Annotated in this window: 51 protein-coding genes and 1 tRNA gene (1 of these 52 only partly in view); 43 read left to right on the top strand and 9 right to left on the bottom strand. The window is 64.7% G+C overall.

The window, feature by feature from the left end; all coding sequences use genetic code 11:
* The 5 genes in view from ACTJKT_RS25990 to ACTJKT_RS25970 are tightly spaced (at most 43 nt apart) and all read left to right on the top strand, a layout consistent with a single transcriptional unit that may run on beyond the window.
* On the top strand, positions 1-7,147 hold the 3' portion of the coding sequence (locus tag ACTJKT_RS25990; protein WP_440789090.1) for an Ig-like domain-containing protein. The gene continues 458 nt to the left of window position 1, outside the view; 7,147 of the gene's 7,605 nt are visible here — the last part of the coding sequence; its start codon lies beyond the left edge, outside the window; the stop codon is at positions 7,145-7,147.
* 43 nt (positions 7,148-7,190) lie between these two features.
* Complete coding sequence (locus ACTJKT_RS25985; protein ID WP_440789089.1) at positions 7,191-8,705, top strand: TolC family protein; 1,515 nt, start codon at positions 7,191-7,193, stop codon at positions 8,703-8,705.
* The gene (cysC, locus tag ACTJKT_RS25980; protein WP_440789088.1) at positions 8,689-9,291 is read left to right on the top strand and encodes an adenylyl-sulfate kinase; all 603 of its coding nucleotides are present in this window, start codon (positions 8,689-8,691) and stop codon (positions 9,289-9,291) included. The genes ACTJKT_RS25985 and cysC overlap by 17 nt, the downstream gene beginning before the upstream one ends.
* Positions 9,288-10,079, top strand: a complete 792-nt coding sequence (locus ACTJKT_RS25975) for an aspartyl/asparaginyl beta-hydroxylase domain-containing protein (RefSeq protein WP_440789087.1) — start codon at positions 9,288-9,290, stop codon at positions 10,077-10,079. Before cysC ends, ACTJKT_RS25975 begins: the two co-directional genes overlap by 4 nt.
* Complete coding sequence (locus ACTJKT_RS25970) at positions 10,067-11,062, top strand: sulfotransferase family protein (RefSeq protein ID WP_440789086.1); 996 nt, start codon at positions 10,067-10,069, stop codon at positions 11,060-11,062. The genes ACTJKT_RS25975 and ACTJKT_RS25970 overlap by 13 nt, the downstream gene beginning before the upstream one ends.
* Here the strand turns inward: ACTJKT_RS25970 and ACTJKT_RS25965 are convergent.
* Both ACTJKT_RS25965 and ACTJKT_RS25960 read right to left on the bottom strand, forming a co-directional pair.
* Positions 11,028-11,786, bottom strand: coding sequence for a slipin family protein (locus ACTJKT_RS25965; RefSeq protein WP_025808548.1), 759 nt, complete (start codon positions 11,784-11,786; stop codon positions 11,028-11,030). The two genes, ACTJKT_RS25970 and ACTJKT_RS25965, sit on opposite strands and share 35 nt — an antisense overlap.
* Position 11,787: 1 nt before the next feature.
* Complete coding sequence (locus ACTJKT_RS25960; protein WP_440789085.1) at positions 11,788-13,170, bottom strand: NfeD family protein; 1,383 nt, start codon at positions 13,168-13,170, stop codon at positions 11,788-11,790.
* Between the two features lie 223 nt (positions 13,171-13,393).
* On the opposite strand from ACTJKT_RS25960, the gene ACTJKT_RS25955 reads away from it, so the two are divergent.
* From ACTJKT_RS25955 to ACTJKT_RS25860, 20 genes are all read left to right on the top strand, one after another.
* Positions 13,394-13,855: an aminoacyl-tRNA deacylase gene (locus tag ACTJKT_RS25955; RefSeq protein WP_062824058.1), complete on the top strand. Its 462-nt coding sequence runs from the start codon at positions 13,394-13,396 to the stop codon at positions 13,853-13,855.
* A gap of 144 nt (positions 13,856-13,999) precedes the next feature.
* The gene (locus ACTJKT_RS25950) at positions 14,000-14,245 is read left to right on the top strand and encodes a DUF2789 domain-containing protein (protein ID WP_440789084.1); all 246 of its coding nucleotides are present in this window, start codon (positions 14,000-14,002) and stop codon (positions 14,243-14,245) included.
* 64 nt (positions 14,246-14,309) lie between these two features.
* Entirely contained in the window at positions 14,310-14,555 is a 246-nt protein-coding gene (locus ACTJKT_RS25945; protein WP_009041600.1) for a type II toxin-antitoxin system Phd/YefM family antitoxin, read from the top strand.
* Positions 14,545-14,826 carry a type II toxin-antitoxin system RelE family toxin gene (locus tag ACTJKT_RS25940; protein ID WP_009041601.1) on the top strand — a complete coding sequence of 94 codons (282 nt, stop codon included), beginning with the start codon at positions 14,545-14,547 and terminating at the stop codon, positions 14,824-14,826. The genes ACTJKT_RS25945 and ACTJKT_RS25940 overlap by 11 nt, the downstream gene beginning before the upstream one ends.
* Before the next feature lie 124 nt (positions 14,827-14,950).
* Positions 14,951-15,379: a MarR family winged helix-turn-helix transcriptional regulator gene (locus tag ACTJKT_RS25935; protein ID WP_440789083.1), complete on the top strand. Its 429-nt coding sequence runs from the start codon at positions 14,951-14,953 to the stop codon at positions 15,377-15,379.
* The gene (locus ACTJKT_RS25930; RefSeq protein WP_440789082.1) at positions 15,376-17,460 is read left to right on the top strand and encodes an FUSC family protein; all 2,085 of its coding nucleotides are present in this window, start codon (positions 15,376-15,378) and stop codon (positions 17,458-17,460) included. Before ACTJKT_RS25935 ends, ACTJKT_RS25930 begins: the two co-directional genes overlap by 4 nt.
* On the top strand, positions 17,457-17,666 hold the full coding sequence (locus ACTJKT_RS25925) for a DUF1656 domain-containing protein (RefSeq protein WP_025808541.1): 210 nt from the start codon (positions 17,457-17,459) through the stop codon (positions 17,664-17,666). Before ACTJKT_RS25930 ends, ACTJKT_RS25925 begins: the two co-directional genes overlap by 4 nt.
* The gene (locus ACTJKT_RS25920) at positions 17,663-18,556 is read left to right on the top strand and encodes an efflux RND transporter periplasmic adaptor subunit (protein WP_440789081.1); all 894 of its coding nucleotides are present in this window, start codon (positions 17,663-17,665) and stop codon (positions 18,554-18,556) included. Before ACTJKT_RS25925 ends, ACTJKT_RS25920 begins: the two co-directional genes overlap by 4 nt.
* Positions 18,553-20,001: an efflux transporter outer membrane subunit gene (locus ACTJKT_RS25915; protein WP_440789080.1), complete on the top strand. Its 1,449-nt coding sequence runs from the start codon at positions 18,553-18,555 to the stop codon at positions 19,999-20,001. The genes ACTJKT_RS25920 and ACTJKT_RS25915 overlap by 4 nt, the downstream gene beginning before the upstream one ends.
* Before the next feature lie 92 nt (positions 20,002-20,093).
* Positions 20,094-20,735: a hypothetical protein gene (locus ACTJKT_RS25910; protein ID WP_016705008.1), complete on the top strand. Its 642-nt coding sequence runs from the start codon at positions 20,094-20,096 to the stop codon at positions 20,733-20,735.
* 331 nt (positions 20,736-21,066) lie between these two features.
* Entirely contained in the window at positions 21,067-22,575 is a 1,509-nt protein-coding gene (locus tag ACTJKT_RS25905; RefSeq protein WP_440789079.1) for a YdgA family protein, read from the top strand.
* Between the two features lie 313 nt (positions 22,576-22,888).
* Complete coding sequence (pgaA, locus tag ACTJKT_RS25900; protein ID WP_440789078.1) at positions 22,889-25,366, top strand: poly-beta-1,6 N-acetyl-D-glucosamine export porin PgaA; 2,478 nt, start codon at positions 22,889-22,891, stop codon at positions 25,364-25,366.
* A 12-nt stretch (positions 25,367-25,378) separates the two neighbouring features.
* A complete protein-coding gene (gene pgaB / locus ACTJKT_RS25895; protein ID WP_440789077.1) occupies positions 25,379-27,376 on the top strand; it encodes a poly-beta-1,6-N-acetyl-D-glucosamine N-deacetylase PgaB in 1,998 nt (665 codons plus the stop codon).
* 3 nt (positions 27,377-27,379) lie between these two features.
* Positions 27,380-28,729, top strand: a complete 1,350-nt coding sequence (gene pgaC, locus ACTJKT_RS25890; protein WP_097306252.1) for a poly-beta-1,6-N-acetyl-D-glucosamine synthase — start codon at positions 27,380-27,382, stop codon at positions 28,727-28,729.
* A complete protein-coding gene (gene pgaD / locus ACTJKT_RS25885) occupies positions 28,729-29,205 on the top strand; it encodes a poly-beta-1,6-N-acetyl-D-glucosamine biosynthesis protein PgaD (protein ID WP_440789076.1) in 477 nt (158 codons plus the stop codon). Before pgaC ends, pgaD begins: the two co-directional genes overlap by 1 nt.
* A gap of 198 nt (positions 29,206-29,403) precedes the next feature.
* Positions 29,404-29,964 (top strand): YbhB/YbcL family Raf kinase inhibitor-like protein, encoded by a 561-nt coding sequence (locus ACTJKT_RS25880; protein ID WP_440789075.1) that lies wholly within the window; start codon positions 29,404-29,406, stop codon positions 29,962-29,964.
* A 90-nt stretch (positions 29,965-30,054) separates the two neighbouring features.
* On the top strand, positions 30,055-31,812 hold the full coding sequence (locus tag ACTJKT_RS25875) for a vWA domain-containing protein (protein ID WP_440789074.1): 1,758 nt from the start codon (positions 30,055-30,057) through the stop codon (positions 31,810-31,812).
* A gap of 37 nt (positions 31,813-31,849) precedes the next feature.
* A complete protein-coding gene (locus tag ACTJKT_RS25870; protein ID WP_440789120.1) occupies positions 31,850-32,431 on the top strand; it encodes an RNA polymerase sigma factor in 582 nt (193 codons plus the stop codon).
* Positions 32,428-33,147, top strand: a complete 720-nt coding sequence (locus ACTJKT_RS25865; RefSeq protein WP_440789073.1) for a hypothetical protein — start codon at positions 32,428-32,430, stop codon at positions 33,145-33,147. The genes ACTJKT_RS25870 and ACTJKT_RS25865 overlap by 4 nt, the downstream gene beginning before the upstream one ends.
* Before the next feature lie 82 nt (positions 33,148-33,229).
* Positions 33,230-33,421, top strand: a complete 192-nt coding sequence (locus ACTJKT_RS25860) for a hypothetical protein (RefSeq protein WP_097306242.1) — start codon at positions 33,230-33,232, stop codon at positions 33,419-33,421.
* Positions 33,422-33,433: 12 nt separating this feature from the next.
* Here the strand turns inward: ACTJKT_RS25860 and ACTJKT_RS25855 are convergent, their stop codons facing one another.
* The 3 genes from ACTJKT_RS25855 to ACTJKT_RS25845 form a co-directional block, all read right to left on the bottom strand.
* Entirely contained in the window at positions 33,434-33,985 is a 552-nt protein-coding gene (locus ACTJKT_RS25855; protein WP_440789072.1) for a hypothetical protein, read from the bottom strand.
* 214 nt (positions 33,986-34,199) lie between these two features.
* Positions 34,200-35,054, bottom strand: coding sequence for a hypothetical protein (locus tag ACTJKT_RS25850; protein ID WP_440789071.1), 855 nt, complete (start codon positions 35,052-35,054; stop codon positions 34,200-34,202).
* Between the two features lie 119 nt (positions 35,055-35,173).
* Positions 35,174-35,250: transfer RNA gene (locus ACTJKT_RS25845), tRNA-Arg, on the bottom strand.
* 234 nt (positions 35,251-35,484) lie between these two features.
* On the opposite strand from ACTJKT_RS25845, the gene ACTJKT_RS25840 reads away from it, so the two are divergent.
* From ACTJKT_RS25840 to ACTJKT_RS25795, 10 genes are all read left to right on the top strand, one after another.
* Positions 35,485-36,198: a Crp/Fnr family transcriptional regulator gene (locus ACTJKT_RS25840; protein WP_440789070.1), complete on the top strand. Its 714-nt coding sequence runs from the start codon at positions 35,485-35,487 to the stop codon at positions 36,196-36,198.
* A gap of 89 nt (positions 36,199-36,287) precedes the next feature.
* A complete protein-coding gene (locus tag ACTJKT_RS25835; RefSeq protein WP_189635961.1) occupies positions 36,288-36,818 on the top strand; it encodes an RNA polymerase sigma factor in 531 nt (176 codons plus the stop codon).
* A 119-nt stretch (positions 36,819-36,937) separates the two neighbouring features.
* Complete coding sequence (locus ACTJKT_RS25830) at positions 36,938-37,165, top strand: RebB family R body protein (protein ID WP_063427740.1); 228 nt, start codon at positions 36,938-36,940, stop codon at positions 37,163-37,165.
* An 18-nt stretch (positions 37,166-37,183) separates the two neighbouring features.
* On the top strand, positions 37,184-37,903 hold the full coding sequence (locus tag ACTJKT_RS25825; RefSeq protein WP_440789069.1) for a hypothetical protein: 720 nt from the start codon (positions 37,184-37,186) through the stop codon (positions 37,901-37,903).
* A gap of 93 nt (positions 37,904-37,996) precedes the next feature.
* Positions 37,997-38,461: a hypothetical protein gene (locus ACTJKT_RS25820; RefSeq protein ID WP_440789068.1), complete on the top strand. Its 465-nt coding sequence runs from the start codon at positions 37,997-37,999 to the stop codon at positions 38,459-38,461.
* An 85-nt stretch (positions 38,462-38,546) separates the two neighbouring features.
* Positions 38,547-38,861 carry a RebB family R body protein gene (locus tag ACTJKT_RS25815; protein WP_009041621.1) on the top strand — a complete coding sequence of 105 codons (315 nt, stop codon included), beginning with the start codon at positions 38,547-38,549 and terminating at the stop codon, positions 38,859-38,861.
* A gap of 50 nt (positions 38,862-38,911) precedes the next feature.
* Positions 38,912-39,223: a RebB family R body protein gene (locus ACTJKT_RS25810; RefSeq protein WP_440789067.1), complete on the top strand. Its 312-nt coding sequence runs from the start codon at positions 38,912-38,914 to the stop codon at positions 39,221-39,223.
* A gap of 471 nt (positions 39,224-39,694) precedes the next feature.
* Positions 39,695-41,137 carry an NADP-dependent succinate-semialdehyde dehydrogenase gene (gabD, locus tag ACTJKT_RS25805; RefSeq protein WP_440789066.1) on the top strand — a complete coding sequence of 481 codons (1,443 nt, stop codon included), beginning with the start codon at positions 39,695-39,697 and terminating at the stop codon, positions 41,135-41,137.
* A 186-nt stretch (positions 41,138-41,323) separates the two neighbouring features.
* Positions 41,324-42,601: a 4-aminobutyrate--2-oxoglutarate transaminase gene (gene gabT / locus ACTJKT_RS25800; protein ID WP_009041624.1), complete on the top strand. Its 1,278-nt coding sequence runs from the start codon at positions 41,324-41,326 to the stop codon at positions 42,599-42,601.
* Between the two features lie 139 nt (positions 42,602-42,740).
* A complete protein-coding gene (locus ACTJKT_RS25795; protein ID WP_440789065.1) occupies positions 42,741-43,955 on the top strand; it encodes an HDOD domain-containing protein in 1,215 nt (404 codons plus the stop codon).
* Between the two features lie 219 nt (positions 43,956-44,174).
* On the opposite strand, the gene ACTJKT_RS25790 is transcribed toward ACTJKT_RS25795, so the two are convergent.
* Positions 44,175-45,167, bottom strand: coding sequence for a GGDEF domain-containing protein (locus tag ACTJKT_RS25790; RefSeq protein WP_440789064.1), 993 nt, complete (start codon positions 45,165-45,167; stop codon positions 44,175-44,177).
* A 248-nt stretch (positions 45,168-45,415) separates the two neighbouring features.
* A complete protein-coding gene (gene desA, locus ACTJKT_RS25785) occupies positions 45,416-46,600 on the bottom strand; it encodes a delta-9 fatty acid desaturase DesA (protein ID WP_025808517.1) in 1,185 nt (394 codons plus the stop codon).
* A 145-nt stretch (positions 46,601-46,745) separates the two neighbouring features.
* On the opposite strand from desA, the gene dibA reads away from it, so the two are divergent.
* The 6 genes from dibA to ACTJKT_RS25755 all read left to right on the top strand — a co-directional run bounded on the left by dibA (position 46,746) and on the right by ACTJKT_RS25755 (position 53,233).
* Positions 46,746-48,665 carry a phosphodiesterase DibA gene (dibA, locus tag ACTJKT_RS25780; RefSeq protein ID WP_440789063.1) on the top strand — a complete coding sequence of 640 codons (1,920 nt, stop codon included), beginning with the start codon at positions 46,746-46,748 and terminating at the stop codon, positions 48,663-48,665.
* Positions 48,666-49,045: 380 nt separating this feature from the next.
* The gene (gene oscA, locus ACTJKT_RS25775) at positions 49,046-49,228 is read left to right on the top strand and encodes a sulfur starvation response protein OscA (protein WP_009041629.1); all 183 of its coding nucleotides are present in this window, start codon (positions 49,046-49,048) and stop codon (positions 49,226-49,228) included.
* A gap of 155 nt (positions 49,229-49,383) precedes the next feature.
* The gene (locus tag ACTJKT_RS25770) at positions 49,384-50,394 is read left to right on the top strand and encodes a sulfate ABC transporter substrate-binding protein (RefSeq protein WP_440789062.1); all 1,011 of its coding nucleotides are present in this window, start codon (positions 49,384-49,386) and stop codon (positions 50,392-50,394) included.
* A gap of 141 nt (positions 50,395-50,535) precedes the next feature.
* Positions 50,536-51,354 carry a sulfate ABC transporter permease subunit CysT gene (gene cysT / locus ACTJKT_RS25765; RefSeq protein WP_007921521.1) on the top strand — a complete coding sequence of 273 codons (819 nt, stop codon included), beginning with the start codon at positions 50,536-50,538 and terminating at the stop codon, positions 51,352-51,354.
* Between the two features lie 13 nt (positions 51,355-51,367).
* Positions 51,368-52,240, top strand: coding sequence for a sulfate ABC transporter permease subunit CysW (cysW, locus tag ACTJKT_RS25760; protein ID WP_025808515.1), 873 nt, complete (start codon positions 51,368-51,370; stop codon positions 52,238-52,240).
* A gap of 3 nt (positions 52,241-52,243) precedes the next feature.
* Positions 52,244-53,233, top strand: coding sequence for a sulfate/molybdate ABC transporter ATP-binding protein (locus ACTJKT_RS25755; RefSeq protein ID WP_025808514.1), 990 nt, complete (start codon positions 52,244-52,246; stop codon positions 53,231-53,233).
* Between the two features lie 42 nt (positions 53,234-53,275).
* On the opposite strand, the gene ACTJKT_RS25750 is transcribed toward ACTJKT_RS25755, so the two are convergent.
* Complete coding sequence (locus tag ACTJKT_RS25750; RefSeq protein WP_440789061.1) at positions 53,276-53,800, bottom strand: Mpo1 family 2-hydroxy fatty acid dioxygenase; 525 nt, start codon at positions 53,798-53,800, stop codon at positions 53,276-53,278.
* Between the two features lie 102 nt (positions 53,801-53,902).
* Between ACTJKT_RS25750 and ACTJKT_RS25745 the strand changes: the two genes are divergently transcribed.
* Positions 53,903-54,589: a Crp/Fnr family transcriptional regulator gene (locus ACTJKT_RS25745; protein WP_440789060.1), complete on the top strand. Its 687-nt coding sequence runs from the start codon at positions 53,903-53,905 to the stop codon at positions 54,587-54,589.
* A 77-nt stretch (positions 54,590-54,666) separates the two neighbouring features.
* On the opposite strand, the gene ACTJKT_RS25740 is transcribed toward ACTJKT_RS25745, so the two are convergent.
* Positions 54,667-55,671: an AraC family transcriptional regulator gene (locus tag ACTJKT_RS25740; protein ID WP_440789059.1), complete on the bottom strand. Its 1,005-nt coding sequence runs from the start codon at positions 55,669-55,671 to the stop codon at positions 54,667-54,669.
* A 100-nt stretch (positions 55,672-55,771) separates the two neighbouring features.
* On the opposite strand from ACTJKT_RS25740, the gene ACTJKT_RS25735 reads away from it, so the two are divergent.
* On the top strand, positions 55,772-56,845 hold the full coding sequence (locus ACTJKT_RS25735; RefSeq protein ID WP_440789058.1) for a fatty acid desaturase: 1,074 nt from the start codon (positions 55,772-55,774) through the stop codon (positions 56,843-56,845).
* The last annotated feature ends 29 nt before the right edge of the window (positions 56,846-56,874 follow it).

Raw genomic sequence — 56,874 nt, 5'->3', positions numbered from 1 at the left:
GTGGCTGGGCAACAGCTACCTGTCGGCTGACAACGTCCAGGCCCGCAGCTCGGTGCTGGCGGACATCGGCCAGGACATGAACGCCGGCGGCGATATCCTGATCTACGGCTGCTACACCGCCGAAGGCGAACGCGGCCTGAGTTTCGTCGACTCGCTGGCGCAGCTGACCGGTCGCGACGTGGCTGCCTCCAGCGACCGCACCGGTGTGGGTGGCGACTGGGAACTGGAGATCGCCACCGGCACCATCGAAAGCGCCAACGTGCTGTCCACCCAGGCCATGCAGGATTATCAGTGGGGGCTGGCGACCTGGACCGCCACCAACAACGCCAACACTGGCGTGGGTTCGTTGCGGGCGGCGCTGGCCTCGGCGCAGAACGGCGACATCGTCACCTTCAGCAGTGGCATGACGGTGCAGCTGACTTCCGAGCTGCTGGTCAACAAGAACCTGACCATCGACGGCGACCTGAACAACGACGGCGTGGCGGACGTGATCCTCGACGGCCAGTACCGCACCCGGGTCATCGAAGTGGCCTCGGGCAGTACCGTGGTCCTGGATGGCCTGGTGATCACCCGGGGCCTGGTCTCGGGCAACGGCGGCAACGGCGGGTATGGCGCGACCGGTGCCATGGCCGGGGGGATTTTCAATGCCGGCAACCTCACCCTCAACAACGTCACAGTGACCTCCAACGGAGCCTCGGGCGGCGGCGGTGGCGGCGGTGTCACCGGCGCCTTCTACGGTGGTGGCGGTGGTGGTGGCGGCGGGCTGGGTGGCCAGGGCGGCGGCCATGGCGGTTCCGCCGGCCCCGGCACCGGCACGCTGGGCGGCCAGGCCGGCAGTGCTGGGGTGGGTGGTTATGGCGGTGGCTACGACGCCACCCACATGGGCGGTCGCGGCGGCACCAGCACTGGCGGCGCGGGCGGCGTGGGGGTGTCCTACTACAGCAATGGCGGCAACGGCGCCACGGCCACCAACGGCACCATTTCCATCGGCGGCGGTGGCGGCGGCGCCGGTTGGGACAAGGTCGGCGGCGCGGGCGGCAATGCCGTCGGCGGGATCTACAACGCCTCCAGCGGCACCATCACCGTGATCGGCACCTCGACCATCAGCAACAACATCGGTGCGGGCGGCGGCGGTGGCGGCGGTGGCGGCCAAGGCAGCAACGCCAGTAACGGCGGGATCGGCGGCCGGGGCGTCGGCGCGATCTGGAACAAGGGCACGCTGCTGATGACCGCGGCCAACTTCGCCGCCTTGAGCGGTAACGCGGCGGCCAGCGGTGCCGGCGGTACGGCGCTGGGCGGTGGCACCACCGGTACTTCACCGACTTCTTTCGCGACCATCTACAACGACGGCGGCGTCCTCAACACCGCCTATGCACCACCGCCCACCGCGACCATAGTGGTCGCGGATACCTCGCTGAGCATCGGCGAGACTTCGCTGGTGACCATCACCTTCTCCGAGGCGGTGACCGGTTTCACCAACGCCGACCTGACCATCGCCAACGGCACCTTGACCGCGGTGAGCAGCAGCGACGGCGGCATCACCTGGACTGCCACCTTCACCCCGACCGCCAGCATCACCGATACCACCAACGTGATTACCCTGGATAACACCGGGGTGATCAATGGCCTTGGCACCGCCGGGGTCGGCACCACCAACTCCAACAACTATGCGATCGATACCCTACGGCCGACCGCGACCATCATAGTGGCGGACAACGCCTTGCGCGTCGGCGAAACCTCGCTGGTGACCATCACCTTCAGCGAGGCCGTCAGCGGCTTGACCAATGCCGACCTGACCATCGCCAACGGCACCCTGAGCGCAGTGAGCAGCAGCGACGGCGGCATCACCTGGACCGCGACTTTCACCCCGACTGCGAGCATCACCGATACCACCAACCTGATCACCCTGGACAACACCGGCATCACGGATACAGCTGGCAACGCCGGCAGCGGCACCACCGATTCCAACAACTATGCGATCGACACCGTCCGCCCGACCGCGACCATAGTGGTTGCCGACAGCACCCTCACGGCGGGCGAAACTTCCCTGGTGACCATCACCTTCAGCGAGGCGGTCAGTGGCTTCACCAACGCCGACCTGACCATTGCCAACGGTACCCTGACCGCGGTGAGCAGCAGCGATGGCGGCATCACCTGGACCGCCACCTTCACCCCGACCGATGGCATCAGCGACGCCACTAACCTGATCACCCTGAACAACACCGGCATCGCCGACCTGGCCGGCAATACCGGCAGCGGCACCACGAACTCGGGCAACTATGTGATCAACACCGCGCACCCGACGGCGACCATCATCGTGTCGGACAACGCCTTGAGGATCGGTGAAACCTCGCTGGTGACCATCACCTTCTCCGAAGCCGTGACTGGCTTCACCAACGCCGACCTGACCATCGCCAACGGCACACTGACCGCGGTGAGCAGCAGCGACGGTGGCATCACCTGGACCGCCACCTTCACCCCGACCGCCAGCATCACCGATACCACCAACCTGATCACCCTGGACAACACCGGCGTACAGAACGCCGTGGGCAACCTGGGCGTGGGCACCACCGACTCGAACAACTATGCCATCGATACGGTGCGGCCGACCGCGACCATAGTGGTCGCCGACAGCGCACTGAGGATCGGCGAAACCTCGCTGGTGACCATCACCTTCAGCGAGGCGGTGAGCGGCTTGACCAACGCCGACCTGACCATCGCCAACGGCACCCTGAGCGCGGTGAGCAGCAGCGATGGTGGCATCACCTGGACCGCCACCTTCACCCCGAGCGCCAGCATCAGCGATACCACCAACCTGATCACCCTGGACAATACCGGTATCGCCGACCTGGCCGGCAACGCGGGCAGCGGCACCACCGATTCCAACAACTATGCGATCGACACCGTACGGCCGACCGCGACCATAGTGGTCGCCGACAGCACCCTCAGCGCCGGTGAAACGTCGCTGGTGACCATCACCTTCAGCGAAGCGGTCAGCGGCTTCACCAATGCCGACCTGACTATCGCCAACGGCACCCTGACCGCGGTGAGCAGCAGTGATGGCGGCATTACCTGGACCGCGACCTTTACCCCGACAGTCGGTATTGCCGACGTCAGTAACCTGATCACCCTGAACAACACCGGAATCGCCGACCTGGCCGGCAACACCGGCAGCGGCACCACCAACTCGAACAACTACAGCATCGACACTGTCTTGCCGACCGCGACCATCATCGTGGCGGACAACGCCTTGAGGATCGGTGAAACCTCGCTGGTGACCATCGTCTTCAGCGAGGCGGTGAGCGGTTTCGACAACAGTGACCTGACGGTTGCCAACGGCACCCTGAGCGCAGTCAGCAGCAGCGACGGCGGCATCACCTGGATCGCGACCTTCACCCCGACGACGGGTATTACCGACACCACCAACCTGATTACCCTGGATAACAGCGGCGTGACCAACGCCTCCGGCAATGCTGGGAGCGGCACCACCGATTCCAACAACTACGCCATCGATACGGTGCGGCCGACCGCGACCATAGTGGTCGCCGATACCGCGCTGAGAATCGGCGAAACCTCGCTGGTGACCATCACCTTCAGCGAGGCGGTGAGCGGCCTCACCAATGCCGACTTGACCATCGCCAATGGCACCTTGAGCGCGGTGAGCAGCAGCGACGGTGGCATCACCTGGACCGCGACTTTCACCCCGAGCGCCAGCATCAGCGATACGACCAACCTGATCACCCTGAACAACACCGGCATCGCCGACCTGTCCGGCAACGCCGGCACTGGCACCACCGATTCCAACAACTACGCCATCGACACGGTTCGGCCGACCGCGACTATCGTGGTCGCCGACAGCAGCCTCAGCGCCGGTGAAACTTCGCTGGTGACCATTACCTTCAGCGAAGCGGTCAGCGGTTTCACCAACGCCGACCTGAGCATCGCCAACGGCACCCTGAGCGCGGTCAGCAGCAGCGATGGCGGCATTACCTGGACCGCCACCTTCACCCCTACCGTCGGTATCAACGACGCCAGCAACCTGATCACCCTGAACAACACCGGAGTCACCGACCTGGCCGGCAACACCGGCAGCGGCACCACCAACTCGAACAACTACAGCATCGACACTGTCTTGCCGACCGCGACCATCATCGTGGCGGACAACGCCTTGAAAATCGGTGAAACCTCGCTGGTGACCATTACCTTCAGCGAGGCGGTGACCGGTCTTACCAATGCCGACCTGACGGTGGCCAATGGCACCCTGAGCGCGGTGAGCAGCAGCGACGGCGGCATCACCTGGGTCGCCACTTTCACCCCGACGACGGGTATTACCGACACCACCAACCTGATCACCCTGGATAACAGCGGCGTGACCAACGCTTCCGGCAACGCCGGCAGCGGCACCACCGATTCCAACAACTACGCCATCGATACGGTGCGCCCGACCGCGACCATAGTGGTCGCGGACAGCGCCCTGGGCGTGGGCCAGACCTCGCTGGTGACCATTACCTTCAGCGAGGCGGTGAGCGGTTTCACCAACGCTGACCTGACCATCGCCAACGGCACCTTGAGCGCGGTGAGCAGCAGCGATGGCGGCATCACCTGGACCGCCACCCTGACCCCGGCGGCGGGCATCACCGATACGACCAACCTGATCACTCTGGACAACACCGGCATCGCCGACCTGTCCGGCAACGCCGGCAGCGGCACCACCGATTCCAACAACTACGCGGTCGACAGCCAGCGTCCGACCGCCACTATCGTTCTCTCCGACTCGACCCTCAAGGCCGGCGAAACCTCGCTGGTGACCATCACCTTCAGCGAAGCCGTGAGCGGTTTCGACAACAGCGACCTGACGGTGGCCAACGGCACTCTGAGCGCAGTGAGCAGCAGTGATGGCGGCATCACCTGGACCGCCACCTTCACCCCGACGGCGGGCATCACCGACCTGAGCAATCTGATCACCCTGAACAACACCGGCATCACCGACCTGGCCGGCAACAGCGGCACCGGGACCACCAACTCAGCCAACTACAGCATCGAGACCCTAGTGCCGACGGCCACCCTCGTGATCGCCGACACGGCGTTGAAGGCTGGCGAAACCTCGCTGGTGACCATCACCTTCAGCGAGGCGGTGAGCGGTTTCACCAACGCCGACCTGGCCATCGCCAACGGCACCCTGAGTGCGGTCAGCAGCAGCGATGGCGGCGTCACCTGGACCGCCACCTTCACCCCGACGGTGGGCATCAGCGATACCAGCAATGTCATCACCCTGAACAACAGCGGCGTGACCAACGCCTCGGGCAACGCGGGTAGCGGCACCACCGATTCGAACAACTACGTCATCGACACGGCTCGCCCGACGGCGACCATAGTGGTGGCCAACCCGATCCTGCCGATCGGCGAAACCAGCCTGGTGACCATCACCTTCAGCGAGGCGGTCAGCGGTTTCGACAACAGCGACCTGACGGTGAGCAACGGCACCCTGAGCGCGGTCAGCAGCAGCGACGGCGGCATCACCTGGACCGCGACCTTCACCCCGAACGTCAACGTCAGCGATGCCACCAACCTGATCAGCCTCAACAACAGCGGGGTCAGTGACGGGGCGGGCAACGCCGGCAGCGGCAGCACCGACTCGAACAATTTCATCATCGACACCGGGCGGCCGACCGCCACCATCGTGCTGGCCGACACTGCCCTGAAAGCGGGCGAAACCACCACTGTCACCATCACTTTCAGCGAGGCGATCAGCGGCTTCACCAACTCGGACCTGACAGTGGCCAACGGTACCCTGGGGGCCTTGAGCAGCAGCGATGGCGGGGTTACCTGGACCGCCACCTTTACCCCGGCCATCAACATCAGCGACAGCAGCAATCAGATCACCCTGAACAATGCCGGAGTGATAGACGCCGTTGGCAACACCGGCAGCGGCACCACCGACTCGGCCAACTACGTCATCGATACCGTGCGGCCCACCGCTACTCTAGTGGTCGCCAACCCGATGCTAGCCGTGGGCGACACCTCCCTGGTGACCATCACCTTCAGCGAGGCGGTGAGCGGCTTCGATAACAACGACCTGACGGTGGCCAATGGCACCTTGAGCGCGGTCAGCAGCAGCGATGGCGGCATCACCTGGACCGCGACCTTCACGCCGAACACCAACGTCAGCGATACGAGCAACCTGATCACCCTCAACGGCAGTGGCGTGACGGATGCCTCGGGCAATACCGGGCTGGGCAGCACGGATTCGAACAATTACCTGATCGATACCCAGCGGCCGACCGCGACCATCGTGGTCGCCGACAGCACCCTCACGGCGGGCGAAACGTCCCAGGTGACCATCACCTTCAGCGAAGCGATCAGCGGCTTCACCAACTCGGACCTGACGGTGGCCAACGGCACCCTGAGCGCCCTGAGCAGCAGCGACGGCGGCCGGACCTGGACCGCGACCCTGACGCCAACGGCCAATATCAGCGATACCAGCAACCTGATCAGCCTGAACAACAGCGGGGTGAGCGACTCATTCGGCAATACCGGTACCGGCAGCACCGACTCCAACAACTACGCGATCAACACTGTGCCGGTGGCCAACCCTCCGACGCAGCAGCCGGTGGGCGATCCGGAATTCCGTTCGAGCGACCCGGTGGTTCCGCCGCTGCCGCCTTATGTGCCGCTGCAACCCACGGTCACCACGCCACCCGTTGGCGACCTGGGCTCGCCACTGGCCTTCGCGCCACTGTTCGAGCAGCGGGTGCTGGGCGATGGCATCCGGCCGTTGGGGGACATTTTCATCAATCAGGGGGCCCTGGCGCCGAGCTTCATTGCCCAGGTATTCGGCAGCAGCGATCCCGGTGGCGACGGCAACGGCCATGGCTTCCTGGGCTTCGGTGGCGGCGATGGCGGGGTGTTCAGCCAAAGCACGCTGTCGGTGCTGTTCGGCCAGGCCGCTACCGAGGACGGCGCATCGCTGCGGCCCTTTGGCGGCAACGGCCTTAAGACCAGCGAAGTTTCCCAGGATGGGCGCGGGGTGTTTGGGGCACCGTCGCTGACCCAGCAATTGCAAGTGATGCAAGACACAGAACAACGGCCGATCCGCGATCTGGCCAAGGCGTTCGAACAGGCCGGCATCAGCGCAATGCAGGCCTGAAACAATACATAAATACGATGCGGCACCCAGGGGCGAGACAAGGATGAATAAGAGTCAGAAGTTGTTCGGGGTCAGCTTGTTGGCGCTGATGGTCAGTGGTTGTGCCGTCAGCAGTAAACCGATTGAACGCAGTACCAGTGAGCAGCGCGCCAGGAGCGACCTGCAGAGCATGTACAAGGACCAGGAACCGCTGAGCGGCCCGCTGACCCTGCACCAGGCCATGGCCCGGGCGGTGAAGTACAACCTCGAAGGCCGGTTGAAAATCATGGAAGAGGCCCTGGCCAAGCGCCAACTGGACCTCGCCAGTTTCGACATGCTGCCGCGCATGGCCCTCTCCGCCGGCTACGTGGGGCGCAACAATGTCAGCGCCTCCAGCAGCCAGAGCGTGGAGACCGGTACCCAGTCCCTGGAACCTTCGACCTCCCAGGACCGGGACCGCAGAGTGGCCGACCTGACCATGGTCTGGAACGTCCTGGACTTCGGCGTCAGCTACATCAACGCCAAGCAGCAGGGCGACCAGCGGCTGATCGTTCAGGAGCGCCGGCGCAAGGTGATCAACACCATCGTCCAGGACGTGCGCTCGGCCTATTGGCGGGCGGTGGCGGCCGAACGCCTGCTCAAGCAGATCGACAGCCTCATGGGCCGGGTCGACCAGGCCCGGAGCAACAGCCAGAGCATGAGCGAGCAACGTATCGGCGACCCGGTGCAGGCCCTGGCCTACCAGCGCTCGCTGATCGAGGCCACGCGCCAGCTGGAGGAGCAGCGCCGGGCGTTGTCCCTGGCCAAGACCGAGCTGGCGACCCTGATCAACCTGCCCATGGGCACCAACCTGACCCTGGCGACCACCGACGACTATCCGGTGCCGGAGCTCAAGGTCGATATGGCCCGCCTTGAACACGAGGCCCTGACCAGCCGCCCGGAACTGCGCGAGCAGGATTACCAGAGCCGCATCAGCGCCGCGGAAACCCGCAAGGCCATGCTGCGCCTGCTGCCGGGCCTGGAGTTCTCCGCCGGTGGGCATTACGACAGCAACTCGTTTTTGGTCAACGACAAGTGGGCCGACTACGGGGTGAAGGTCACCTGGAACCTGTTCAACGTGCTCTCCGCGCCGGCGGCCATCGACACCGCCAAGGCCGGTGAAGACGTCGCCGCGGCCCGTCGCCAGGCCATGTCCATCGCGGTGCTGGCCCAGGTCTATGTGGCCAACGCCAACTACCGCGATGCGCTGCGTCAGTTCAAGACCAGCCAGGAGCTGGCGGACATCGACGGGCAGATCGTCGGCCAGTTGCGCAACCGCTACCAGGCCAATGGCATCGGCGAGCTGGACCTGATCCAGGGCGAGCTGAACACCTTGCAGGCGGACCTGCGGCGCGACCTGGCCTATGCCGACCTGCGCAACGCCTATGGGCAGATCTTCGCCAGTGCCGGGCTCGATCCGCTGCCCAATGAGGTGCAATCGACCCAGGTGCAGTCCATCGCCATGGCGCTGGCCAGCCGCGAGGCCGACTGGGCGGCGGGCAATATCACCACGCCGGTGGCCCATGCCCAAAGACAATAACCTGCAGGCGCCCCAGGCCAGCGTCAGCCGGACCCAGCGCGAGGCGCGCAACGGCCATCGCGGGGTGGCGATCCTGTTGACCGGCCTGCCGGCGGCGGGCAAGTCGACCCTGGCCCAGGCGCTGCAGGCCGAGCTGTTCCAGCACGGTCGGCAGAGCCTGGTGCTGGACGGCGATGCCTTGCGCGGCGGCCTGAACCGCGACCTGGGGTTCGCCGAAGCCGACCGTCGGGAAAACATCCGCCGCGCCAGCGAGCTGGCGGCCTTGCTGGTGGACAACGGGCAGATCGTGATCCTGGCGATGATCGCCCCGCTGATCGAGCAGCGCGAGCTGTTCGCCCGGCGCCTGGGCGAGGACTACCTGGAAGTCTGGTGCAGCGCCTCGCTGGCGGTCTGTGAGCAGCGCGACCCCAAGGGCCATTACGCCCGCGCCCGCAGCGGCGAGCTGCCCGGCTTCACCGGCATCTCGGCGCCCTACGAGCCGCCACGGGCCGCGCTGGAACTGGATACCGGCGTTCAGTCGATCGAAGACTGCCAGCGGCAATTGCTCGGCTGGCTGGTCGAGCGCAAGGTACTGCCTGCTTCATGAGCCGTCCGGCGTTCGCCCGGTTGCCGGTCAGCGTGGATCTGCCACGGCTGTTGCGCGCCCTGGCGCGAATCGACGCGAGCGCCTGGCAGGGCCACTTCAACGGCGGCTACTACGAAGGCGACTGGAGCGGCGTGGCCCTGATCTCGGCGGTTGACGCGCCCTCCGAGCTGGCGCCGGGCAAGGGCCAACCGGTGCAGCGCGAGCCCTGGCGGCAAGACCCGGACTGGCAACAGGCATTGCGCCACCTGCCCTTGCAGATTGTCTCGGCGCGCCTGCTGCGGCTGGGGCCGGGGGCACGCATTCATGAACACCGCGACTACGACCTGGGCGGCCCGGACGCTGACCTGCGCCTGCATATCCCTCTGCTCAGCCCGCCGCGGGTGGACTTCCTGCTCGACGGGCAGCGCATGCCGATGCTGGCGGGGGAGTGCTGGTTTCTCGACCTGTCGCGTCCGCACCGGGTCGATAACTACGACACTCAGACACGTATTCATCTGGTAGTCGATTGCCGCCCCGACCCGTGGCTGGAGCAGGCGATTGCCGACGGCGTGCCGACCACCCCGGCACCTGGCCTGGGCCGCGCCGCCCTGGACTTCGCCCAGTTTTGCCGATTGCTTGAACAGGACACGGCGCTCTGCCAGGCCTTGCAGACGCTAACCGACAGCGAAGCCTTCATCGAGCGCACCCTGGCCCTGGCGGCCGAGCGTGGCCTGGCGTTCACCCGCGAAGACCTGCGTTCGGCCATGCGCCAGGGGCGGCGCCTGTGGAATGAACAATGGACGGCCTGAACCTGCACGGCTGGTTGCCGATCCGCATCTGGCAGCCGCGTGACGAGTGGCGGGTCGACTGGTGCTGGTTCGGCGACAGGCCGCTGTCGCAGCCGTTTTTCCGCGAGGCGGTCGAGGAGGCCCTGCGCCTGCCGTTCAATCAGGCGTTCCGCCGCCAGACGCCGTTGTCTGCCCTGACTGAATGGCACCGACGTAGCCCGGGCCTGACGCCCAGCGCCTTTATCTTCCACGCCTCGCGCTGCGGCTCGACCCTGGTCAGCCAGATGCTGGCCTGCCTGGACGACCATATTGTGGTGTCCGAACCGCCGCCGTTGGATGCTCTGCTGCGCAGCTCGCTGGCCCCGCAAGAGCGGGCTGCCGCCCTTGTGGGCTTGCTGTCGGCCTATGGGCAGGTGCGCCGCGGCACCGAGCAGCGGCTGGTGATCAAGCTCGATGCCTGGAACATTGGCGAACTGCCGCTGCTGCGCCAGTGCTTCGCCGAGACGCCGTGGCTGTTCCTGTATCGCGAGCCGCTGGAAATTGCCGTATCGCACCTGCGCCGAGCCGGCATGCACATGACGCCGGGCCTGATCGGGCCTAGCGCGCTGGACGATGGCGAGCCCTTCCAGGACCGGGAAAGCTGGATCGCCCGGCGCCTGGGGCGCTTGTTGCAACTGGGGTTGCAGCACTGCCACGAACAGCATGGCCTGGCGCTGAACTACAGCGAGCTGCCCGCCGCCATGGACGGCCATCTGGGGGATTTTTTCGGCCTGAGCGCCGAGCAACGCAGGGCGGTCTTCGCCCAGGTCGGCCAGCATGCCAAGCAACCGGCCCAGGCCTTTGTCGATGACCGCCAGGGCAAGCAGCAACAGGCGTCAGCCCGGCTGCGGGAGCAACTGGAGCAATGGGCGCAGGCGCCTTACGCGGCGTTGGAACAGTGGCGCAACTGCGCGGTCCCGCAGCCCCGCCTCAGCTCTTCGGCGACAACTCCGCCATGCCCTTGAGGAATTCGATGGGCAACGGAAAGACGATGGTCGAGCTTTTATCGCCGGCAATCGCGCTCAGGGTCTGCATGTAGCGCAGCTGCATGGCGCCGGGCTGGCGGCCGAGCATTTCGGCGGCCTGCATGAGCTTTTCCGAGGCCTGCAATTCGCCTTCGGCGTGGATCACCTTGGCCCGGCGTTCCCGCTCGGCTTCGGCTTGTTTGGCGATGGCGCGGATCATCGATTCGTTGAGGTCGACATGCTTGATCTCGACGTTCGCCACCTTGATGCCCCAGGCGTCGGTCTGGGCGTCCAGTACCTGCTGGATATCGGCGTTCAGGCGTTCGCGTTCGGCCAGCAGCTCGTCCAGCTCATGCTTGCCCAGCACCGCGCGCAGGGTGGTCTGGGCCAGTTGACTGGTGGCCATGAGGAAGTCCTCGACCTGGATGATCGCCTTCTGCGAGTCCAGCACGCGGAAGTACAGCACGGCGTTGACCTTGACCGAGACGTTGTCGCGGGTGATCACGTCCTGGGGCGGCACGTCGAGCACCACGGTGCGCAGGTCGACACGGACCATCTGCTGGACGATCGGAATCAGCAGGACCAGCCCCGGCCCCTTGACCCGCCAGAAGCGCCCGAGCTGGAACACCACCCCGCGCTCATATTCGCGCAGGATGCGAAACGTCGAGACCGCCAGCGCCAACAGCAGCGCCAGCAGCGCGCCAAAACCCAATTCCAGACCCATTTCATCCTCCTCGCGACGTGGCCTCGGCCGTCGTCACTTCCAGAAGCAGCCCCTTGCGCGCCACCACCCGTACCCATTGCCCGGTTTGCAGCGGCGTTGCGCTCAGGACCTGCCAGTGTTCGCCCTGCAACAGCACCCAGCCGTTGTAAGGGTTGCCCGCTTGCACCGCGGTGATCGCCGTGACACTGCCCACCAGCCCCGCGTCGCCCGCCACCTGCTGGCGCTGTCGTGCGCGCACCGCCATGCTCGCCAGCGTCGCCAGGAGCAGCGCACTGATCACTGCCAGGCTGACGATGAGCGGCAGGGGAATGCCATAGCCCGGGACATCGGTGTCCATCAGGATCACCGCGCCGACCACAAAGGAGACGATGCCGCCGAAGCCGATGACGCCGAAGGTCGGTAGAAAGGCTTCGGCGACCATGAAGGCGATGCCCAGCAGGATCAGGGCCACGCCGGCGTAGTTCACCGGCAGCAGCTGCAAGGCATACAAGCCCAGCAGCAGGCAGATGCCGCCGAGCACGCCGGGCACCGCGGTGCCCGGGTTGACGAACTCGAAGAACAGCCCGTAGATGCCGATCATCATCAGGATCAGCGCGACGCTGGGGTGGGTGATGACCGACAGCAGCTGCGTGCGCCAGTCCGGGTCGTGATGGATCACCGCCGCCCCCAGGGTATGCAGCTGCACCGCCTGGCCGGCGGCGATGAGGAGCTTGCCGTCGAGTTGCTTGAGCAGTCCGCCCAGGTCATCCGCGACATAGTCGACCACCTTCAGCTTCAAGGCTTCCTGGGCCGGCAGGCTGACGGCCTCGCGCACAGCCTGTTCCGCCCATTCGACGTTGCGTCCGCGCAATTGCGCCAGGCCACGGATATAGGCCGCGGCGTCGTTGATCTGCTTCTGGCTGAGGGTGTCGGGCTCCGGTTCCGGGTTCTTGTCCGAGCGCGGCGCGGCGGGCGGATTGCCCGGGTCGGGCTGCCCCGGCATGCCGACCCGCACCGGGGTGGCGGCCCCGAGGTTGGTGCCCGGGGCCATGGCGGCGATATGGCTGGCATACAGGATGTAGGTGCCGGCGCTGGCGGCGCGGGCGCCACTGGGGGCGACGTAACTGGCCACCGGCACCGGGCTGGCGAGGATCGCCTTGATGATCGAGCGCATCGAGGTGTCGAGGCCGCCCGGGGTGTCGATGCCCAGCACCACCAGTTGGGCTTGTTCGTCGGCGGCCTTGTCCAGGCCGCGCACCACGTAGTCGGCGCTGGCGGGGCTGATCACATCGCTGACCGTGAGCACCACCACCGGCTTCACGGCCTGGGCGTGCCCGGTCGGCACGCCGATCAGCACACCCAGCAGCAGCCCTTTCAATGTTGCCCGCCACCCACGCCCGTTCATCCGACCCTCCTGGAGAGTCATGTGTCTCGGTTGTCAGCCGTTCGCTGGCTTTGTCCTTGAGTCTAGTAGAGCGTGGGATTGAGCGAATTCTGAGCAGTTTCACGCTTGCGTGCCGTTCGGAAGTTCGTCAGTAGGCGAGGGCGGCGCGGCCTAGACTTTGGGGAGGGAGTGACAGTTGTTAACCCATAGTCCTGCGAAGCCGTTCAGGACACCGAGGTGCATCATGCGTATGGCAAGAACCGTGCAACGCAGCCTGGAACAGGCGCATTGCGATTTTGACGTGGTGGCTCATCCACATTCGTCGAGCAGCCTGGAGACCGCCCGGGTAGCGGGAGTTCCCGCCGAGCGCGTGGCCAAGTCGGTGATCCTCGACGATAGTCACGGCCACTACCTGATGGCCGTGCTGCCGGCCAGCCGCCACCTGGATCTGAGCAAGGTGCGCGGCAGCAACGAATGGCAGATCACCCGGGAAAGCACCCTGGCGCATCTGTTCAACGATTGCGAACGCGGCGCGGTACCGGCCCTGGGCGAATCCTATGGCCTGGACGTGGTGATCGATCCGCTGCTGACCCGGCAGAAAGACATCTACCTGGAAGCCGGCAACCACAACAACCTGGTGCATCTGAGCATGGACGAGTACCTGAAAATGGTGCCTCATGCCGAGGTGTGCGAGGTCAGCTACTAGCGTCGGTCGGCGCCTGTACCAACCTTTCGCGAGCAAGCTCGCTCCTGCAAAGATGAGTAGGAGCGAGCGGGCGGCGATCCGTCGTGCTCGCGATCGACTGCGCAGCAGTCGCCCAACCAACGCCCAACCCATTCAGGAGCCCCCATGGAATCCCCATCCCACAGCCTGCCCGCCCTGTTCAAACAACTCGGCTTGTCCGACGACCCCGTGGACATCGACCGTTTCATCGCCACCCATTCACCGCTCAAGCCGGAGCTGCACCTGGCGGATGCCTTCTTCTGGACCCCCAGCCAGGCGGATTTCCTGCGCACCGAGATCCTCGACGACGCCGACTGGGCGGAAGTGGTGGATCAGCTGGATGTGCTGCTGAGGAAGGGGCGGGGTGTTTGAGGCGAGTGGATTGATGTCGTCATGGAAATAGACCAGAATTAAGACCAATTTAGAGGTCTTAATTATGCAAAGCGTATTGGCTGATAAAGCTGTCAGCGTGTCTGAACTGAAAAAAAATCCTTCGGCTGTCCTGAGCGGCGCACAGGGTGGTCCGGTTGCGGTGCTCAATCACAATCGGGTCATGGGCTATATGGTCCCGGCCGACGTGTTTGAAGCCATGATGGAGCGTCTTGACGATCTTGAACTGGCGGAGATTGTCCGTGCCCGTCGTCACGAGACCCCGGTCCCGGTAAATCTGGATGACTTATAAGCTCCAGTTCCTGCCTTCGGCGCGCAAGGAATGGGACAAGCTCGGTCATACCCTCCGCGAGCAATTCAAGAAGAAGCTGGCCGAGCGCCTGGAAATGCCGCGGGTGCCCGCCGACGCTCTTCACGGTATGGCGGACTGCTACAAGATCAAACTCAAAGCCTCCGGCTATCGCTTGGTTTACCAAGTGATCGAGGATCAGGTCGTAGTTTCGGTGGTGGCCGTGGGCAAACGTGAACGCAGTGCGGTGTATGAGCGGGCACGAAAGCGCTGAGGCGTTTTCCGGTCAGCGATCGCTCAATTGTTTCAAAACTTGACTGAAATTCGTGCAGCATTAATAGTTAGCCAACTAACTGTGTGCGAACTTTCCTTTGCCCGACTCTCTCGAATCACTCCAGATGAATATCAGCAGTGGCATGGTGGTCGCCGCCCGGCATTGGCGGCGGATCTGCCAGAGCACGCTGGTCAACTATGGAATCTCCGAAGCCTGCGCCGTGCCCCTGCTGATGATCGGGCGCCTGGGCGAGGGCGTGCGCCAGGTGACGGTGGCGCAGGCGGCGGGGATGGAAAGCCCGTCCCTGGTGCGTCTGCTGGATCAGCTGTGCAGCGCCGGTTACGCCATACGCACTGAAGATCCCCACGATCGCCGGGCCAAATGCCTGAGCCTGACCGACACCGGCCGCGAACTGGTGCAGTCGGTGGAAGCCGAGCTGGTGCGGCTGCGCCGCGAGGTGCTGGAAGGCATCACAGTGGCGGACCTGGAGGCCGCGTTGAAGGTGATCCGCGCTTTCGAGTCGGCTGCCCAGCTACCGGCGGTGCCTTCTTGAGCGGATTTTTTACCGGGGTGCCGCCGGCACGCGACTGGTTCTACGGCGTGCGCACCTTTGCCGCGTCGATGATTGCCCTGTACATCGCCATGCTTATGCAGATGCCGCGTCCGTACTGGGCGATGGCCACGGTGTATATCGTCTCCAGCCCGTTCGTCGGGCCCACCAGTTCCAAGGCGCTGTACCGCGCCATCGGCACCTTGCTCGGCGCCTCGGCGGCGGTGCTGTTCGTGCCGATGTTCGTGCAGAGCCCCTATCTGCTGGTGGTGATCATCGCCCTGTGGACCGGGATCCTGCTGTTCCTGTCCCTGCACCTGCGCACCGCCAACAGCTACGCACTGATGCTGGCCGGCTACACCTTGCCGCTGATCGCCCTGCCGGTGGTGGATAACCCGTTGGGGGTGTGGGATGTGGCGGAGGCCCGCACCGAGGAGATCTTCCTCGGCATCGTCTGCGCGGCCGTGGTCGGCAGCATGTTCTGGCCACGGCGGCTGGCGCCGGTGTTCGTCGACTCGGCGGGCAAATGGTTCGCCGATGCGTCCACCTACAGCCAGCGTTTTCTCGCCCGCAATGTGCAACCCGAGGAAGTCAGCGCCTTGCGCGCGTCCATGGTCGCCACCTTCAACAGCCTGGAGCTGATGATCGGCCAGTTGCCCCACGAAGGCGCGCGCCCGCAGACCGTGCGCAATACCAAGGAACTGCGCGGGCGCATGATCCACCTGCTGCCTGTGGTGGACGCCCTGGACGATGCCCTGTACGCCCTGGAGCGGCGCACCCCGGAGCTGGTGGAGCAGTTCGCGCCGCTGCTGGCCCAGGCCGGCGAATGGCTGGAAAGCACCGCCCAGGGTGCGTCGGTCGAGCGCTGGCAGGCCCTGCGCGGCCAGCTCGAAGCGCTGCAACCCGACGCCGAAGCCCTCGACGACCGGCGCCAGCTGCTGTTTTCCAACGCCCTGTACCGCCTCGGCGAGTGGATCGACCTGTGGCAGGACTGTCGCAGCCTGCAACACGCCATCCAATGCGAAAGCCAGGACATCTGGCGCGCGGTCTATCGCCACTGGCGCCTGGGCCGCCTGACGCCGTTCCTCGACCGCGGGCTGATGCTGTATTCGGTGGCTTCTACCGTGCTGGCGATCATCGTCGCCTCGGTGCTGTGGATCCTGCTGGGCTGGACCGATGGCGGCAGCGCGGTGATCCTGGCGGCGGTGGCCTGCAGCTTCTTCGCCTCGATGGACGACCCGGCGCCGCAGATCTACCGGTTCTTCTTCTGGACCGCGATGTCGGTGCTGTTCGCCAGCCTCTACCTGTTCCTGATCCTGCCCAACCTGCACGATTTCCCGATGCTGGTGCTGGCCTTCGCCGTGCCCTTCATCTGCGTTGGCACCCTGACGGTACAGCCGCGCTTTTACCTGGGCATGCTGCTGACCATCGTCAACACCTCGTCCTTCATCAGCATCCAGGGCGCCTACGATGCCGACTTCATGAGCTTCGCCAACTCCAACCTGGCCGGGCCCATGGGCTTGCTGTTCGCCTTTGTCTGGACCCTGGTCGCGCGGCCGTTCGGCTCGGAACTGGCGGCCAAGCGCCTGACCCGTTTCAGCTGGCAGGACATCGTCGGCATGACCGAGCCGGCCAACCTGGCCGAACACCGGCACTTAGGCGTGCAGATGCTCGACCGCCTGATGCAGCACCTGCCGCGGCTGGCCATGACCGGCCAGGACACCGGCGCCGCCCTGCGCGAAGTGCGGGTCGGCCTGAACCTGCTGGACCTGCTGGCCTATGCCCCGCGGGCCCAGGGCAACGCGCAGGAGCTGTTGCGCCAGGTGGTGGCCGAGGTCGGCGCCTACTTCAAGGCCTGCCTCAAGGCCGGCGAACGCCTGCCGGCGCCGAGCGGCCTGCTGATGACCCTGGACCGCACCCGCCGCACCCTGGATGCCCACAGCCAGGACGACCGCGAAACCCGTTTGCACCTGCTACACGCCCTCAGCGGCCTGCGCCTGGCCCTGCTGCCCGGCGTGGAATTTGTCGGCGGTGGCGAGCTTGAGGAACCGCTGCCCCATGGCATCGATGGAGCGCCTTTATGATCGGTGACCTGGATATCAGCGGGGTGTTCCTGCCCACGCTGCTGGTGCTGATGGGCATTACCTATGGCTTGTACCTGGTGGTCCACGGGCTGCTGACGCGCCTGCATTTTTATCGCCTGGTCTGGCACCGGGCTTTGTTCAACGTTGGTCTGTACGCTTTGCTGCTCGGCGCCGTGGACTCACTCAGTCGATACCTGATGACATGAAAAAACCTTTATTGACCATTGGCCGTGTGGTCCTGACGTTGCTGGTGGTGAGCTTCGCGGTCGTGGTGGTCTGGCGCATGGTGATGTACTACATGTTCGCGCCCTGGACCCGGGACGGGCATATCCGTGCCGACATCGTGCAGATCGCCCCGGACGTCTCCGGGCTGATCCAGCAGGTGCAGGTGCGTGACAACCAGCTGGTCAAGCGCGGCCAGGTGCTGTTCAGCATCGACCAGGACCGCTTCAGCCTGGCCCTGCGCCAGGCCAAGGCGTCCCTGGCCGACCGCCAGGAAACCCTGGCCCAGGCCCAGCGCGAGGCCAAGCGCAACCTCGGCCTGGGCAACCTGGTGCCGCGCGAGCAGCTGGAAGAAAGCCAGTCCCGCGTGGCCCGTGCCCAGTCGGCCCTGGCCGAAGCCCAGGTGGCGGTGGACAGCGCCCAGCTGAACCTCGACCGTTCGGTGATCCGCAGTCCGGTGGATGGCTACGTCAACGACCGCGCGCCACGCACCCAGGAGTTCGTCACCGCCGGTCGCCCGGTGTTGTCGGTGGTGGACAGCAACTCCTTCCACATCGACGGGTATTTCGAAGAAACCAAGCTCGACGGCATTCATATCGGCCAGAGCGTCGATATCCGGGTGATCGGCGATCGCGCGCGGCTGCGCGGGCATGTCGAAAGCATCGTCGCCGGCATCGAGGACCGCGACCGCAGCAGCGGCTCCAACCTGCTGCCCAACGTCAACCCGGCCTTCAGCTGGGTGCGCCTGGCCCAGCGGATTCCGGTGCGCATTGCCTTCGACGAGGTGCCGGAAGACTTCCGCATGATCGCCGGGCGTACCGCCACGGTGTCGATCATCGACGAGTCGCAAACCCGGTCGGAGCCGGCGCAATGAACACGGCTGCGCGTTTGGCCACGGCCGGGCTCGGTCTGCTGCTGTCGGCCTGCCAGATGGTCGGCCCGGACTACCAGCTGCCGCAAGACGCGGCGCTGCATCGCAGCGATTTGCAGGGCGACCTGGCCGGTTCGAGCGACAGCGTGGTCTCGGCGCCGGTCCCGGCGGACTGGTGGCGCTTGTACCAGGACCCGCGCCTGGACCAGCTGGTGCAGCAGGCCATGGCCTCCAACACCGACCTGCGGGTGGCGGCGGCCAACCTGGCGCGGGCCCGCGCCCAGGTCGACGAGGCCCAGGCGGCCGGTGGCTGGAGCGGTGGGGTCAAGGCCGGGGTCGAGCGTTTGCAGGAGTCCGGCGAAGCCTTCCTGCTGCCGGAGAAAGTGCCGGTGGCCAACGTCGGCAACCTGTCCGTCAGCACCTCTTATCAGTTCGACCTGTTCGGCACCCTGCAACGCGGCATCGAGGCGGCCAAGGCCAACGCCGATGCGACCCAGGCGGCGGCAGACACTGCGCGTATCACCCTGGTGGCGGATGTGGTGCGGGCCTACACGCAGGTCTGCGCGGCCAACGAAGAGCGCGAGATCGCCGAGCATTCCCTGAGCCTGCAAGCCCAGAGCACCGAACTCACCCAGCGCCTGCGCGACGCCGGGCGTGGCGACGAAACCCAGGTCACCCGTTCCCAGACCCAGTTCAAGTCCCTGCGCGCCGAACTGCCGCGCTACGAGGCAGCACGCCAGTCGGCGCTGTTCCGCCTGTCGATGCTGCTGGCCAAACCGGTGGAACAACTGCCCGCCGGCACCGGCAGTTGCGCCGAGTTGCCGCACATTGCGCAATTGTTGCCGGTGGGTGACGGTGCGGCGCTGCTCAAGCGCCGTCCGGATGTGCGCCAGGCTGAGCGCCGGCTGGCCGCCGCCACCGCGGAAATCGGCGTGGCCACCGGCGCCCTGTACCCCGACATCAGCATCGGCGCGACCGTCGGCACCGTGGGCATCGTCGACAACCTCGGCAAACCCTCCACCAACCGCTGGGGCTTTGGCCCGCTGATCAGCTGGACGGTACCGGCCAACGGCGCCCGCGAACGCATTCATGAGGCCGAAGCCGCCAGCCAGGGCGCCCTGGCGCATTTCGACGGGGTGGTGCTCAACGCCATCCGCGAAACCCAGACCGGCCTGGCCCAATACAGCGCCCAGCTGCAACGCCGTGACGCCCTGGCCGATGCCGAGCAGTCGGCGCGGCAGGCCGCCGACCAGACCCATCGCTTCTTCCAGGCCGGCCGCGAATCCTTCCTCGCCGACCTGCAGGCGACCCGCACTTACACCGACGTACGGGCCCAGCTGGCGGCGGCCAACACCCAGGTGGCGATGAGTCAGATCGACCTGTTCCTGGCCCTGGGCGGTGGCTGGGAAAGCGGACGAACGCAAGCCTCGAACCCCGGCAAACCCTGAGGCCGTTGCTATGCTTTGATCAGTTGGGTGAGCACCTTGCGTCCAGTGCTCGGCCAGCGGTCAGGCACGTGATGGTCATGGGGATTCGAATAATGAAAAACCCTTATGCTCTCGGCTTCTGGTGCGCCATCGTTGCACTGGTGCTGCTTTCTGCGACTTATTTCTACGGTGTCATGCTGGCGCACCAGATCGACAAGGCAATGATCTTTCTCGACAGCGCCAGCGCGCTGATTGCGGTGAGCGCCATCGTCTTCGTTGCCTGGACGTCGTTCCAGACCCAGAAAATCAAGAAAAAACAGCTGGAGCAGGGCAAGACCCTGGTGGCGATCTGGGACACCAAAGTCGCCCTGCGCCGGGTCGAAACCGTGTTCGACCGTTACTTCTGGGGCAGTTACTGGCAGCCGGGGCGGACCTTCCAGGAAGTCATGGGCGAGTTGACCGGCACCCCCCTGGAAAAAAGCCTCGAAGCCCTGAAAAAACAATGCGTACTGCTGGATAAACAGGCCGCGGACGGTCGCCACTGGCTGAACAATGCCCGCGAGCTGTCCGACGTCGCCGCCGCCATGGCCCGCGAACGTTATCAACTGGACTTCTGCGACCCGCGTTCGGAAACGCCGGGCGGCGCGGTGATCAACCGGGATTTCGAAGTGCTGGTCTACACCTGGACCGCCCGCCTGAAAAGCTTCGATCACCAGCTCGACGCATTGGAAGTCGAATACTCCGAACATGCGTAGCGGCCGAAGGGAGGCACGGAAACCCTGTAGCCGCTGGCGCAGCCTGCGATCGACTGCGCAGCAGTCGTAGACCAGGCGACGCATTTTTTCAGGTAGATCGCAGATTCAGACTTTGCGGTTGCTTCGCAACCGGTCGCAGCCTCGCACGCTCGGCAGCGGCTACAGGGTGTGTTTTGCCTTCGCCTGTTCACTACTTTTCACATGGAAAGGTTGGGCCGCCTGGCCTGGCCGGTGCTAATCTTCGGCAGTTTTACGCACAGTCGAGCCACAACCCGTGCCGGGTTCAGGGAAGACGACCACACATTCAACAACGGATCGATCGGGTCAAATAATGAATAAATCAGCAGGCGTACTGTTAGGAATCGTCGTCGCGGTGGGCGCTATCAGCGCCGGCGGCGCCTGGTATACCGGGACCAAGCTGGAAGGGGTGCTGCAAACCTCTATCGCCGACGCCAACAAGGAACTCCAGGCCGCCATGGTCGGTTCCAACGGTACCGCCAGCCTGGAGCTGGTATCGCTGGAGCGCAATCTGTTCAGCAGCACCGCGCGCTACCGCCTCAAGGGCCAGGGCGAGATGTTCGGCGACAGCGCCGAGGGCGTCGAACTGGTGTTCGTCGACCGCATCGAACACGGCCCGCTGCCGTTCTCGCGCCTGATGACCCTGAAATGGCTGCCGGTCATGGCCACCAGTCACTACGAGCTGGAAAAGAACACCCTGACCGAGAAATGGTTCGCCGCCACCAAGGATGTTTCCCCGCTCAAGGGCGTGGTCAACCTGGGTTACGACCGCTCCGCCACCGGCAACCTGGAGTTGCTGCCGCTGGAGACGGCCCTGGATGACAAGTCGACCCTCAAGTTCTCCGGCCTGAAGCTGGACCTCTCGACCAGCGCCGAAGCGCAGAAGGTCAAGGCCGAAGGCTACATGGACAGCCTCAAGCTCAACAGCGTCGCCGAGGACCAGACCCCGGTGCAGGTCGAGCTCAACGGCCTGACCCTGGCCAGCAACCTGACCAAGAGCAACTATGGCTTCTACGTCGGCGACAATACCCTGGAACTGACCAGCACCAAGGCCACGTTCGGCGAGAAACAGTCGGTGCTCAGCTTCAAGAATTCGCAGGTCAAGAGCGCCACCGACGAGCAGGGCGCCCACCTGGCCGGCCGTGCCGACTACAAGATCGGCGAAGTCGCCCTCAACGGCAAAGCCGTCGGTTCGGCGCAAATGGCCTGGAGCATGAAGAACCTCGACATCGCCTCCGGCATGTCGCTGATGCAGGTCTACCAGAACAAGCTGCAACCCTACGAAGCCGCCGTCGCCGAGGCCGAGGCCGCCGGTGAGCCAGCCCCTGAGCTGAACCTGAGCGAGGCCGAGCAGGCCCAGGTCAAGGCTGACCTGGACAAGCTGCTGGCTGCCCAGCCGCACATCGCCCTGGAAAACCTCTCGTTCAAGACCGCCAACGGCGAAAGCCGCCTGAGCCTGGTGGTGGACCTGAACAAGCCGCAATCCATGGAACTGCCGCCGGCCGAACTGAGCAAGCAACTGCTCACCCAGCTGAACCTGAACCTGCTGCTGTCCAAGCCGATGATCGCCGACGTGGCGGCGTTGCAGGCACAACTGGACGGTGTGACCGATGCCAAGGCGATCGCCGACCAGGGCAGCATGGCCGCCGACATGGTCAGCGGCATGGCGCTGGGTACCCAGTTGGCCAAGCTGGAAGGCAACGACATCGTTTCCAAGGTGCGCTATGCCAACAACGAAGTGGACTTCAACGGCCAGAAAATGACGCCTGAGCAGTTCGTCGGTTTTGTCATGAGCAAACTGGGACCGGTCACCATCCAGTAAGCCTCGAAAACCCCTTCACGGGGTTTTCAGCCAGAAACGCCCGGCCTCCGTAGCACGGATCTGCCGGGCGTTTTTTTGCCTGCAGCCGACGGCAGAATCCCCGCCCAGAGCCTCCTTGAACATGGCTACAGGCCACGTCGTTCGCGGATTCTGGCAAAAAACGAATCTGAAGAAATATTGCATTTGCGCATCTGCATCAGCCTTGCGTGGAAGACTCCGCCCCAATCTGGCCGAGTCATCTGATTCGGCTTCCTGGCACGTATCAGGCGGGGGGACACAAGACCCCGGCTAGCCATGTAAGGACGCTGAAGAAATGCCGCCCATTGTTCACCCCGTTCGCCTTTATGGTTTGCGACCGCTGTTCCGCCTGGCGTTATGCAGCCAATTGCTGTGGCCGACCCTGGCCCTCGCCGACCCGGCGTACGACCGCCTGATCCTCGATGCCCGCGCCGGCAGCTATGCGCCAGCCCTGAGCCATTTGCGCCAGGTGCCGGCCGACCGCCTGAGCACCGGCCTGGTCAGCGACCACCTGCAGATCGCCAGCTGGGCCGGCCTCGACACCGAGGTGGTGAATGTCTATGAAACCCAGGCCCGTGGCCGGGTGCTGCCGATCCAGGCGCTGACCGCCACCGCCCGTGCCTACCGCAATCTGCAGCGCTGGGACTCGGCGATCCAGGTGTACCGCCTGGCCCTCGAACGCGACCCGCAGAACCCCGACCTGCAACTGGGCCTGGCCCTGACCCAGGCCGACGCCGGCAAGCCTGAGGAAGCGGTGCGCCGTGCCCGCGAGCTGGTGGCGGCCAAACCTGACGATGCCACCCGCCGCCTGGCCCTGGGCTACGCCCTGACCCGCGCCGGTTCGCCGTATGACGCGCTGTTCGAGTTCGACCAGGCGTTCGTCCGCGCCGGCACCCGGCCGGAAGTCGCCCGCGAATACCTGTTCGCCCTGCAACGGGCACGCCTGCCGGAAGCGGCCTTGCGCCTGGCCCGCCAGCGCCCGGGGCTGATCGATCCGGTGATTGAGCGTCGTCTGCAAGGCGACCTGGCCGCCGAGCGCGTGCGCCTGGCCGAGCTGGCCACCCGCAGCGAGAAAGAGCGCTATGTCATCGCCGACCGCGCCCTGGCCGATTACGACCAACTGCTGGCCACCTGGACCCCGGACCCGGCGGCCAAGGACGACGTGACCCGCTGGCGCATCGACCGCATGGGTGCGCTCAAGGCCCGGGCGCGCACTGCCCAGGTGATCGACGAATACCACAAGCTGACCGCCGAAGACGTGGCCATCCCCACCTACGCCCGGCGTTGGGTGGCGGCCTCCTACCTGGACCAGCGCCAGCCGGAGATCGCCAGCGACCTCTATCGCCAGGTGCTGGCGGCGCCGGATGCCGATGTCAGCGATCGCGTCGAAGACAGCACCGCGCTGTATTACGCGCTGCTGGAAAGCGATCGCCCGCAGGAGGCGCAACAGGTCGCCGACGACCTGGCCAAGAACCAGAAACCGCGGGTCGAGCTCAAGGGCCTGCCGGTGGGCAACCCCAACGATGAGTGGATGGACGCCCAGCAGCTCGCCGCGCAGTCCGGCACCTACAGCGCCGACCTGCCGGGCAGCGAGCAGCGCCTGGCCAGCCTGGTGGACCAGGCGCCGGGCAATATCGGCCTGCGCGTGGCCCAGGCCAACCTGTACCAGGCCCGGGACTGGCCGCGTCGCGCCGAGGGCCTGCTCAAGGAAACCGAAAGCATGGCGCCGCGCGATGTCGGCCTCGAAGTTGCCCAGGGCCACACCGCCCAGGACCTGCAGGAATGGCGTCAGCTCGATGCCCTGACCGACGACGTGGTGCAGCGTTATCCCGACAACCGCCAGGTGCAGCGCCTGGCCCGCCAGCGCCAAGTGCACGACATGGCCGAGCTGCGGGTCGAGACCTATGGCGGCAAGAGCTACGGCGGCGGCAACAACGGTGCCGGCGCGGTCTCCGGCAGCAAGGATTTCGGGATCGAGACGGTGCTCTACAGCCCGCCGATCGATGAAGACTGGCGGCTGTTCGGTGGCCTCGGCTATGCCACCGGCGACTTCCAGGAAGGCACCGGGCATCACCGCTGGCAGCGTATCGGCGTGGAGCGCCGGACCCGCGACATGACCCTGGAAGCGGAAGTCTCCAACCACTCCTACGGCTTCGACGACAAGCAGGGCGCGCGGTTGTCCCTGGCCCGCGACATCGACGATCACTGGCAGTACGGCGGCAGCCTGGAATACCTCTCGGCCAATACCCCGCTGCGGGCGCTCAACAGCAACATCTACGCCAATGGCGGCAGTGCGTTCCTGCGCTGGCGGGCCAACGAGAGCCGGGAATGGCGGTTGGCCCTGAGCCCGTCGCATTTCAGCGACGGCAACAACCGTTTCGAGGCCCTGCTCACCGGCCGCGAGGGCGTCTACACCACGCCGCACGTGCAGGTCGACCTGGGCCTGGAACTCGGCGCCAGCCGCAATACCAAGGAAGACACGCCCTACTTCAACCCCAAGTCGGACTTCACGGTGCTGCCGACGGTGAACGTCAACCACGTGCTCTATCACCGCTACGAAACCTCCTGGAGCCAGCAGTTCCAGGTGGGCGCCGGTACCTACAGCCAGCGCGATTACTCCACCGGGGCGATCGGCCTGCTCAGCTATGGCCAGCGCGTGACCTGGAACGACGTGTTCGAAGCCGGGGCCGCCCTGAGCGTGCTCAATCGGCCTTACGACGGCGACCGGGAAACCGACCTGCGCCTGCTCCTCGACCTTACCTATCGCTTCTAGAAGAGTCTGAAGATGCCTCCGATGACCCGTTGCATCCTCCTGCTGGGAGCCCTGATTCTCAGCGCCTGCGCCCAGCCCGCCGCGGATTTCCTGCCGCCGGCGCAGCGCCCTGTGCCCGCCAACGAAACCCCATGGCCGAAAAACCACGTGCTGGGCATTGCCTACCACGACGTCGAAGACCGCGACCCCGACCAGGCGGTGGTGGCCGTGCGTACCGAACGCCTGATCGAGCAACTGGCCTGGCTGCGCGAGAACGGCTACCAGCCGGTCACCGTGGACCAGATCATGGCGGCGCGCAAAGGCGGCCCCGAGCTGCCGGCCAAGGCCGTGCTGCTGAGCTTCGACGACGGTTATGCGAGCTTCTACACCCGCGTGCTGCCGGTGCTGCGCAGCTACAACTGGCATGCCCTGCTGGCGCCGGTGGGGGCCTGGGTCGACACCCCGCTGAACCAGCCGGTGGACTTTGCCGGCACCCCGCGCCAGCGCTCGGACTTCCTGACCTGGCAGCAGGTCCGCGAGATCTCCCGTTCCGGCCTGGTGGAAATCGCCGCCCACACCGACGCCAACCACAAAGGCGTGCTGGCCAACCCCCAGGGCAACCTGCAACCGGCCGCCGCCACCCGGCGTTATGACGCCAGCAGCGGGCGCTATGAAAGCGAGGCCGAGTTCGAGGCGCGCCTGCGCAGCGACGTGGCCGCCATCTCGAAAAAAATCCGCGCCGCCACCGGCTACAGCCCGCGTGTCTGGGTCTGGCCCTATGGCGCCGCCGACGGCACCGCGCTGCGGGTGGTGGGCGAGCAGGGCTACGACATGGCCCTGACCCTCGACGACGGCCTCGATGCCCTCGACAACCTGATGAGCAGCCCGCGGTTCCTGGTGTCCTCGGATCCGGACGGCATCCACTTCTCCAACAGCATCGTCGGCGTCGAAGCCAGTAACGCCATGCGCGTGGCCCATGTCGACCTGGACAACGTCTACGACCCGGACCCGCAGCAGCAGGAAATCAACCTCGGCAAGCTGGTCCAGCGCATGGCCGACCTGGGGGTGAACACGGTGTTCCTGCAAGCCTTCGCCGACCCCAAGGGCGATGGCCTGGTGCACTCGCTGTACTTCGCCAACCGTCATCTGCCGGTGCGCGCCGACATCTTCGACCGGGTCGCCTGGCAACTGCGCACCCGGGCCAACGTCAAGGTCTTTGCCTGGATGCCGGTGCTGAGTTTCGCCCTCGACCCGAGCCTGCCCCGCGTGACCCGCTGGGACCCGGAAACCGGTCAGGTCGCGGCCGACCCTGACCAGTACCGGCGCCTGTCGCCGTTCGACCCGAAGGTGCGGCGCATCATCGGTGAGATCTACGAAGACGTGGCGCGCCTGACCTCGGTGGACGGCATCCTCTACCACGACGACGCGGTGCTCTCCGATTTCGAAGACGCCAGCCCCGCAGCGCTGCGCACCTACGCCGCCAACGGCCTGCCCGGTTCGATCGCCGCCTTGCGCGCCGATCCGGCGACCCTGCAGCGCTGGACCCGCTTCAAGAGCCGCTACCTGATCGACTTCACCCATGAGCTGACCGCCAAGGTCAAGGCGATCCGTGGGCCGCAGGTGCTGACCGCGCGCAACCTGTTCGCCGAGCCGATGCTCAACCCGCAGAGCGAAGCCTGGTTCGCCCAGAACCTCGACGACTTCCTCGCCAACTACGACTGGACCGCGCCGATGGCCATGCCGTTGATGGAGGGCCAGCAGCGCAAGGCTTCCGGCGCCTGGCTGGAGCAACTGGTGGCCACCGTCAAGGCACGCCCCGGCGCGCTCAACCGTACCGTCTTCGAACTGCAGGCCAGGGACTGGACGCAAAAACCGGCGAGCGATATCGACGCCGCGCAGATGGCCGACTGGATGGGCCGACTCAAGCGCCAGGGCGCGACCAGTTTCGGCTACTACCCGGATAACTTTCTCGAGAACTCGCCGGACCTGAAGACCATCCGTCCCGCGCTCTCCACCAAGTGGAATCCTTAAATCATGTTGGATCGACTGCTAGCCCTGCTCGTTCTGGCGATTGTCCTCGGTGTGCCGCTGGGCCTGATCTTCCTGGTGACCGGCCAGTTCCTGATGGACTTCGTGTTCTTCTACCCGCTGTTCATGTCCGGCCTGTGGATCGCCGGCGGCCTGTACTTCTGGCTGCACTGGGAACGCCACTGGCCCTGGAAGGACGACACCTTGCCGCCGGCGCTGGCGGGCGAGCCGCTGATCAGCATCCTGATCCCTTGCTACAACGAGGGCGACAACGCCGCGGACACCATCCACGCGGCGCTGGCCCAGCACTACCCGAACATCGAAGTCATCGCGATCAACGACGGCTCCAAGGACAACACCGCGCAAGTGCTGGACGCCCTGGCGCTGGAGGATCCGCGGCTGCGGGTGGTGCACCTGGCGGAGAACCAGGGCAAGGCCGTGGCCCTGCGCATGGGCGCTGTGGCGGCGCGCAGCGAATACCTGGTGTGCATCGACGGTGACGCGCTGCTGGCGCCGAACACCGCGGCCTATCTGGTGGCGCCGCTGCTGGAGAATTCGCGCCTGGGCGCGGTGACCGGCAACCCGCGGATCCGCACCCGTTCGACCCTGGTGGGCCGGGTCCAGGTGGGCGAGTTCTCCTCGATCATCGGCCTGATCAAGCGCACCCAGCGGGTGTTCGGGCGGATCTTCACGGTCTCCGGGGTGATTGTCGCCTTCCGCCGCTCGGCCCTGCACCGGGTCGGCTACTGGAGCCCGGACATGATCACCGAAGACATCGACATCAGCTGGAAGCTGCAGCTCGATCACTGGAGCATCTTCTACGAGCCGCGGGCGCTGTGCTGGATCCTCATGCCGGAAACCCTGCACGGCCTGTGGAAGCAGCGCCTGCGCTGGGCCCAGGGCGGCGCCGAGGTGCTGTTCAAGAACATCCGCGGGATCTGGCAATGGCGCCACCGCTACCTGTGGCCGCTCTTGTTCGAATACTGCCTGTCCACCGGCTGGGCCTTCACCTTCCTGCTGTCGGTGATCTTCTGGGGCGTCGGCAAGTTCATCGTCATGCCCGAAGCCATCGCCGTCGACCGCCTGATGCCGCCGGCCTTTACCGGGCTGGTGCTGGCGATGGTCTGCCTGCTGCAGTTCGCGGTCAGCATCCTGATCGACCGCCGGTATGAAAAGGGTTTGGGCAAGACCATGTTCTGGGTGGTCTGGTACCCCCTGGTGTTCTGGTTCGTCAGTTTGCTCACCACCCTGGTGAGTTTCCCCAAGGTGCTGTTCAGCCAACACCAGAAGCGTGCGCGCTGGGTCAGCCCCGACCGTGGCATCAAGCCCATAGATGATGAAGAGGAGGCTCGCTGATGAATATCATCAGAACCCGTCAACGCCCATTGCTGGTGCTCGTCGATGCGGCGTTCACCGTGCTGGCCTGGATCGGCCTGGTGTACCTGCTGGTGCGCGGCCTGTGGCCGCTGATCGACACCCACGACGGCCCGCGCATCGAAGTCGGCGTGCTCGAAGCGCTGGGCACCTTGCAGATCTACCTGTGGGTGGCCCTGCTCAACGCCGCCGTGCTGATCCTCTGGGCGCGTTACCAGCAGCGCAAGAGCAAAAGTTTTGCCCGGCGCCGCCTGCCGTCGCCGGCGGTGGACGACCGGCGCCTGAGCGAAAGCTTCAAGCTCAGCGCCGCTAACTTTGCGCGCATGCGCCAGCCCGGAACCATGACGGTGCACAACGACGAGGAGGGCGGCATCAGCCTGGTCACCACCGGCTTCTTCCGTCTCAACGCCGAACGCCCGCCGCATGCGCCGTTGCTGGCGGATTCCGTGGAGCGCTGATTGGAGGTGGCAGGGCCAGGGCGGCCGGGTAACAATCCCGGTTGCCGTCGGAAAAAGCCCCGGAGCTGAAAAAATCCGGGTTTTTTTCGTTTACAAGCGGCCGCGGCTCAAGCTCAATCATCCTCCAAGCTCCAAGCTCCAAGCTCCAAGCTCCAAGCTCCAAGCTCCGATGAACCCATTCGCAGAAGGTGCTCGCGTATGTCCCGTTTTGCCTCCCTCAATACCTGGCTGGCCGCTGGCGCCGTCCTGCTGTGCCTGCAGTTGCCGGTACAGGCCCAGGAGCGTTTCACCCTGAACGTGCCCGGTGTCTCGGACAACCGCCTGTTCACCCCGGCCAGCGCCAGCGATGCCAAGGGCTGCGGCGGGCATAACCAGTCACCGGCCCTGGCCTGGACCGCCGGCCCCGAAGGCACCCGCAGCTACGCCATCGTGATGCACGACCCGGACGGCGCCAAAGGCCAGGGCGTGGATCACTGGGTGCATTACGGGATCAAGGCCACGACCCGGCAGATCGCCGCCGGCGTGGGGGCCAAGGGCACCCTGGACGGGCTGGGCGGCACCAACAGCAAAGGCACCACCACCTATGTCGGCCCGTGCCCGCCGGTGGGCGACAGCGCTCACCACTACATCATCCAGATCTACGCCCTGGAGCTGGCGCCCGACGCCTTGCCGGCCGGCCTGACCCGCGCCCAGCTGCTGGAAAAGATCAACGGCCACGTACTGCGTAACAGCAGCGTGGTGCGGCGCTATCTGCGCTAAGGGAAATTTTTTCCGGGGGCTTAACCCGAATCGCCCAGGGGCTTCGTCTGAAGGGGGGAATGGATCAATTTCTCCCGAGGTCAGCCCCCCATGTTCCTTCCTCCGTACTACCTTCGCCCCGCCGTTCAGGGTTGCGCCGCCGGGGTGCTGTTGGCCCTGGCCGGTTGCGGTCAGTCCTCGCCGGATGTCCGGAGCGGCGCCGCGCCCGTCCAGGAAGCGGTGGAACCGCAGGCCGCGGTGCCCTCGCCGAGCGAGACCCAGCGCGCCGATGTGATCCTGGCCGGATACAACAACGCCAAGGCGCTCGCCCCGGCGTCCATGCCCACCTCGATGATGACGCGCGAATCGCTACCCGCCGGCTATCGCGCCGAGCCGCGGGAGCAATACCAGAACCTGCCGGACAACCCGATCCACAGCGTGGCGCAGGCCCCGGTCTCGACCTTCAGCGTCGATGTCGATACCGGCGCCTACGCCAACGTCCGACGCCTGCTCAACCAGGGCAGCCTGCCGCCGCAAGGTGCGGTGCGCCTGGAAGAGCTGGTCAATTACTTTCCCTACGATTACGCCCTGCCCGGCGATGGCTCGCCGTTTGGCGTGACCACCGAGATCGCGCCGTCGCCCTGGAACCCCCACACCCGACTGCTGCGCATCGGCATCAAGGCTTCGGATCGCGCCGTTGCCGAGCTGGCGCCGGCCAACCTGGTGTTCCTGGTGGACGTGTCCGGCTCCATGGATCGCCGCGAAGGCCTGCCATTGGTGCAAAGCACCCTCAAGCTGCTGGTGGACCAGTTGCGCGAGCAGGACCGGGTGTCGCTGGTGGTCTATGCCGGTGAATCGCGGGTGGTGCTGGAGCCCACCTCCGGGCGCGACAAGGCGAAGATCCGCAACGCCATCGAGCAACTGACGGCGGGCGGCTCCACCGCCGGCGCCTCGGGCATCCAGCTGGCGTATCAGATGGCCCGCCAGGGCTTCATCAAGAACGGCATCAACCGCATCCTGCTGGCCACCGACGGCGACTTCAACGTCGGCATCAGCGACTTCGACCGCCTCAAGCAGATGGCCGTCGAGCAGCGTAAAAGCGGGGTGTCCCTGACCACCCTCGGCTTTGGCGTGGACAACTACAACGAGCACCTGATGGAGCAACTGGCCGACGCCGGCGACGGTAACTATGCCTACATCGACAACCTGCGCGAGGCGCGCAAGGTCCTGGTGGACCAGCTCAGCTCGACCCTGGCGGTGGTGGCCAAGGACGTGAAGCTGCAGGTGGAATTCAACCCGGCCCAGGTCAGTGAATACCGCCTGCTGGGCTACGAGAACCGTGCGCTGAAACGCGAGGACTTCAACAACGACAAGGTTGATGCCGGCGAGATCGGCGCCGGGCATACGGTCACCGCGCTCTATGAAATCGTGCCCAAGGGCGAGCAGGGCTGGCTGGAGCCGTTGCGTTATGGCCAGGCCCAAGCCAAGACGTCGTCGGAGTCGAGCATCAAGGGCGACGAGCTGGCCATGCTGCGGGTGCGCTACCAGGCCCCGCAGGGCGGCAGCAGCCGGCTGATCGAGCGGCCGATCCTGGCTTCGCAGCAGCACGGCAAACTCGCCCAGGCCAGCGATGATCTAAGATTTGCCGCAGCCGTGGCGGCGTTCGCCCAGCAGCTCAAGGATGGTCGTTATACCGGCGACTTCGGCCTCAAGGACAGCGTCGCTCTGGCCCGTGGCGCCAAGGGCGAAGACCCTTTCGGCCTGCGCGGCGAGTTCGTGCAGCTGGCGGAGCTGGCGCAGAGCCTGCAGACTGCCGCTCCGGCGGATCAACCGGGACGTTCCGGGGAGGCCTTGAGCCGCCGTGAATAACGTCATGACCCACCACCAGAAGGAGTTCAGCACGACCATGCCTGAGGTGAACCGGTCAGGGCCCGCCAGCAGCGATGAAACGCTGCTGGCGCGTTATCGCGCGGGTGACAGCGCCGCCTTCGAGGTCCTCTACCAGCGCCATCGCCAGGGGCTGTACCGGTTTCTGCTGAGCCTGTGCGACAAGGCCGAGCTGGCCGACGAGGTCTATCAGGACACCTGGCTCAGCCTGATCCGCACCAGCAGCGCGCCACAGGGCCGGGCCAGTTTTCGTACCTGGCTGTACCAGATCGCCCGCAACCGCCTGATCGACCACTGGCGCAAGCACGGCATCCGCAACCCGCTGCACGACAGCTACGACGAGCAGCTGCATGACCTGGCCGATGACGCCAGCGGCCCGGAACAGCACCTGAGCCTGAGCCGTGAACGGCAACGCATCGACGCCGCCTTGCAGGATCTGCCCGCCGACCAGCGCGAGGTATTCCTGCTACGTGCCCATGGCGAACTGGAATTGCCACAGATCGCCAGCCTTACCGATACGCCGCTGGAAACGGTGAAAAGCCGTTTCCGTTATGCGCTGAAAAAACTGCGTCGGCTCCTGGCCGAGGAGGTACTGACATGACTGACGCCCGACAACTTCCGCCCACCGAAGAAGAGCGCATGCTCGAGCACATTCGCCAGCACAGCCAGGGCGAACCGCCGGCCAGCCTCGACGCCCTGATCATGGCCACGGCCCGCCGCGAAGCCCCGACCCCCAAGCCTTCCTTGTGGCAACGCTGGTTCGATCTGTGCCGCCAGCCGCGCTGGCAAGTGGCGTTCGCCGGCCTGTTCGGCGTGACCCTGTTGCTGGGCGTGTTGCAGCGCACTCCAGAGCCTGCGCCCCGCCAGGTGCTGGCCCCGGCGCCCATGGCCAAGGCCGCAGCCCCTCAGTTTGCGCGCCGCCAGGCCGAATCCGCTCCAGCCTCCGCAGAGTCGGCCCGTGCCGAATCAAGCCTGGAAGAATCGAACCGCTTCGAACTGGCCACCACGCCGCATGCCAGCGGCGCCTTGTCGGCACCCGCTCCCGCAGCCCCCGCGGCGGGCCTGCCGCTGACCCGGGACACCGGAGCCTTCGCCGCCGAGCCTTATGAGTCCCTGGGGCACCTGGCGTCGTTTCCGGGCAAGGAGCAGGTCGAGCACGACGCGCCGGAGTCGATCCTCGACGATGCCCTGCGTGAGGTGCTGCACCTGCGCCAGACCGGCCAGGATAAGGTCGCCGACCAGTACATCAGCGCCCTGAAACAGCGCTTCCCCCATGAGGATATCGACGCCCGCCTGCGGGCTTTGCAGCAACCCTGAGGCTAAAACGCGCGCAAGTAATGGCCTGGCACCCGGAAAACGCGCACTATCGAGCCAGTTTCCTGAAAGTGAGAGGCTGGCCATGGCGCCACGCATCGACCGTATCGCTGCACTGCTGAATTGCCCGACCAAGGGCGCGGATATCCGCCAGGCCATCAAGGAGAGTCGCAAGGACTTTCTGCTCGAGGCCGAAGAAGAGGATGAAGACCCGCAGCAGGCCCAGCCTGCTGTTGGTCCGGATGAATCGACGCAGAAGCGGCAGACGCCAGACTGACGCCCGTCGCCTTTACTTGCGGGCGGGCGCGCGTTTCACGTTCTGGCCCTTGGCCTCGATGGCCAGGGCGATCGCCTTGTAACAGTCGTAGAACAGTTCCTGGTTCTTGAACATGTTTTCCACCAGTTCCATCTTGCCGTCGCTGTGCTGGACGCGGATGAAACGCTGGTTGAAGACTTCCACCAGCTCGACGTCCGAGATATTGATCAGGCGAATCTCGCGGATCTTCGAACTGAAGTTGCTGACCGGGGCGACCAGCTTCTTATCCGTCAGCACCACATAACGATTGCCGGCACCGCGCAGGAAGATCAACGCACCCGCGACTGCGATGGTCATGGCCACGCCCACGACGCCAAGCAGTTGCATGACCAGATGCCCATTGAGCCCCAGGGCTTCTATCAGCCGGATCACGCTGTTGTTCTCGCTGGGTGTACCGAACACCGCGAACAGCGAAAGCCCGCCGAAGACCAGGCCCGCCAGGGTCATTTTCTTGTAGTTGGGCCCGTAGTAATAACGCGCCTGGTGTGACGGCGCGGTATTGCTGGAAAGGTTCGAGATATTCATCGTGTAGGGTCTTCCATGAGTCTGGCGAGAAAAGGCGGGTATCCGCTCGGTAGCGGGCAGCGCGCAGGCATCATCGCAAAAAAGATCGGCGACACCTAAAGGGTTTTCCGGGAGAAAAGGCTTCAGCAAGAAGCGAAATGCCTCACAACGAATGCAGCCAATCCGCTTTGCTCCTCCCAAACCTCAATCCCGATCAGCCGGCGCCAGGGCCCGTTCAAAGTTGCTGCTCATGCCGTTCTTCCTCTCGTGAGCCTTGGACGTTGGCGATGCTGACGGACTGCGCCACGCATTCGATGACGCAGTCGAAGCCTATTTCCAGACGCAGGTAATAACCAGGCTGCAAGCGCGTGAGCTGGGTGCGCATACGCCCATCGAAACGTGTGCCGCTGACGTGCAGTTCGCTGATGCCCTGGATCTTCAGGTCCAGGCGGCAGTGGGTCAGCGCCTGGCTGGCCGGCCAGGTGGACGGCAGGGATTGGCGCGGTAATGAGCCCGCCAACTGCAGGCTCAGTTGTTCGCCCTGGAACTGTGGGCCCGGGGTGTGCAGGTCGTAGGGCGTGGCCGCTACATCGAATACGGCTTTCCAGGCTTCGGGATTGTCGACACTGAACAGCCAGTCGCGGGAGCCGCGATCCCGCGCGGGGATCGCCCGGCATTCGGCCAGGGACGGCAACCGGGCGCGGATCAGGTCGTCGTGCCACAGCTGCCGGGCCGCCAGGAGCAGGCGTTGAAAGAAGTCCCGGCTGTCGTCGATCTGCGCCGGCCAGCCGGCGGGCCATTGATCGTATTCGTAATCGTCTTCAATGGGCTCCCAAACCTCCTCGAAGTCGAAGTCCGGGTCGTCCAGGGCCGCTTGCAGGACCTCCACCAACCGCTGCGGGTGACGGAAGTTCTCCCGGGTGTTGAAGCGCGCCAGGCAGTAATGGCGGATCAGGTGCTCGCGATCATCGGGGGCGTTGGGGTCGTAGCGGCTCAGCTCGGCATCCAGGGCCGGGAGCATGTCATAGCCGATGAAACAGCTGATCCAGGCGCGCAGGTCCGGCTGGTTGAGCAAAGGATGGCGCAGCATCGGGACCTCCTGTCCGCGAGGCGTGGGTCGACACAGGCCTCGATGATTCTTCGATCAACTCAACGGATGGAAACGAAAAAGCCCCAGGCCATGCGACCTGGGGCTTTTGCGTTTCTAGCTGGCGCACTCGGCGGGATTCGAACCCACGACCCCTGCCTTCGGAGGGCAGTACTCTATCCAGCTGAGCTACGAGTGCAGTGCGGGCGACATCATACCCATGTCGGCTTGGGGCGTCCATGCGGTTTTTTTTCGCGTGATGATTGGTCGTCGCCTCGTTGTTGATCTTGTCCTTTTCGATACCCGAAAGCCCCTTCGCCCTATTCACAAGTCCCCCCACCAGACGTCCCTTTGTTTGCTTTGCTCTATGGCTTCACGCGCTCTAACCCGCTGCGCGCCCGCGCAGCGATTTCCTGCCAGTCAAGGCGAACGCATGCATTCAAAAGGCGTGGTAATGCTCGATCTCTCGTTGCGTCAAACCCTGCTGGCACGCTCCGATCTGTTCAGGGGGCTGCCGGACCATCTGATTCGTTATGTCGCCACCCATGCGGTGGAGCGCTCCTTGAGCGACCGGGAGGTGCTCTACCTCAAGAGTGAGGCGCTGGACTTCATCGCGCTGGTGGTCGAGGGCCAGGTGTATTCGGTGATTCATGGCCCCGACGGGCGCGAGCAGATTGTCGGCAGTGCCGGTGTCGGCCAGGTGGTGGGCGAGTCGGCGCTGATCGAGGGCCACGCCCGGGAAAACTCGGCCTTTGCCTGCGGCCCGACCCGGGTGCTGCTGTTGGGGCAGCGGCATTTCAGGGCCTTGTACGAGGAGCCGCTGTTCTGGCAGCGGGTCCTGATGCTGCTGATGGCGCGCCTGATGAAGATCCTCGAGTTGCTCGAGCTGGTTTGCCTGCACCGCCTGGAGTCGCGGTTGGCGCGGTTCCTGCTGGCCAATATCGATGACTTCGAGCTGGCCCCGGCGACCTGTGCGTCGGTTCCGCGCAACCAGGGCATCCTGGCCTCGATGCTCAACACCAGCCGGCCGAAGCTGAATGTCCAGTTGCAGCTGTGGCGGCGTTCGGGGGTGATCAGCTGCCAGAGCGGTCGGCTGGTGATCAACGATGTCGAGCATCTGCGGCGCAAGGCCTACTCGCTGAATTAATTTTCCAACTGTTCCCCAGGTAACAGCGAACGCCTGGTGCGCGATCAGAGACTGTCGGCTCATCAAGGAATGCACAGGGAGTGCTGGCGATGGGATCTTTTCGTGAAGTGGCGGCGGTCGATCGGTTGTTCGAGGCAAGCTGGCGAGCGGTGTACCCCGAGCTGATGCGCCGGGCCAACCGGCGAGCCAGGGGCAACCTGGCCCTGGCCCAGGAGTGGCTGTCCAACACGGCCGTCAAAGCCCTGCTGTTCTTCAGGCGTTCCCCGGAACGCATCCGAGAGCCGCAGGGCTTTCTGTTTCTGGTACTGGACCACGTCTTTCTCGACAGCCTGCGCCGCAGCAAGCGTGAAGGGCAGCTGTTCGATCACTCGATCGACCTTGAGCACGATCACCAGGCCCTGCTCGCCGCGCCTTGCCTATCGGTGTTCGAGTGCACCGAGCAGCTCGAACGACTGCTGCAGTTGGGCAATCGCGTGGAGCAGCTGCCATTGCTCCAGCGGCGGTTGTTTGAAATGCGTTTTGTCGAGGAACTGCCATACCCGCAGATCGCCGCCGAGCTGGGCATCGCCCAGCCCCTGGTGCGCAAGCGCGTGCAGTTGCTGCGGGCGGCGCTGCGCTGAAAGCGCTTTTGCATTCACAGCGACGGATGTCGGGCGTTCTTGTTTCATGAGCACCTGAAACCGTCGACGAGTTCACCGCCAGCGCGCCTGCGCTGGCGCCTTTCATCAAGGAGAGATGTATGACAGAGGTCAACAGCCAGATTACCGATGCCGTAACCCAAACCAACGTCAAGGTGGTGGCCGAGGCGCCGGCCCAGGCCATTGCCTCGTTGTACCAGGTGGCCAGCCATTCGGCGGGGCTGTCCCTGCAGAACGCGGTCAACAGCCAGCAGGCGTTGAATCAGATCTCCAACGCGGTGATCTCCAAGGCTGTGTCGCTGATCATGCAGATCGGCGAGAAGGCCTGACGCCTGGGGAGATACCTCATGTTCTGGTTCAAGAAAAAACCTGCTGTCGCCGCCGAGCCGGAGACTGACGCCACGCCGGCGACCGACCCCGAGGCGGCCGATCCCAAGCCAAGCGATACCGAGCCGAGCAATTCCAAGCCGAGCGATCCCAAGGCGAGCAATCCCGAAGCCGCTGAGCCTGTGGCTGCTGGCCCCCAGATTCCTGACCCCACCACAGCGGGCGACTCCCCGCCACCCAGCACTCCCAAGTCGCCGCGCACGGTGATGGACCGCATGAACGACTACATGATGGTCCAGGTCGCGGCACCACCGACCGGCAGTACCGATGCGCTGAACAGCCAGATCGTCGAGGCGGTGGAGTTCACCAACGCGCAGACCTTCAGTTATGCCCCGGCGCAGATCGCCATCGCCCCGGACATGATGATCAGCCAGGCCGCCGGCCTGGTCGCGCAATCGGCGGCGGGCTATTTCGACGGGGTCAGCAAGCTGGCGCTGGCGGCCCAGGCGGTATTGCTCGAGCAGATGACGAAAAACATCGTCGAAAACCATCCCGAAAAAGCCGCCGAGGATGCCTTGGGCGCCCTGGCCACCGACCTGCTGGTGGGGGCGGCGGCCGCTGTCGCCGCGGCGGCTGGCGCCCTGGAGGCGACAGCCGCGGGCATAGCCATCGACAAGATCGACGAGAGCATCGCCAAGTACAGCAACACCCTGGCCAATCGCGGCGCGCCGCCGTCCTGATTCACGCCGTCCTGGCGTCATGAGCACCCAGTCCCGGAGCCCCTCCGGGACTGGGCAGCAGCACGTTCTTTAATGAGCAAGGAGGAGGCCGAGATGCCCCAGGAAAATTCCGACTCGCTAGCGAGTCTTTATCAATTGGCCGATGCGCTCAACCTGAGCCTGTCCGCGGGTGAAAAGCAGATTCTCGAAGCCTGGATGCGCAGCGAGCCGCGCACGGGTGTCATGGAGCGGGTGCTCAACCAGACCCAGCACCTGATCGAGAGCGAGAGACAACGCACCCGCGACTTGATGGAGCAGGCCAGGGTCAGCGAAAGCAGCCTGCTGGGCAGTCCCCAGCAGCGCGAAGCGGTGATCCGCCAGTGGCTGGCGGCCAAGCAACAGGCGACGGTTATCGATGCGCCGGAGGAGCCTGTGCGGATGCTCAGCAGCGCGCAGAACCAGCTGATCCGCCAGACCGTCGAGGAAGCCGTGCAAGCGCGGATGCTGGGGCTGGTGCAGCAGGTCGAGGCGGTGCTTTCCCGTATCGACCAGGCAGGCGACGCGCCGGAGGACCATTGAGCATTTGCTCGTTCACAGCCTGGGTTTTGCCACGTTCATTGGTTAACACGGAACCCGCCGTGTACTAAACAAAGGAAGTTGAACCATGCCATTAGTCAACGAGCAAATTACCGACGCGGTCACCCAGACCAACGTCAAAGTGGTGGCCGAATCCCCAGCGATGGCGATGAGCACCATCTACCAGTCCATGGGCCAGGCCACGGCGATTCTGTTCCAGAACGCTGTTTCCGCCCAGCAGCAGCAAAATACCCTGGCCCAGGCCGCCACCAACCAGGGCGTGATGCAGATCTACAGCGTCGATACCACCGCAGGCGCGGCGGCTACCGAAAAAGTCGCCCAGGGCGGCGTGGCCGACAACCTGACCAGCCTGCTGACGGTCCTCAAATCGTTCAACCCTTGATCGGGCGAGCGCTAACGGAAGTTGTTCTTTCTTAATAAGGAGTTTCATCTATGAGCACAGTCAGTCCGCAAATCACCGATGCCGTCACCCAAACCAACGTCAAGGTCGTGGCCGAAGCGCCGGCCATGTCGATGGGCACCATCTACCAGTCCCTGGGGCAATCCGTAGCGATCCTGTTCCAGAACTCGGTCTCGGCCCAGCAACAGCAAAACACCCTGGCCCAGGCGGCGACCAACCAGGGCGTGATGCAGATCTACAGCGTCAACACCACCGCAGGTGCGGCGGCCACCGAAAAAATGGCTCAGGGCGGTGTCGGCGACAACCTCGCCAGCTTGCTGACGATCCTCAAGTCGTTCTCTTAAGACCTGGCCTTGAGAAAACCCCGCAGCCTTCCGGCTGTGGGGTTTTTTGCGTTTGCGCGACGCAAGCCCAACCCCAACCCCAACCCCCTGTAGGAGCGAGCTTGCTCGCGATAAACAACGCCCATTCGACACCGGTGTCGACCGCCAGGCCGCCATCGCGAGCGAGCTCGCTCCTACAGGGAGGGCGCCTGCCTCCGACCCTAGGGCGGTGTCGTTGATCCGAAAGATTCTGCCAAAGCGGCGTTTTCGTTCTTTTTTTCGAACGGACTATTGTCCTTTATCGACGTTGACCCTAGGATTCGTTTGAGATTTCAAACGCTCTTGTCTGAGAGCCGACCCGCACGTCTATTCTGATATGCGCTATTTCTGTGCTTGAGCCCGGTAACAGTTTTTCCTGACGGCAGCCTGTCAAGGCGCCTTTCAACAATCACAATTCGCTCCGCCCCGCGCGGTGCTGTTAAGGAAACCGACATGCAGCTTAAAGACGCCCAGTTGTTCCGCCAGCAAGCCTTCATCGATGGGGCTTGGGTCGACGCGGATAACGGCCAGACCATCAAAGTGAACAACCCGGCAACGGGCGAAATCCTCGGCACCGTGCCGAAGATGGGCGCCGCTGAAACCCGCCGCGCCATCGAAGCCGCCGACAAGGCCCTGCCGGCCTGGCGCGCGCTGACCGCCAAGGAGCGGGCGACCAAGCTGCGTCGCTGGTATGAGCTGCTGATCGAAAACCAGGACGACCTCGGTCGCCTGATGACCCTGGAACAGGGCAAGCCACTGGCCGAAGCCAAGGGCGAAATCGCCTACGCCGCCTCCTTCATCGAATGGTTCGCCGAAGAAGCCAAGCGCATCTACGGCGACGTGATTCCCGGCCACCAGCCGGACAAGCGCCTGATCGTGATCAAGCAGCCGATCGGCGTGACCGCAGCCATCACCCCGTGGAACTTCCCGGCGGCGATGATCACCCGTAAAGCCGGCCCGGCCCTGGCCGCTGGCTGCACCATGGTGATCAAGCCGGCTTCGCAGACCCCGTTCTCCGCCCTGGCCCTGGTCGAGTTGGCGCACCGCGCCGGCATCCCGAAAGGCGTGCTGAGCGTGGTCACCGGCAGCGCTGGCGACATCGGCGGTGAGCTGACCAGCAACCCGATCGTGCGCAAGCTGTCCTTCACCGGCTCGACCGAAATCGGTCGCCAGCTGATGGCCGAATGCGCCAAGGACATCAAGAAAGTCTCCCTGGAGCTGGGCGGTAACGCTCCGTTCATCGTGTTCGACGACGCGGACCTGGATAAGGCCGTCGAAGGCGCGATCATCTCCAAGTACCGCAACAACGGTCAGACCTGCGTCTGCGCCAACCGCCTGTACATCCAGGATTCGGTCTACGACGCCTTCGCCGAGAAGCTCAAGGTCGCGGTGACCAAGCTGAAGATCGGCAACGGCCTGGAAGAGGGCACCACCACCGGCCCGCTGATCGACGAAAAAGCCGTGGCCAAGGTCCAGGAACATATCGCCGACGCCCTGGGCAAAGGCGCGACCCTGCTGGCCGGCGGCAAGCCGATGGAAGGCAACTTCTTCGAGCCGACCATCCTGGTCAACGTGTCGAAAGACGCGGCCGTGGCCAAGGAAGAAACCTTCGGTCCGCTGGCGCCGCTGTTCCGTTTCAAGGACGAAGCCGAAGTGATCGCCATGTCCAACGACACCGAGTTCGGCCTGGCCTCCTACTTCTACGCTCGCGACCTGGGCCGTGTGTTCCGCGTGGCCGAAGCCCTGGAATATGGCATGGTCGGCGTCAACACCGGGTTGATCTCCAACGAAGTCGCGCCGTTCGGCGGCATCAAGGCTTCGGGCCTGGGCCGTGAAGGCTCCAAGTACGGCATCGAGGATTACCTGGAAATCAAATACCTCTGCCTGGGCATCTGATACCCGCGCCAAGGCATGGTTTTAAACGCCAGGGGCACGAGAGCGCTGTCCCCTGGCGTGCTGCAAACGATATTTCAGTAGTGGCCGGGATAGCCGGGGCAGTCGATCATCGCATGCTGCCGCGGTTGCCTCCCCGCCACGTCATCCTTGAACCACGCCGACCGATGAGCGGCGAATGAGGACACTATGAGCAAGACCAACGCATCCCTGATGAAACGCCGTGAAGCAGCCGTACCGCGCGGTGTTGGCCAGATTCACCCGATCTTCGCCGATTCCGCGAAGAACGCCACGGTAACCGACGTTGAAGGTCGCGAGTTCATCGACTTCGCCGGCGGTATCGCCGTACTCAACACCGGCCACCTGCACCCGAAAGTCGTCGCCGCGGTGACCGAGCAGCTGAACAAGCTGACCCACACCTGCTTCCAGGTCCTGGCCTACGAGCCTTACGTGGAACTGTGCGAAAAAGTGAACGCCAAGGTGCCGGGCGATTTCGCCAAGAAAACCCTGCTGGTGACCACAGGTTCCGAAGCCGTGGAAAACTCGGTGAAGATCGCCCGTGCCGCCACTGGCCGCGCTGGCGTGATCGCCTTCACCGGCGCCTACCACGGCCGCACCATGATGACCCTGGGCCTGACCGGCAAGGTCGTGCCTTACTCGGCCGGCATGGGCCTGATGCCAGGCGGCATCTTCCGCGCGCTGTACCCGAACGAGCTGCACGGTGTGAGCATCGACGATTCGATCGCCAGCATCGAGCGCATCTTCAAGAATGACGCCGAGCCACGTGACATCGCCGCGATCATCATCGAACCGGTGCAAGGTGAAGGCGGTTTCTACGTCGCGCCGAAAGAGTTCATGAAGCGTCTGCGTGCCCTGTGCGACCAGCACGGCATCCTGCTGATCGCCGACGAAGTGCAGACCGGCGCTGGCCGTACCGGCACCTTCTTCGCCATGGAGCAGATGGGCGTTGCCGCCGACCTGACCACCTTCGCCAAGTCCATCGCTGGCGGCTTCCCGCTGGCCGGTGTCTGCGGCAAGGCCGAATACATGGACGCCATCGCGCCAGGCGGCCTGGGCGGTACCTACGCCGGCAGCCCGATCGCTTGCGCCGCGGCCCTGGCCGTGATGGAAGTGTTCGAGGAAGAGCACCTGCTGGACCGTTGCAAGGCGGTCGGCGAGCGTCTGGTGACCGGCCTCAAGGCCATCCAGGCCAAGTACCCGGTGATCGGCGACGTGCGTGCCCTGGGCGCGATGATCGCGGTCGAGCTGTTCGAGAACGGCGACAGCCACAAGCCGAACGCCGCTGCGGTGGCACAGGTTGTGGCCAAGGCGCGCGACAAGGGCCTGATCCTGCTGTCCTGCGGCACCTACGGCAACGTCCTGCGCGTGCTGGTTCCGCTGACCTCGCCGGACGAGCAGCTGGACAAGGGCCTGGCGATCATCGAAGAGTGCTTCTCCGAACTCTGATCCCGCCTGTGACCTGAATGACAAAAAGACCCGCCTCGGCGGGTTTTTTTGTGCCGATCGAGGAGGCGCAGTGCATTTGCGCTGTATGGAAGCCTCGGCATTGACTAAGGTGCAAAGGATTGCCCAGGGAGCGTGCTGCATGACTGCTGTGGATCTACCCGCTGTACCGCAAGTGTTGATTGCCGAAGCGGACCCTTGGTCGCGCGATTTGCTCAAGCAGGTGTTGTTGAATGTCCGTTGCGATGCGCGGCTGGATGTGTGCGCCGACGGTCAGGAAGCCCTGCAACTGCTGGCCGAAAAACCCTATGACCTGGTGATCGCCGACTGGGAGTTGCCCGGCGTCGACGGCCTGAGCCTGCTGCGCAGCGTGCGCCAGCGCAAGCGCAACCCGGTGCTGCCGTTCATCCTCATCAGCAATCGCAGCGACAGCGCCAGCGTGCGCGAAGCCCTGCCGCTGGCGCCGACGGCCTACCTGACCAAGCCGCTGAACATGGAAGGCCTGACCCAGCGCCTGCAGGATCTGCTGCTGGATGCCGGCCAGGAAGTGTCGTGCGAGATCCCGGCCCTGGCGCCGGGCATGACCCTGTGGACCTTTCTCGAGCGCCGCCGCGAGCTGGCCGAGGGTGCGCCGTTGCTCGCCGACGTGCAGCTGGCGGTGAAACGCAGCCTCAACCCCAACGGTCTCGACCTCAAGCTGCTGGAAGAAGAGGTGCGTACCGACCCGCAGATCACCGCGGTGCTGATTGCCGCGGCCAACAGCGCCGCCCAGCACCATGGCAGCGCTGTGCAGACCCTGGCCCAGGCCCTGCAGCGGCTGGGCTCCGGGCAGAGCATGAACCTGATTCTCGGCCTGGCGCTCAAGCGCAGCGCCCGCCTGAGCGACCCGGCCCTGGGCGATTACGCCGAGCGTTACTGGGAGCTGTCGCTGCATACCGCGGAATACGGCCGGACCCTGGCCCGTTTGCTGGACCTGGACCAGGAGCGCTGCTACTGCGCCGGCCTGCTGCATCGCCTGGGGGATCTGGCGCTGCTGAGCTGCCTGCAGGAGTGGAAACAGGCCGGTGGCGCGCTGGACGACATGGAAGAGGTCGGCGATGCCCTGGAACAGTTCGGCGCGGCCTACGGTTCGGCCTTGCGCACCCGCTGGCGACTGCCGCTGGAGCTGCGCGAGCTGATTGCCTCGGTCTACCAGCTCGGTGGCGGGGTTTACTCCCGCGAGGCGCTGGTGATGAACCTGTCCGCCCAGCTCGCCCGTCTGCAACCGTCCGAGGGCCTCGAAGAGCTGGCCAACAGCAAGACCGCGCGCCTGCTCAAGATCGGCCTGCCAGAGCTGAGCCGCCTGCGCAAAGGCTGATACCTCGACCGGTGGCTATAACAGCCTGGCTGCGGGCGCGCCGCCTCTGTAGCCGCTGCCGAGCCCGCGAGGCTGCGATCGGCTGCGAAGCAGCCGTAAAACCCGGCAACTTGTTCTTCCTGACAAAACGCGTGCTCAGGCTTTACGAGGACTTCGTCCTCGATCGCAGCCTCGCAGGCTCGGCAGCGGCTACAAAGCTCCCGGGGACCTAGAGGCCGCCTACCCCGAAACGATGCGGTTCTTGCCCTGGCGCTTGGCCTCGTACATCGCCGCGTCGGCGCGGGCGAAGAGGCTGTCGAGGTTTTTGTCCTCGGCGGTGAGGCTGGTCAGGCCCTGGCTGACGGTGATGCTGAAGTACTCCTCGCCATGGCTGAAGGTCAGGCGCTGGATTTCCCGCTGCAGGCGTTCGGCAACCTGGCGCGCCATGTCCGGGGCGCAGCCGGGGAAGAGGGCGGCGAATTCCTCGCCGCCGATACGCCCGAACAGGTCGCCACGGCGCAGGGTGGCGCGACCGGTCTCGGCGATGCGTTGCAGGACGTTATCGCCCTCGGGGTGGCCGTAGGTGTCGTTGACCACCTTGAAATCATCGATATCCAGCAACAGGAAGGCCAGCGGCGTGCCTTGCTGGCGCGCCTGCTCGAATTCGCGGTTGGCGCATTCGAAGAAGTGCCGGCGGTTGCTGCTCTGGGTCAGCACGTCGGTGGTGGCCAGGCGTTGCAGCTCGGTTTCCAGGTGCTTTTTCTCGGTGATGTCCTCGGCGAGGCCGACGATGATCACCCGGTCCCCGGGGGCGGCATTGCGATTGATGAAGCACTTGTCGCTGAGCCAGCGGACCTGGCCCTGGGCGTCGATGATGCGGTATTCGCGGTCTTCCACCGCGCCTTTTTCCAGCACCTGGGCCAGGGTCCGCTCGGCGTATTCGAGGTCGTCGGGGTAGACGCTGTCGCGCCATTCGTTGGCGTCGGCCAGCAGCAGGCCGGCGGAGCGGCCGAAGATGCGCTCATACGCCGGGCTGACATAAAGCACCTGACGGGCTTCCCAGTCGAAGGCCCAGAGCACGGCATTGACGCTGACCAGCAACGAGCTGAACAGCTGTTCGCGCTCCGTCAGCCGGGCGACCTCGCCCTGGGCATGCATCAGCGCCATCAGGGTTTGCGCGGCCTCGGGCCACTGGGGCAAAGCGGATGGGAGTTGTGGGTTCTTGTTGACCATCGGCACCGATCTCAAAGCGCACGCCGCTCGGGAAACGAAGCGGCCACAGAAAGCCCGCCTGGATGGCGAAGTGTTGCTTGAGATAGGGGATTGGCGACGAAGTTCCCGGTTTCCGTGGTCTGGAAGCCGGCACCCGCTGGGCGGTCACTGTGGCGCGGATTAAGGGTTGGAACTCATGGGGCGGGGAGGGTAGAGAAGCCCACCGGCCACGGCAGCTGAGCTTGCCGTGGCCGGTGAACGGGCCGGCGTCAGGCGCTGGCGGGGCGCAGCGAGTAGGTTTTCAGCTGGCTGGCGAAGTCGCGCAGCGACTGGATCCCGCTGGCCTCGGCTTCGTGGACCCAGTCCTTGATCGCCGCCAGCATGTCGTGGCCGTTGGAGCTGGTCTTGGCCCAGATCTGTTGCAGCGCCAGGCGTTTTTCGTAGATCACTTTCAGGGCCTGGCTGTGTTCCAGCATGTTCTGGATGCGCGCATGGTGGCGCTCTTCCAGCAGGCTGGTTTCCCGCGACAGCAGGCGCTTGGCGCGATGGAACTGGTGGCGCACCGAATGATCGACCTTGTCCAGCTCTTGCTTGACCAGCGGCGCGATCACCAGCTTGCGGTACTGCGCCATGATCTGGAAACGGTTGTTGAGGATCGCCATCGCCGTGTCCATGTCCAGGTGGCCCTTGCCTTCGACCCGGTGGGCGATCGGCGCGACCCGCTGCACCTTGGCCAGACGCAGGAAGCTGAACACCTTGATCCAGGCCCAGCCCAGGTCGAACTCCCACTTCTTCACCGACAGCTTGGCCGAGTTGGGGTAGGTGTGATGGTTGTTGTGCAGTTCTTCGCCGCCGACCAGGATGCCCCAGGGCACCAGGTTGGTCGCCGCGTCGCGGCATTCGAAGTTGCGATAGCCGACCGCGTGGCCCAGGCCGTTGATCACCCCGGCGGCCCAGAACGGGATCCACATCATCTGGATCGCCCAGATGGTGATGCCGATGGTGCCGAACAGCAGCAGGTCGATCACCGCCATCAGCGCCACGCCGCCCAGCTTGTAGCGCGAGTAGAGGTTGCGCTCGATCCAGTCGTCCGGGCAGTTCTTGCCGTAGATGCGCAGGGTTTCCGGGTTTTTCGCCTCTTCGCGGTACAGCTCGGCGCCTTTGCGCAGCACTGTGGACAGGCCCTTGATCACCGGGCTGTGGGGGTCGTCCGCGGTTTCGCATTTGGCGTGGTGCTTGCGGTGGATGGCGGTCCACTCGCGGGTGTTCTGCGCCGTGGTCAGCCACAGCCAGAAGCGGAAGAAATGTTTCAGGCCGGCGTTGAGCTCCAGGGAGCGGTGGGCTGAATAGCGATGCAGGTAAACCGTGACCCCAACGATGGTCACGTGAGTCATTAACAGGGTGACTGCTACCAGTTGCCAGGCCGACAAGCCTAGAAAACCTTCGTACCACATAGGCTGTAGGGCCCTCGATAAAGAAAAAACAGCAGTCGCATTATCACCAAGCCCACAGAGAAAACCAGTCGCCCTTTCAGATAAGAGTGGCGAGATGTTTCTTCCTCTATAATCCCTAGCTTTCCGTAAGGACATTGACGACCTTATGTCGGTTTCTTCTCGCGACGCTTTGCGCGCAGCCCTGCTCTACCTCTTGCTGTCTGTGTTGTGGCTGCAGTTCAGTGGTCATTTATTGAGCAGTTTCTTCGATGAGTCGAATGATCTGGCGCGCTGGCAACTGATCAACGGGTACGTCTGGGCGCTGCTCAGCGCCGCCCTGATCTTCATCGCGCGGGGCCGTCTGTTGCGTTTGCTGGGCGCCGACTCCTGGTTGCTGCACCAGCGCGAGGACCGCGAGCGCCTGCGCCAGGCCGCCGCCGTGTTCGATTGCACCCGCGAAGGGGTGCTGGTCAGCGACCGCCGGGGCCAGATCGTCCATGTGAACCGCGCGTTCATCGAGATCACCGGCTATCAGCGCGAGGAGGTGCTGGGCCGCCAGCCGAGCATGTTCAAGTCCGGGCACCACACGGCGGATTTCTACCAGGCCATGTTCGATTCGCTGAACACCACGGGCGAGTGGAGCGGCGAGATCTGGAACCGGCGCAAATGCGGCGAGATCTACCCGCAGTGGCAGACCATTCGCGCCATCCGCGATGACGACGGCCAGCTCAGCCACTATGTCGCGGTGTTCTCCGACATCAGCGCGATCAAGGATTCCGAGCACGAACTGGCCCACCTGGCGCACCACGACCCGCTGACCGACCTGCCCAATCGCCTGCTGTTCACCGACCGCGCCGAGCAGGCCCTGGCGTCGGCGCAGATCCACAAGCGCGGCTGCGCGCTGCTGATGGTCGACCTGGATCACTTCAAGATGATCAACGACAGCCTTGGGCACAATGTCGGCGACCGCCTGCTCAAGGCCGTGGCCCAGCGCCTGCAAGGCATGTTCGGGCCGGGCATCACCCTGGCGCGGCTGGGCGGCGACGAGTTTGCGGTGCTGGTGGAGAGCTGCGGGCAACCGGGGCAGGCCGCGGTGCTGGCGCAGCGCATCATCGACGGGGTGAAGCAGCCTTTCCTGATGGACGAGAATCAGCTGTTCATCAATGCCAGCATCGGCATCAGCCTGTTCCCCAGCGATGCCCTGAGCGCCGAGCAACTGTTGCGCAATGCCGACACGGCGCTGTTCAAGGCCAAGAGCGCCGGGCGTGACAGTTACGCGCTGTACACCGAAGAACTGACGGCCCACGCCCAGCAACGGGTGGAGATTGCCTTCGAATTGCGCCGGGCCCTGGAGCAGCAGGAGCTGCGGGTGTTCTACCAGCCGGTGCACGACCTCGCCAGCAGCCGTCTGGTCGGGGTCGAGGCGCTGGTGCGCTGGGAGCATCCGCAACGCGGCCTGGTGTCGCCTGGCGAGTTCATTCCGATTGCCGAGCGCACCGGGCTGATCGCCGAGATCGATGCCTGGGTCATGCAACAGGCCTGTCGGCAGATGTGCCAATGGCAGGCGGCCGGCATGGAGTTGTCCTTCGTCGCGGTGAACGTTTCCAGCCGCCTGTTCGCCCGCCGCGAGCTGTACCAGCAGGTGGCCCAGGTGCTGCACGACACCGGCCTCGACCCCGCCTACCTGGAACTGGAAGTCACCGAAAGCGCGGTGATGGAGGACCCGGAAGTGGCCCTGGAGCAGATGCATCGCCTGCGCGAACTGGGGCTGCGCCTGGCCATCGACGACTTCGGCACCGGTTATTCCTCGCTGCTGCGGCTCAAGCGCCTGCCGGTGCAGAAGCTGAAGATCGACCAGGGTTTTGTCGCCGGCTTGCCGTGGGACGAAGACGACGCGGCGATTTCCCGGGTGATCATCGCCCTGGCCCAGAGCATGGGCATGCAGGTGCACGCCGAAGGCATCGAGCAGGTGGAACAGGCGCGGTTCCTCCTCGACCAGGGTTGCGATTTGGGCCAGGGCTACTGGTTCGGCCGCCCGCTGCCGGCGGCGCAACTGGAATGGGGCCGGGCGCCGCAGATCCACTGATCGGCGCCCCTGTCGGGGCATCGCGGGCAAGCCTCGCTCCTACAGATACGCAGAACCTGCCAGTCGGGGCATCGGCTCCTACAGATCCGCAGAAACCTGCCAGGCACTGCTTCTGTAGGAGCGAAGCTTGCTCGCGATCGAGGCGCCGCGGTGTATCAGGCAGGCCGCCATCTCGGGCAAGTCTCGCTCCTACAAGAGGCGGGGTGGCGCTGCAATCAGCGCCGATTCCCACGCAACCCCGCGTCAATTCAAATAATTTCTTCTGGTTATATAAACATTCTTAAATAGTATTTTTAAGAATATCTGCGCCTATCTACTATTGCCCTCACGCCGCAAGCAGTGCCGCCACTGCCAGGCACATCTCATTCAGGAGCAACACCATGAGCGCATCTCTTCGTAGCGTTGACGGCCAGGACGAACAAACCATCTTGCGCGAGATTCAAAGCGCATTGCGCGACCTGCGTTTTGGCGCGGTGGAAATCACCGTGCACAACGCCCAGGTCGTGCAGATCGAACGCAAGGAAAAATTCCGCCTGCAAAACCCTGGCAATAAACCAAGCTGAATTCCGCACTACCTCTCGCACCGAGAGGCCCGACTGGACCACCGGAGGGCGTCATCCATGACCCCCAGCCTGAACCCCAGCGTTCGCCCACGAATGCGGGCCTGATTCGCCATAAGAAAAATGCCAGCACATTAAAAAATTTCGGGAGCTCCATCATGTCGTCGATTCGCCGTTATGCCCTGGCCGCCCTCGCCAGCGCCGTTTTTGCCGGTTCCGCCGTTGCCAAGGATTACGAGTTGCTCAACGTGTCGTACGACCCGACCCGCGAGCTGTACCAGGACTACAACAGCGAATTCACAAGCTTCTGGAAAAAGGAACACCCGGGCGACAACGTCAAGATCCAGCAATCCCACGGTGGCTCGGGCAAGCAGGGCCGCGCGGTGATCGACGGTCTGCGCGCCGACGTGGTGACCCTGGCGCTGGCCGGCGACATCGATGAAATCGCCAAGCTCGGCAAGAGCCTGCCGGCCGACTGGCAAAAACGCCTGCCGGATGCGAGCACGCCCTACACCTCGACCATCGTGTTCCTGGTGCGCAAGGGCAACCCCAAGGGCATCAAGGACTGGGGCGACCTGATCAAGAAAGACGTGTCGGTCATCACCCCGAACCCGAAAACCTCCGGCGGTGCCCGCTGGAACTTCCTCGCCGCCTGGGCCTATGGCCTGAAAGCCGGCGGCAGCGAAGCCAAGGCCCAGGAATACGTGAAGGAGCTGTTCAAGCACGTACCGGTGCTGGATACCGGCGCCCGCGGCTCGACCATCACCTTCGTCAACAACGGTCAGGGCGACGTGTTGCTGGCCTGGGAAAACGAAGCCTTCCTGGCGCTGAAAGAAGACGGCGGCGCCGACAAGTTCGACATCGTGGTGCCTTCGCTGTCGATCCTCGCCGAGCCGCCAGTGGCGGTGGTGGACAAGAACGCCGAGAAAAAGGGCAACACCGAGATCGCCGAGGCCTACCTCAAGCACCTGTACAGCCCGGCCGGCCAGGAAATCGCAGCGAAGAACTTCTATCGTCCGCGGGACAAGGATGTGGCGGCCAAATACGCTCAGCAGTTCCCGAAACTGGACCTGGTGACCATCGACAAGGACTTCGGCGGCTGGAAAACTGCCCAACCGAAATTCTTCAATGATGGCGGGGTGTTCGACCAGATCTACCAGGCGCAATAAGCAACACTACCTGTAGGAGCGAGCTTGCTCGCGAAGATCGTCAACGATGGCGCGTACATTCCGAATGAGCGCGGTGCCCTTGAGTTCTTCGCGAGCGAGCTCGCTCCTACACTGGTATCTACCCGCTAACCAAGGACTTTTATGTCGCGTCGTATCTCCCCCGTCATACCCGGCTTCGGGCTGACGCTGGGCTACACCTTGGTGTACCTCAGCCTGATTGTGCTCATACCCCTGGCGGCGATGTTCGTGCATGCCGCCCAACTCACCTGGGATCAGTTCTGGGCCATTGTCTCGGCACCGCGGGTACTCGCCGCGCTCAAGCTGAGCTTCGGCACGGCGCTGTACGCGGCGATCATCAACGGCGTGATCGGCACGCTGCTGGCCTGGGTGCTGGTGCGCTACAGCTTTCCCGGGCGCAAGATCATCGACGCGATGATCGACCTGCCGTTCGCCCTGCCCACCGCCGTGGCCGGTATCGCGCTGACCGCGCTGTACGCGCCGACCGGCCTGGTCGGCCAGTTCGCCACCGACCTGGGGTTCAAGATCGCCTACACCCCGCTGGGTATCACCCTGGCGCTGACCTTCGTCACCCTGCCGTTCGTGGTGCGCACCGTGCAGCCGGTGCTGGCCGACATTCCCCGGGAAGTCGAAGAAGCCGCCGCCTGCCTCGGCGCCAAGCCCTGGCAGGTGTTCCGCCACATCCTGGTACCGGCGCTGCTGCCGGCCTGGCTGACCGGCTTCGCCCTGGCCTTTGCCCGGGGCGTCGGCGAGTACGGCTCGGTGATCTTCATCGCCGGTAACATGCCGATGAAAACCGAAATTCTGCCGCTGCTGATCATGGTCAAGCTCGACCAGTACGATTACACCGGCGCGACCTCCATCGGCGTGTTGATGCTGGTGGTTTCCTTTGTCCTGTTGCTGCTGATCAACCTGCTGCAGCGGCGCATCGAACGACCTTAAGGAGGCGCGAACCATGTCCCAATCGTCCATTTCCGCAGCCTCTTCGGCCAATGCCGACCGTCGTGGCAGCGCCACCTCGCGACGCATCCTGATTGGCCTTGGCTGGCTGATCTTCGCCCTGTTCCTGTTGCTACCGCTGTTTATCGTGGTGTCCCAGGGGCTCAAGCTCGGCCTCGGCGCGTTCTTCGCCGCGATCTTCGAGCCGGACGCGCTGTCGGCCCTGAAGCTGACGGTGATCGCCGTGCTGATCTCGGTGCCGCTGAACCTGGTGTTCGGCGTCAGCGCCGCCTGGTGCGTGAGCAAATACAACTTCCGCGGCAAGAGCATCCTGGTGACCCTGATCGACCTGCCGTTCTCGGTGTCGCCGGTGATCGCCGGCCTGGTCTATGTGCTGATGTTCGGCGCCCAGGGTCTTTTTGGACCGTGGCTGCAGGATCACGACATCCAGATCGTGTTCGCCCTGCCGGGCATCGTCCTGGCGACCATCTTCGTCACCGTGCCCTTCGTCGCCCGTGAGCTGATCCCGCTGATGCAGGAGCAGGGCACCCAGGAAGAGGAAGCCGCCAGGCTGCTGGGGGCCAACGGCTGGCAGATGTTCTGGCATGTGACCGTGCCGAACATCAAGTGGGGCCTGATCTACGGCGTGGTGCTCTGTACCGCGCGGGCCATGGGTGAGTTCGGTGCGGTGTCGGTGGTTTCCGGGCACATTCGCGGGGTGACCAACACCCTGCCGCTGCACGTCGAGATCCTCTACAACGAATACAACCACGTCGCCGCGTTCGCCGTCGCGAGCCTGTTGCTGATCCTGGCGCTCTTCATCCTGCTGCTCAAGCAGTGGAGCGAAAACCGTATCAACCGCCTGCGCGCCAGCGCCGCGGAGGAATGAATCATGTCGATCGAAGTCCGTAACGTCAGCAAGAACTTCAATGCCTTCAAGGCCCTGAACAGCATCAACCTGGATATCCAGAGCGGCGAGCTGGTGGCGCTGCTGGGCCCGTCCGGCTGCGGCAAGACCACCCTGCTGCGGATCATCGCCGGCCTGGAAACCCCGGACGCCGGCAGCATCGTGTTCCACGGCGAGGACGTCTCCGGCCACGACGTGCGTGATCGCAACGTCGGTTTCGTGTTCCAGCACTACGCGCTGTTCCGCCATATGAGCGTGTTCGACAACGTCGCCTTCGGCCTGCGCATGAAGCCGAAGAACCAGCGTCCGAGCGAAAGCAAGATCGCCGAGAAGGTCCATGAACTGTTGAACATGGTGCAGCTGGACTGGCTCGCCGACCGCTACCCGGAGCAGCTGTCCGGCGGCCAGCGCCAGCGGATCGCCCTGGCCCGCGCCCTGGCGGTGGAGCCCAAGGTACTGCTGCTGGACGAACCCTTCGGCGCCCTGGATGCCAAGGTGCGCAAGGAGCTGCGCCGCTGGCTGGCGCGCCTGCACGAAGACATCAACCTGACCTCGGTATTCGTCACCCACGACCAGGAAGAAGCCATGGAAGTGGCGGACCGTATCGTGGTGATGAACAAGGGCGTGATCGAGCAGATCGGCTCGCCGGGCGAGGTGTACGAGAACCCGGCCAGCGACTTCGTCTACCACTTCCTCGGCGACTCCAACCGCCTGCACCTGGGCGAGGACAAACATGTGCTGTTCCGCCCGCACGAAGTGTCGTTGTCGCGCTCCGAACTGGCCGACCACCACGCCGCCGAAGTGCGCGATATCCGTCCGCTGGGCGCCACCACCCGGGTGACCTTGAAGGTCGAAGGGCAGAGCGAACTGATCGAGGCCGAAGTGGTGAAAGACCATGACAGCCTGGTCGGGCTGGTCAAGGGCGAGACGCTGTTCTTCAAGCCCAAGGTCTGGCAGAAGGTCGCCAATATCTAAAAGGCAAAAGCATCGCGGGCAAGCCTCNCCCGCGATAACGATCTAAATAGCCGCGCGTTTCGGATTGACCCGCACCCCTCCCGCTCGCGCCTCGATCTCATGCTTGAGCCCCTGGCGCAGCCCCAGCATGAACGCCAGCTCCGCCACCACGAACAACGGCCCGACGATCAGCCCTGAGAGGTCATCGACAAAGGCCGGCTTGCGCCCCTCGTAGTAATGGCCGACGAACTGGATTACCCAGCCGATCACGAACATGCCCAGGCCGCTGGCCAGCCAGACCAGGGTGCTTTGCTGCGCCAGTGCATGGCCGGCCCACACCGACAGCCCCATCAGCATCGTCATCAGCAGGCCCAGGCGCAACTCCAGGCGCAGATAGAACCAGCACGACGCCAGGGCCAGCAGCAGCGCCGGCGACAGCCACAGCCCGGCGATCGGCCAGGCGGGGCGCGACAGCAGGACCGCGACGGCCAGCACAATCAGCGGAATGCCGATAAAGTGGCTGGCGATGTTGCGCGGATCACGGTGGTAGGCGGCGTATTGACTGAGATGGTCGACGAGGCTTTTCATTGTTGTTCCTCCTGTAGGGTGATCGAATCATGCCCTGCGCCGGTTGCCGGCTCTGTCAGCTAGGCGACAATCGGCTCGCTGCCCGTGTGGATAACGCTATCGATGAAGATGCAGGTCTGGCGTGAGCGCCTGATGAGTGGCCAATGGTTCAGCCGCTTGCCCGTTCAATTACAGAATAGTCTGCTGGCCAATGCCCGTTTGCGCTCGCTGGCGCCGGGCCAGCGCCTGTTCCAGCGCGGCGATCCGCCCTGCGGCCTGTACGCAGTGCTGGAAGGCACGGTGCGCATCGGCGCGGTCAGCGAGCAAGGCAAGGAGGCGCTGCTGAGCCTGGTGGAGGCGCCGCACTGGTTCGGCGAGATCAGCCTGTTCGACGGTCAGCCGCGCACCCATGACGCCTATGCCGTGGGCCCGTGCAGCCTGCTCAATGTGCCCCAGGCGGCGCTGCTCGAACTGTTGGACGAGCACCCGCAATACTGGCGGCAGCTGGCGCTGTTGATGAGCCACAAGCTGCGCCTGACTTTTATCAACCTCGAACAGCTGAGCCTGATGCCGGCCCCGGTGCGGGTGGCCAACCGCCTGTTGATGATCGCCCGCGGCTATGGCGAGACCGACACCCCGCGCCGGGTCCTGCACCTGCCCCAGGAGCAGTTGGCGCTGCTGCTGTCGCTGTCGCGCCAGACCACCAACCAGATCCTCAAGGATTTGCAGGGGCAGGGCATTCTCAAGCTGGGTTATGGCGAGATCGAGATCCTCGACGAGGACCGGTTGCGGGCGTTGGCCGGGGTTTGACCGTCAGATCGCTATCGCGGGNGTCTGTAGGAGCGAGGCTTGCCCGCGATGAGGCCCTCGAACCCGCCACACACCTTTCAGCGCAACCCATCCCGAAACTGCCCCGGCGTCATCCCGGTCCAGCGCTTGAACGCGCGGCTGAAGCTGCTGGCGTCGGCGAACCCCAGCAGGTAACTGATCTCGCTCAGGGAGCACTGCGGGTCGCGCAGGTGCAGCAGGGCGAGGTTCTCCCGGCATTCGTTGAGCAGGGTGTCGAAGCGACAACCTTCGTCCGCCAGGTGGCGTTGCAGGCTGCGCAGGCTCAGGTGCAGGGCCTGGGCGACCCGTTCCGCCGAGGGTTCGCCTTCCGGCAGCTGGGACTCGATGACCCCGCGCACCTTGCGCTCCCAGGTCAAAGGTTGCAGTTGCATCAGGGTGCGCTTGAGCACCGCCTCGTTGTGCTCGGCCAGTTCCGGGTTGGCGTCGTCCAGGTGGCTGTCGAAGTCGTGCAGGCCGAACTCCAGGCGGTCCTCATCGGCGCTGAAAAACACCGGCGCGCGAAACACCGTGTGCCATTGCTTGGAGTCCGCCGGCTCGGGGCGCCGCAGGTACACCGCCAGCGGCGCGTAGTCGCGGCCCAGGCGGTTGCGGCAGGTGCGCACGTAGATCGCGACAAAGGCGTCGATGGCTTCGAACGCCGGCTCCGGATTGCCTTGTGGGACCTTCAGGCGAAAGCGATAGCGGTCCTCGGCGCGGGTCAGCTCCAGCTCCAGGGCATCGCTGACCACCTGGTGATAACGCACGATGCGCTCGAACACTTCCCGCAGGCTGCCGCTGGCCACCAGCGCATAACCCAGGGCATGGAAGGTGGTCGGGCTGACGAAGCGCGAGACCCGCAGACCTATGGCCGGGTCGCCGCTGGCCTGCACCGCCAGTTGCCACAGGCGGGTAGTGCCCGACAGCGGGTAGCGGGCGTTGGGATCGTCCATCAGTTGCGGGTCGAGGCCGGCCTGGTGGCACAAGGCGGTGCTGTCGAGGCCCAGGGCATCGAGCTGCTTGCGCAGGGCGCGGGTCCAGCTGGCGAGGGAAGTGGGTTCGGTCATGGCGGTTGGCGCGTCCGGTCAACAGGTTGGCGTCCGCGGCTAGCGCCCGGCGCGCGGGCGCAGGGCAGGATGCGAACATCAATAACCAGAGGATGGAAGCATGCACGGTACTTCTGCAAGTCCCGACCGGCTGAATGCTCAGCAACGATCGGCGCATATTCGTGAGGTGGTGCTGGCCAGGGGCGTCGAGTTGCGCGAGCGCTACCCGCTGCTCAAGCATCAGGACGCGTTGGGCGCGGGCATCCTGGCCCTGGCCCTGGCCGGGATGGTGGGCTCGGCGGCGCTCTACATCGGCGGGTACCTGGCCTGGTGGGCCTGCCTGCTGCTCAATGCGTTTTTCGCCTCCTTGACCCACGAGTTGGAGCACGACCTGATCCACAGCATGTATTTCCGCAAGCAGCGCATCCCCCACAACCTGATGCTGGCGCTGGTCTGGCTGGCGCGGCCGAGCACGATCAACCCTTGGATCCGTCGCCATTTGCACCTCAATCACCACAAGGTGTCCGGCACCGAGGCCGACATGGAGGAGCGCGCCATCACCAACGGCGAGCCCTGGGGCATCGCCCGGCTGCTGATGGTCGGTGACAACGTCATGTCGTCATTGATCCGCACCCTGCGCGCCAGGACCTGGGCGCACAAGCTCAACATCCTCAAGCGCACCTTGAAGGTGTACGCACCGCTGGCGTTGCTGCACTGGGGGGCCTGGTATGTGTTTCTCGGCTTCCACGCCGCCAATGGCGTCGCCGCGCTGCTGGGCGCGCCCATCGACTGGTCGGCCAGCACCCTGGCGGTGATGCAGGTGATCGATATCGCCGTGGTGGTGATCATCGGCCCCAATGTGCTGCGCACCTTCTGCCTGCATTTCGTCAGCTCGAACATGCACTACTACGGCGACATCGAAGCGGGCAACGTGATCCAGCAGACCCAGGTGCTCAACCCCTGGTGGCTATGGCCGTTGCAGGCGTTCTGCTTCAACTTCGGCAGTACCCACGGGATCCACCATTTTGTGGTCAAGGAACCCTTCTACATCCGCCAGCTGACCGCGCCGGTGGCGCATAAGGTGATGGCTGAGATGGGCGTGCGCTTCAACGATTTCGGCACCTTCGGCCGGGCCAACCGGTTTATCCGCAAGGAGCGGGTGGCGGCAGAAGTGGTGCGGGGTGTCAGGGCGTGATGTATCGCGTTTGAGGGCCAATCGCGGGC

Source organism: Pseudomonas sp. 22526 (assembly GCF_052044735.1).
GTDB lineage: Bacteria > Pseudomonadota > Gammaproteobacteria > Pseudomonadales > Pseudomonadaceae > Aquipseudomonas > Aquipseudomonas piscium.
This window is presented reverse-complemented; position numbering and strand designations above follow the sequence as displayed.

Coding starts and splice junctions, on each gene's coding strand:
- ACTJKT_RS25875 (WP_440789074.1), top strand. CDS start 30,055: ATGTTCCTTCCTCCGTACTACCTTCGCCCCGCCGTTCAGGGTTGCGCC.
- ACTJKT_RS25815 (WP_009041621.1), top strand. CDS start 38,547: ATGCCATTAGTCAACGAGCAAATTACCGACGCGGTCACCCAGACCAAC.
- ACTJKT_RS25905 (WP_440789079.1), top strand. CDS start 21,067: ATGAATAAATCAGCAGGCGTACTGTTAGGAATCGTCGTCGCGGTGGGC.
- ACTJKT_RS25925 (WP_025808541.1), top strand. CDS start 17,457: ATGATCGGTGACCTGGATATCAGCGGGGTGTTCCTGCCCACGCTGCTG.
- ACTJKT_RS25795 (WP_440789065.1), top strand. CDS start 42,741: ATGACTGCTGTGGATCTACCCGCTGTACCGCAAGTGTTGATTGCCGAA.
- ACTJKT_RS25855 (WP_440789072.1), bottom strand. CDS start 33,985: ATGAATATCTCGAACCTTTCCAGCAATACCGCGCCGTCACACCAGGCG.
- ACTJKT_RS25820 (WP_440789068.1), top strand. CDS start 37,997: ATGCCCCAGGAAAATTCCGACTCGCTAGCGAGTCTTTATCAATTGGCC.
- ACTJKT_RS25810 (WP_440789067.1), top strand. CDS start 38,912: ATGAGCACAGTCAGTCCGCAAATCACCGATGCCGTCACCCAAACCAAC.
- pgaA (WP_440789078.1), top strand. CDS start 22,889: ATGCCGCCCATTGTTCACCCCGTTCGCCTTTATGGTTTGCGACCGCTG.
- pgaC (WP_097306252.1), top strand. CDS start 27,380: ATGTTGGATCGACTGCTAGCCCTGCTCGTTCTGGCGATTGTCCTCGGT.
- ACTJKT_RS25835 (WP_189635961.1), top strand. CDS start 36,288: ATGGGATCTTTTCGTGAAGTGGCGGCGGTCGATCGGTTGTTCGAGGCA.
- ACTJKT_RS25955 (WP_062824058.1), top strand. CDS start 13,394: ATGCGTATGGCAAGAACCGTGCAACGCAGCCTGGAACAGGCGCATTGC.
- cysT (WP_007921521.1), top strand. CDS start 50,536: ATGTCGCGTCGTATCTCCCCCGTCATACCCGGCTTCGGGCTGACGCTG.
- ACTJKT_RS25750 (WP_440789061.1), bottom strand. CDS start 53,800: ATGAAAAGCCTCGTCGACCATCTCAGTCAATACGCCGCCTACCACCGT.
- ACTJKT_RS25745 (WP_440789060.1), top strand. CDS start 53,903: ATGAAGATGCAGGTCTGGCGTGAGCGCCTGATGAGTGGCCAATGGTTC.
- desA (WP_025808517.1), bottom strand. CDS start 46,600: ATGTGGTACGAAGGTTTTCTAGGCTTGTCGGCCTGGCAACTGGTAGCA.
- ACTJKT_RS25830 (WP_063427740.1), top strand. CDS start 36,938: ATGACAGAGGTCAACAGCCAGATTACCGATGCCGTAACCCAAACCAAC.
- ACTJKT_RS25870 (WP_440789120.1), top strand. CDS start 31,850: ATGCCTGAGGTGAACCGGTCAGGGCCCGCCAGCAGCGATGAAACGCTG.
- pgaB (WP_440789077.1), top strand. CDS start 25,379: ATGCCTCCGATGACCCGTTGCATCCTCCTGCTGGGAGCCCTGATTCTC.
- ACTJKT_RS25940 (WP_009041601.1), top strand. CDS start 14,545: ATGACTTATAAGCTCCAGTTCCTGCCTTCGGCGCGCAAGGAATGGGAC.
- cysC (WP_440789088.1), top strand. CDS start 8,689: ATGCCCAAAGACAATAACCTGCAGGCGCCCCAGGCCAGCGTCAGCCGG.
- ACTJKT_RS25910 (WP_016705008.1), top strand. CDS start 20,094: ATGAAAAACCCTTATGCTCTCGGCTTCTGGTGCGCCATCGTTGCACTG.
- ACTJKT_RS25840 (WP_440789070.1), top strand. CDS start 35,485: ATGCATTCAAAAGGCGTGGTAATGCTCGATCTCTCGTTGCGTCAAACC.
- dibA (WP_440789063.1), top strand. CDS start 46,746: ATGTCGGTTTCTTCTCGCGACGCTTTGCGCGCAGCCCTGCTCTACCTC.
- cysW (WP_025808515.1), top strand. CDS start 51,368: ATGTCCCAATCGTCCATTTCCGCAGCCTCTTCGGCCAATGCCGACCGT.
- oscA (WP_009041629.1), top strand. CDS start 49,046: ATGAGCGCATCTCTTCGTAGCGTTGACGGCCAGGACGAACAAACCATC.
- ACTJKT_RS25920 (WP_440789081.1), top strand. CDS start 17,663: ATGAAAAAACCTTTATTGACCATTGGCCGTGTGGTCCTGACGTTGCTG.
- ACTJKT_RS25970 (WP_440789086.1), top strand. CDS start 10,067: ATGGACGGCCTGAACCTGCACGGCTGGTTGCCGATCCGCATCTGGCAG.
- ACTJKT_RS25945 (WP_009041600.1), top strand. CDS start 14,310: ATGCAAAGCGTATTGGCTGATAAAGCTGTCAGCGTGTCTGAACTGAAA.
- ACTJKT_RS25860 (WP_097306242.1), top strand. CDS start 33,230: ATGGCGCCACGCATCGACCGTATCGCTGCACTGCTGAATTGCCCGACC.
- ACTJKT_RS25975 (WP_440789087.1), top strand. CDS start 9,288: ATGAGCCGTCCGGCGTTCGCCCGGTTGCCGGTCAGCGTGGATCTGCCA.
- pgaD (WP_440789076.1), top strand. CDS start 28,729: ATGAATATCATCAGAACCCGTCAACGCCCATTGCTGGTGCTCGTCGAT.
- ACTJKT_RS25770 (WP_440789062.1), top strand. CDS start 49,384: ATGTCGTCGATTCGCCGTTATGCCCTGGCCGCCCTCGCCAGCGCCGTT.
- ACTJKT_RS25960 (WP_440789085.1), bottom strand. CDS start 13,170: ATGAACGGGCGTGGGTGGCGGGCAACATTGAAAGGGCTGCTGCTGGGT.
- ACTJKT_RS25985 (WP_440789089.1), top strand. CDS start 7,191: ATGAATAAGAGTCAGAAGTTGTTCGGGGTCAGCTTGTTGGCGCTGATG.
- ACTJKT_RS25935 (WP_440789083.1), top strand. CDS start 14,951: ATGAATATCAGCAGTGGCATGGTGGTCGCCGCCCGGCATTGGCGGCGG.
- ACTJKT_RS25950 (WP_440789084.1), top strand. CDS start 14,000: ATGGAATCCCCATCCCACAGCCTGCCCGCCCTGTTCAAACAACTCGGC.
- ACTJKT_RS25740 (WP_440789059.1), bottom strand. CDS start 55,671: ATGACCGAACCCACTTCCCTCGCCAGCTGGACCCGCGCCCTGCGCAAG.
- ACTJKT_RS25965 (WP_025808548.1), bottom strand. CDS start 11,786: ATGGGTCTGGAATTGGGTTTTGGCGCGCTGCTGGCGCTGCTGTTGGCG.
- ACTJKT_RS25790 (WP_440789064.1), bottom strand. CDS start 45,167: ATGGTCAACAAGAACCCACAACTCCCATCCGCTTTGCCCCAGTGGCCC.
- ACTJKT_RS25825 (WP_440789069.1), top strand. CDS start 37,184: ATGTTCTGGTTCAAGAAAAAACCTGCTGTCGCCGCCGAGCCGGAGACT.
- ACTJKT_RS25755 (WP_025808514.1), top strand. CDS start 52,244: ATGTCGATCGAAGTCCGTAACGTCAGCAAGAACTTCAATGCCTTCAAG.
- ACTJKT_RS25915 (WP_440789080.1), top strand. CDS start 18,553: ATGAACACGGCTGCGCGTTTGGCCACGGCCGGGCTCGGTCTGCTGCTG.
- gabD (WP_440789066.1), top strand. CDS start 39,695: ATGCAGCTTAAAGACGCCCAGTTGTTCCGCCAGCAAGCCTTCATCGAT.
- ACTJKT_RS25880 (WP_440789075.1), top strand. CDS start 29,404: ATGTCCCGTTTTGCCTCCCTCAATACCTGGCTGGCCGCTGGCGCCGTC.
- ACTJKT_RS25735 (WP_440789058.1), top strand. CDS start 55,772: ATGCACGGTACTTCTGCAAGTCCCGACCGGCTGAATGCTCAGCAACGA.
- gabT (WP_009041624.1), top strand. CDS start 41,324: ATGAGCAAGACCAACGCATCCCTGATGAAACGCCGTGAAGCAGCCGTA.
- ACTJKT_RS25850 (WP_440789071.1), bottom strand. CDS start 35,054: ATGCTGCGCCATCCTTTGCTCAACCAGCCGGACCTGCGCGCCTGGATC.
- ACTJKT_RS25865 (WP_440789073.1), top strand. CDS start 32,428: ATGACTGACGCCCGACAACTTCCGCCCACCGAAGAAGAGCGCATGCTC.